The organism is Natronocella acetinitrilica, assembly GCF_024170285.1.
Classification (GTDB): domain Bacteria; phylum Pseudomonadota; class Gammaproteobacteria; order Nitrococcales; family Aquisalimonadaceae; genus Natronocella; species Natronocella acetinitrilica.
Genome location: NZ_JALJXV010000001.1, coordinates 224462 through 279259, shown reverse-complemented (window position 1 = coordinate 279259; position 54798 = coordinate 224462). Strand labels below are relative to the sequence as shown.

General features: G+C 64.3%; 58 protein-coding genes (2 of these 58 only partly in view). 31 read left to right on the top strand and 27 right to left on the bottom strand.

The features are described from left to right. The 3 genes in view from J2T57_RS01390 to cutA are tightly spaced (at most 2 nt apart) and all read right to left on the bottom strand, a layout consistent with a single transcriptional unit that may run on beyond the window. On the bottom strand, positions 1–5 hold the 5' end (the start) of the coding sequence (locus tag J2T57_RS01390; RefSeq protein ID WP_253473102.1) for a TlpA family protein disulfide reductase. The gene continues 520 nt to the left of window position 1, outside the view; the window shows 5 of its 525 coding nt (coding positions 1–5); it begins with the start codon at positions 3–5; its stop codon lies beyond the left edge, outside the window. Next, positions 2–1852, bottom strand: coding sequence for a protein-disulfide reductase DsbD (gene dsbD / locus J2T57_RS01385; RefSeq protein WP_253473099.1), 1851 nt, complete (start codon positions 1850–1852; stop codon positions 2–4). The genes J2T57_RS01390 and dsbD overlap by 4 nt, the downstream gene beginning before the upstream one ends. Before the next feature lie 2 nt (positions 1853–1854). Next, positions 1855–2202 carry a divalent-cation tolerance protein CutA gene (gene cutA / locus J2T57_RS01380; protein WP_253473096.1) on the bottom strand — a complete coding sequence of 116 codons (348 nt, stop codon included), beginning with the start codon at positions 2200–2202 and terminating at the stop codon, positions 1855–1857. Between the two features lie 190 nt (positions 2203–2392). Between cutA and groES the strand changes: the two genes are divergently transcribed. The 5 genes from groES to J2T57_RS01355 all read left to right on the top strand — a co-directional run bounded on the left by groES (position 2393) and on the right by J2T57_RS01355 (position 8622). After that, positions 2393–2683 carry a co-chaperone GroES gene (groES, locus tag J2T57_RS01375; RefSeq protein WP_253473093.1) on the top strand — a complete coding sequence of 97 codons (291 nt, stop codon included), beginning with the start codon at positions 2393–2395 and terminating at the stop codon, positions 2681–2683. A 58-nt stretch (positions 2684–2741) separates the two neighbouring features. Then, a complete protein-coding gene (groL, locus tag J2T57_RS01370; protein ID WP_253473090.1) occupies positions 2742–4397 on the top strand; it encodes a chaperonin GroEL in 1656 nt (551 codons plus the stop codon). Between the two features lie 131 nt (positions 4398–4528). Continuing rightward, positions 4529–7384 (top strand): bifunctional [glutamate--ammonia ligase]-adenylyl-L-tyrosine phosphorylase/[glutamate--ammonia-ligase] adenylyltransferase, encoded by a 2856-nt coding sequence (gene glnE, locus J2T57_RS01365; RefSeq protein WP_436262676.1) that lies wholly within the window; start codon positions 4529–4531, stop codon positions 7382–7384. A 46-nt stretch (positions 7385–7430) separates the two neighbouring features. Then, a complete protein-coding gene (locus tag J2T57_RS01360) occupies positions 7431–8372 on the top strand; it encodes a branched-chain amino acid transaminase (protein ID WP_253474193.1) in 942 nt (313 codons plus the stop codon). After that, positions 8365–8622, top strand: a complete 258-nt coding sequence (locus J2T57_RS01355; protein ID WP_253473087.1) for a zinc-finger domain-containing protein — start codon at positions 8365–8367, stop codon at positions 8620–8622. Before J2T57_RS01360 ends, J2T57_RS01355 begins: the two co-directional genes overlap by 8 nt. A gap of 60 nt (positions 8623–8682) precedes the next feature. Here the strand turns inward: J2T57_RS01355 and J2T57_RS01350 are convergent, their stop codons facing one another. Genes J2T57_RS01350 through J2T57_RS01335 form a run of 4 tightly spaced genes read right to left on the bottom strand, consistent with a single transcriptional unit; the run spans position 8683 to position 12899 of the window. Beyond that, positions 8683–10149 (bottom strand): hypothetical protein, encoded by a 1467-nt coding sequence (locus J2T57_RS01350; RefSeq protein WP_253473084.1) that lies wholly within the window; start codon positions 10147–10149, stop codon positions 8683–8685. Then, on the bottom strand, positions 10142–10819 hold the full coding sequence (locus J2T57_RS01345) for a sulfotransferase family 2 domain-containing protein (protein WP_253473081.1): 678 nt from the start codon (positions 10817–10819) through the stop codon (positions 10142–10144). Before J2T57_RS01345 ends, J2T57_RS01350 begins: the two co-directional genes overlap by 8 nt. Next, a complete protein-coding gene (locus J2T57_RS01340) occupies positions 10813–11964 on the bottom strand; it encodes a glycosyltransferase (RefSeq protein ID WP_253473078.1) in 1152 nt (383 codons plus the stop codon). The genes J2T57_RS01345 and J2T57_RS01340 overlap by 7 nt, the downstream gene beginning before the upstream one ends. Then, the gene (locus J2T57_RS01335; protein ID WP_253473075.1) at positions 11961–12899 is read right to left on the bottom strand and encodes a lysophospholipid acyltransferase family protein; all 939 of its coding nucleotides are present in this window, start codon (positions 12897–12899) and stop codon (positions 11961–11963) included. The genes J2T57_RS01340 and J2T57_RS01335 overlap by 4 nt, the downstream gene beginning before the upstream one ends. 124 nt (positions 12900–13023) lie before the next feature. On the opposite strand from J2T57_RS01335, the gene hldE reads away from it, so the two are divergent. Beyond that, positions 13024–14451, top strand: a complete 1428-nt coding sequence (hldE, locus tag J2T57_RS01330; protein WP_253473072.1) for a bifunctional D-glycero-beta-D-manno-heptose-7-phosphate kinase/D-glycero-beta-D-manno-heptose 1-phosphate adenylyltransferase HldE — start codon at positions 13024–13026, stop codon at positions 14449–14451. Positions 14452–14856: 405 nt separating this feature from the next. On the opposite strand, the gene J2T57_RS01325 is transcribed toward hldE, so the two are convergent. Then, a complete protein-coding gene (locus J2T57_RS01325; protein WP_253473069.1) occupies positions 14857–15567 on the bottom strand; it encodes a 3-deoxy-D-manno-octulosonic acid kinase in 711 nt (236 codons plus the stop codon). A gap of 78 nt (positions 15568–15645) precedes the next feature. On the opposite strand from J2T57_RS01325, the gene J2T57_RS01320 reads away from it, so the two are divergent. Next, on the top strand, positions 15646–16665 hold the full coding sequence (locus tag J2T57_RS01320) for a glycosyltransferase family 9 protein (RefSeq protein ID WP_253473065.1): 1020 nt from the start codon (positions 15646–15648) through the stop codon (positions 16663–16665). Next, entirely contained in the window at positions 16665–17939 is a 1275-nt protein-coding gene (gene waaA, locus J2T57_RS01315; RefSeq protein WP_253473062.1) for a lipid IV(A) 3-deoxy-D-manno-octulosonic acid transferase, read from the top strand. Before J2T57_RS01320 ends, waaA begins: the two co-directional genes overlap by 1 nt. Positions 17940–17946: 7 nt before the next feature. On the opposite strand, the gene J2T57_RS01310 is transcribed toward waaA, so the two are convergent. Together J2T57_RS01310 and J2T57_RS01305 are read right to left on the bottom strand one after the other, a co-directional pair. After that, positions 17947–18270, bottom strand: coding sequence for a rhodanese-like domain-containing protein (locus J2T57_RS01310; protein ID WP_253473059.1), 324 nt, complete (start codon positions 18268–18270; stop codon positions 17947–17949). 10 nt (positions 18271–18280) lie between these two features. After that, a complete protein-coding gene (locus tag J2T57_RS01305) occupies positions 18281–18943 on the bottom strand; it encodes a protein-L-isoaspartate O-methyltransferase family protein (RefSeq protein ID WP_253473056.1) in 663 nt (220 codons plus the stop codon). Positions 18944–19139: 196 nt separating this feature from the next. Here J2T57_RS01305 and J2T57_RS01300 point away from each other — a divergent pair, with 196 nt between their 5' ends. From J2T57_RS01300 to J2T57_RS01285, 4 genes are read left to right on the top strand one after another with little or no spacing between them, the layout of a single operon-like run. Further along, positions 19140–19850, top strand: coding sequence for a MotA/TolQ/ExbB proton channel family protein (locus tag J2T57_RS01300; RefSeq protein WP_253473053.1), 711 nt, complete (start codon positions 19140–19142; stop codon positions 19848–19850). Further along, positions 19840–20244: an ExbD/TolR family protein gene (locus J2T57_RS01295; RefSeq protein WP_253473049.1), complete on the top strand. Its 405-nt coding sequence runs from the start codon at positions 19840–19842 to the stop codon at positions 20242–20244. The genes J2T57_RS01300 and J2T57_RS01295 overlap by 11 nt, the downstream gene beginning before the upstream one ends. Next, on the top strand, positions 20244–20651 hold the full coding sequence (locus J2T57_RS01290) for an ExbD/TolR family protein (RefSeq protein WP_253473046.1): 408 nt from the start codon (positions 20244–20246) through the stop codon (positions 20649–20651). The genes J2T57_RS01295 and J2T57_RS01290 overlap by 1 nt, the downstream gene beginning before the upstream one ends. Next, positions 20651–21388 carry an energy transducer TonB gene (locus J2T57_RS01285; RefSeq protein ID WP_253473043.1) on the top strand — a complete coding sequence of 246 codons (738 nt, stop codon included), beginning with the start codon at positions 20651–20653 and terminating at the stop codon, positions 21386–21388. Before J2T57_RS01290 ends, J2T57_RS01285 begins: the two co-directional genes overlap by 1 nt. A 43-nt stretch (positions 21389–21431) precedes the next feature. On the opposite strand, the gene J2T57_RS01280 is transcribed toward J2T57_RS01285, so the two are convergent. The 3 genes from J2T57_RS01280 to J2T57_RS01270 form a co-directional block, all read right to left on the bottom strand. Then, positions 21432–22796: a DegQ family serine endoprotease gene (locus J2T57_RS01280; RefSeq protein ID WP_253473040.1), complete on the bottom strand. Its 1365-nt coding sequence runs from the start codon at positions 22794–22796 to the stop codon at positions 21432–21434. Between the two features lie 37 nt (positions 22797–22833). Next, entirely contained in the window at positions 22834–23778 is a 945-nt protein-coding gene (locus J2T57_RS01275; protein ID WP_253473037.1) for a DnaJ C-terminal domain-containing protein, read from the bottom strand. 110 nt (positions 23779–23888) lie between these two features. Next, positions 23889–24332 (bottom strand): Hsp20/alpha crystallin family protein, encoded by a 444-nt coding sequence (locus J2T57_RS01270; protein WP_253473034.1) that lies wholly within the window; start codon positions 24330–24332, stop codon positions 23889–23891. 191 nt (positions 24333–24523) lie between these two features. On the opposite strand from J2T57_RS01270, the gene rpmB reads away from it, so the two are divergent. From rpmB to J2T57_RS01225, 9 genes are all read left to right on the top strand, one after another. Continuing rightward, the gene (gene rpmB / locus J2T57_RS01265; protein WP_253473031.1) at positions 24524–24760 is read left to right on the top strand and encodes a 50S ribosomal protein L28; all 237 of its coding nucleotides are present in this window, start codon (positions 24524–24526) and stop codon (positions 24758–24760) included. 13 nt (positions 24761–24773) lie between these two features. Next, on the top strand, positions 24774–24929 hold the full coding sequence (gene rpmG, locus J2T57_RS01260) for a 50S ribosomal protein L33 (protein ID WP_253473029.1): 156 nt from the start codon (positions 24774–24776) through the stop codon (positions 24927–24929). 214 nt (positions 24930–25143) lie between these two features. Beyond that, positions 25144–26346, top strand: a complete 1203-nt coding sequence (locus tag J2T57_RS01255; RefSeq protein WP_253473026.1) for an EAL and HDOD domain-containing protein — start codon at positions 25144–25146, stop codon at positions 26344–26346. A gap of 50 nt (positions 26347–26396) precedes the next feature. Then, positions 26397–27326: an ABC transporter ATP-binding protein gene (locus J2T57_RS01250; RefSeq protein WP_253473023.1), complete on the top strand. Its 930-nt coding sequence runs from the start codon at positions 26397–26399 to the stop codon at positions 27324–27326. Beyond that, entirely contained in the window at positions 27323–28087 is a 765-nt protein-coding gene (locus tag J2T57_RS01245) for an ABC transporter permease (protein WP_253473020.1), read from the top strand. The genes J2T57_RS01250 and J2T57_RS01245 overlap by 4 nt, the downstream gene beginning before the upstream one ends. A 34-nt stretch (positions 28088–28121) precedes the next feature. Next, a complete protein-coding gene (locus tag J2T57_RS01240; RefSeq protein ID WP_253473017.1) occupies positions 28122–29477 on the top strand; it encodes a GldG family protein in 1356 nt (451 codons plus the stop codon). Next, entirely contained in the window at positions 29477–30331 is an 855-nt protein-coding gene (locus J2T57_RS01235; RefSeq protein ID WP_253473013.1) for a hypothetical protein, read from the top strand. The genes J2T57_RS01240 and J2T57_RS01235 overlap by 1 nt, the downstream gene beginning before the upstream one ends. Positions 30332–30337: 6 nt before the next feature. Further along, the gene (gene mutM, locus J2T57_RS01230; RefSeq protein WP_253473010.1) at positions 30338–31153 is read left to right on the top strand and encodes a bifunctional DNA-formamidopyrimidine glycosylase/DNA-(apurinic or apyrimidinic site) lyase; all 816 of its coding nucleotides are present in this window, start codon (positions 30338–30340) and stop codon (positions 31151–31153) included. Positions 31154–31286: 133 nt separating this feature from the next. Next, positions 31287–32369, top strand: coding sequence for a ParM/StbA family protein (locus J2T57_RS01225; protein ID WP_253473007.1), 1083 nt, complete (start codon positions 31287–31289; stop codon positions 32367–32369). Between the two features lie 51 nt (positions 32370–32420). Here the strand turns inward: J2T57_RS01225 and greB are convergent, their stop codons facing one another. Continuing rightward, on the bottom strand, positions 32421–32933 hold the full coding sequence (gene greB / locus J2T57_RS01220) for a transcription elongation factor GreB (RefSeq protein ID WP_253473004.1): 513 nt from the start codon (positions 32931–32933) through the stop codon (positions 32421–32423). A gap of 168 nt (positions 32934–33101) precedes the next feature. On the opposite strand from greB, the gene J2T57_RS01215 reads away from it, so the two are divergent. The 4 genes from J2T57_RS01215 (at position 33102) to J2T57_RS01200 (ending at position 38498) form a co-directional block, all read left to right on the top strand. Further along, on the top strand, positions 33102–34169 hold the full coding sequence (locus tag J2T57_RS01215) for an ABC transporter ATP-binding protein (protein WP_253473001.1): 1068 nt from the start codon (positions 33102–33104) through the stop codon (positions 34167–34169). Then, a complete protein-coding gene (locus J2T57_RS01210) occupies positions 34169–35179 on the top strand; it encodes an extracellular solute-binding protein (RefSeq protein WP_253472999.1) in 1011 nt (336 codons plus the stop codon). The genes J2T57_RS01215 and J2T57_RS01210 overlap by 1 nt, the downstream gene beginning before the upstream one ends. Further along, positions 35179–36858 (top strand): ABC transporter permease, encoded by a 1680-nt coding sequence (locus J2T57_RS01205; protein ID WP_253472996.1) that lies wholly within the window; start codon positions 35179–35181, stop codon positions 36856–36858. Before J2T57_RS01210 ends, J2T57_RS01205 begins: the two co-directional genes overlap by 1 nt. A 260-nt stretch (positions 36859–37118) precedes the next feature. Continuing rightward, positions 37119–38498 (top strand): OprO/OprP family phosphate-selective porin, encoded by a 1380-nt coding sequence (locus J2T57_RS01200; RefSeq protein ID WP_253472993.1) that lies wholly within the window; start codon positions 37119–37121, stop codon positions 38496–38498. A gap of 22 nt (positions 38499–38520) precedes the next feature. Here J2T57_RS01200 and J2T57_RS01195 read toward each other — a convergent pair whose 3' ends face one another. From J2T57_RS01195 to J2T57_RS22090, 7 genes are read right to left on the bottom strand one after another with little or no spacing between them, the layout of a single operon-like run. Next, positions 38521–39531: a CobW family GTP-binding protein gene (locus J2T57_RS01195; protein ID WP_253472990.1), complete on the bottom strand. Its 1011-nt coding sequence runs from the start codon at positions 39529–39531 to the stop codon at positions 38521–38523. Beyond that, positions 39528–40553 (bottom strand): WD40 repeat domain-containing protein, encoded by a 1026-nt coding sequence (locus J2T57_RS01190; RefSeq protein WP_253472987.1) that lies wholly within the window; start codon positions 40551–40553, stop codon positions 39528–39530. Before J2T57_RS01190 ends, J2T57_RS01195 begins: the two co-directional genes overlap by 4 nt. Then, positions 40550–41893, bottom strand: a complete 1344-nt coding sequence (locus tag J2T57_RS01185) for a CobW family GTP-binding protein (RefSeq protein ID WP_253472984.1) — start codon at positions 41891–41893, stop codon at positions 40550–40552. The genes J2T57_RS01190 and J2T57_RS01185 overlap by 4 nt, the downstream gene beginning before the upstream one ends. Continuing rightward, entirely contained in the window at positions 41886–43031 is a 1146-nt protein-coding gene (locus J2T57_RS01180) for a metal ABC transporter solute-binding protein, Zn/Mn family (RefSeq protein WP_253472981.1), read from the bottom strand. Before J2T57_RS01180 ends, J2T57_RS01185 begins: the two co-directional genes overlap by 8 nt. Before the next feature lie 2 nt (positions 43032–43033). Further along, positions 43034–43900: a metal ABC transporter permease gene (locus J2T57_RS01175; RefSeq protein ID WP_253472978.1), complete on the bottom strand. Its 867-nt coding sequence runs from the start codon at positions 43898–43900 to the stop codon at positions 43034–43036. Beyond that, on the bottom strand, positions 43893–44642 hold the full coding sequence (gene aztA / locus J2T57_RS01170; protein ID WP_253472975.1) for a zinc ABC transporter ATP-binding protein AztA: 750 nt from the start codon (positions 44640–44642) through the stop codon (positions 43893–43895). Before aztA ends, J2T57_RS01175 begins: the two co-directional genes overlap by 8 nt. A 14-nt stretch (positions 44643–44656) precedes the next feature. Next, a complete protein-coding gene (locus J2T57_RS22090; protein ID WP_301289039.1) occupies positions 44657–44782 on the bottom strand; it encodes a hypothetical protein in 126 nt (41 codons plus the stop codon). Between the two features lie 213 nt (positions 44783–44995). Between J2T57_RS22090 and J2T57_RS01165 the strand changes: the two genes are divergently transcribed. Together J2T57_RS01165 and J2T57_RS01160 are read left to right on the top strand one after the other, a co-directional pair. Then, complete coding sequence (locus J2T57_RS01165) at positions 44996–45580, top strand: YIP1 family protein (RefSeq protein ID WP_253472972.1); 585 nt, start codon at positions 44996–44998, stop codon at positions 45578–45580. Between the two features lie 200 nt (positions 45581–45780). Continuing rightward, the gene (locus tag J2T57_RS01160) at positions 45781–46554 is read left to right on the top strand and encodes a flagellar brake protein (RefSeq protein ID WP_253472969.1); all 774 of its coding nucleotides are present in this window, start codon (positions 45781–45783) and stop codon (positions 46552–46554) included. 492 nt (positions 46555–47046) lie between these two features. On the opposite strand, the gene J2T57_RS01155 is transcribed toward J2T57_RS01160, so the two are convergent. Next, positions 47047–47679 (bottom strand): transglycosylase SLT domain-containing protein, encoded by a 633-nt coding sequence (locus tag J2T57_RS01155; RefSeq protein ID WP_436262672.1) that lies wholly within the window; start codon positions 47677–47679, stop codon positions 47047–47049. Positions 47680–47705: 26 nt separating this feature from the next. Continuing rightward, positions 47706–48374, bottom strand: a complete 669-nt coding sequence (locus J2T57_RS01150) for an MlaC/ttg2D family ABC transporter substrate-binding protein (protein WP_253472966.1) — start codon at positions 48372–48374, stop codon at positions 47706–47708. Positions 48375–48517: 143 nt separating this feature from the next. Here J2T57_RS01150 and J2T57_RS01145 point away from each other — a divergent pair, with 143 nt between their 5' ends. Next, a complete protein-coding gene (locus tag J2T57_RS01145) occupies positions 48518–48718 on the top strand; it encodes a hypothetical protein (protein ID WP_253472963.1) in 201 nt (66 codons plus the stop codon). 33 nt (positions 48719–48751) lie between these two features. On the opposite strand, the gene coaD is transcribed toward J2T57_RS01145, so the two are convergent. The 4 genes from coaD to J2T57_RS01125 all read right to left on the bottom strand — a co-directional run bounded on the left by coaD (position 48752) and on the right by J2T57_RS01125 (position 52651). Further along, positions 48752–49240 (bottom strand): pantetheine-phosphate adenylyltransferase, encoded by a 489-nt coding sequence (gene coaD / locus J2T57_RS01140; RefSeq protein ID WP_253472960.1) that lies wholly within the window; start codon positions 49238–49240, stop codon positions 48752–48754. Positions 49241–49326: 86 nt separating this feature from the next. Continuing rightward, positions 49327–49875, bottom strand: coding sequence for a 16S rRNA (guanine(966)-N(2))-methyltransferase RsmD (rsmD, locus tag J2T57_RS01135; protein WP_301289080.1), 549 nt, complete (start codon positions 49873–49875; stop codon positions 49327–49329). A gap of 23 nt (positions 49876–49898) precedes the next feature. Continuing rightward, positions 49899–51239 carry a M16 family metallopeptidase gene (locus tag J2T57_RS01130; RefSeq protein WP_253472954.1) on the bottom strand — a complete coding sequence of 447 codons (1341 nt, stop codon included), beginning with the start codon at positions 51237–51239 and terminating at the stop codon, positions 49899–49901. A gap of 14 nt (positions 51240–51253) precedes the next feature. Then, a complete protein-coding gene (locus J2T57_RS01125) occupies positions 51254–52651 on the bottom strand; it encodes a M16 family metallopeptidase (RefSeq protein WP_253472951.1) in 1398 nt (465 codons plus the stop codon). Between the two features lie 123 nt (positions 52652–52774). Between J2T57_RS01125 and ftsY the strand changes: the two genes are divergently transcribed. The 3 genes in view from ftsY to ftsX are tightly spaced (at most 43 nt apart) and all read left to right on the top strand, a layout consistent with a single transcriptional unit that may run on beyond the window. Further along, positions 52775–53776 carry a signal recognition particle-docking protein FtsY gene (ftsY, locus tag J2T57_RS01120; RefSeq protein ID WP_253472949.1) on the top strand — a complete coding sequence of 334 codons (1002 nt, stop codon included), beginning with the start codon at positions 52775–52777 and terminating at the stop codon, positions 53774–53776. A gap of 43 nt (positions 53777–53819) precedes the next feature. Beyond that, on the top strand, positions 53820–54497 hold the full coding sequence (gene ftsE, locus J2T57_RS01115; protein ID WP_253472947.1) for a cell division ATP-binding protein FtsE: 678 nt from the start codon (positions 53820–53822) through the stop codon (positions 54495–54497). After that, on the top strand, positions 54494–54798 hold the 5' portion of the coding sequence (gene ftsX, locus J2T57_RS01110; protein ID WP_253472944.1) for a permease-like cell division protein FtsX. 619 nt of this gene lie beyond the right edge of the window; the window shows 305 of its 924 coding nt (coding positions 1–305); it begins with the start codon at positions 54494–54496; the stop codon falls past the right edge of the window. Before ftsE ends, ftsX begins: the two co-directional genes overlap by 4 nt.

Here is a 54798-nt window from a genome sequence, read left to right as displayed (position 1 = left end):
GTCACAGCTGATCCTCCGTGGGTTCGGCCTGGAGTGTCCGTCGGGCGACGGCGACGAATTCCTCGGGGCCAAGGAAACCCACCACGCGCTCATCTCGGTGCTCGTTGCCCTGGCCATCAACGAAGATCACGGCGGGCGGCAGAAAAACATCGAGGTAGCGCAACAATTCGCGGTCGCGCTGGCCCATGCGGGTGACGTCCACCTTCACCGGGATGGCTCCCTCGACCGCCTGCAGCACCGCCGGGTCGCGGAAGGTATCCTGATCGAGTTGCACGCAGTAGACACACCAGTCGGCATAGACGTCGATCATCACCGGGCGGTTGGCGGCGCTGGCGCGCTGCAGCAGGTCTTCCAGTTCTTCGGCGCTGTCCACCGATTCCCACGCCACGGTGGGGCGATCCGCCATGCCGGGGTTGGTCAGCGGCGCCAGTGGCTGCAGCACGCTGGTGCCGCCCGCCGCCGCGCCAACCAGCAGCAACACGGCCCAGACACCCGCGGCTCCGGCAACGGCCTGGCGGCTGCGGTGCAGCCACAGCCGGCCACCCAGGTTGCCTGCGAATGCCAGCCAGATCGCCGCTGCGCTGATGAGTGCCGCCCACAGGGCCAGCACCACGGGGGCGGGCAGGAATCGGGACGTCATCCAGAGGGCAACGCCGAGGAACACGAAGCCGAAGGCCTGCTTCATGCGTACCATCCACGGTCCGCCCCGGGGCAGCCAGCGGCCGAAGGCGGTGCCCACCAGCAGCAAGGGCACGCCCATGCCGTTGGCCATGGCGAACAGTGCCGCGCCGCCGAGCCAGGCGTCGCCGGTGTTGCTGATGAATACCAAGGCGGCGATCAGCGCCGGACCGGAGCAGGCGCCAACAATCAGCGCCGAGAGCACGCCCATGACGCCGGCGCCGGCAAAGCTGCCACCGCGCTGCCCGCCCGCCGTGGCGAGCCGTGACTGCAGCGCGCCTGGCATCTGCACGTTGTAGAGCCCGAACATGGCCAGCGCCATGAGCACGAAGATCGCCGCGAAGCCGCCCAGCACCCAGGGGCTTTGCAATTGTGCCTGGATGGCCGAGCCGGTCAGGCCGGCGGCGGCCCCGGCCAGCGCGTAGGTGATGGCGGTAGCCTGCACGAACACCAGGGACAGCAGGAAGGCACGGCCGCTGGAGCGCCGGGCGTCGCCGGCCACCAGGCCGGAGAGGATTGGAATGAGCGGATACATGCAGGCGGTGAACGACAGTGCGATGCCGGCAATAAAGAAGGCACCAAGGATGGCCCAGACGTTGCCGCCGGCCAGCATGGACTCCAGGCCGCCCCCGGCCGCACCGCCATTGCCGGGTGGGCCGCCGCCGGCAAGGCCGCTGCTGGTGCCGCCACTGCTCAGCTCGAAGCTGGCCTGCATGGGCGGGTAGCACAATCCGGAATCGGCGCAGCCCTGGAAACCCGCGGTGAGAACGTCGTTGCCGGAGATCGGCCGCTCCAGTTGCAGGTAGACCTCCAGCGGGCCGTAGTAGACCTCCATCATGCCGAAGTTGGGGTCATCCACCATGCGACCGTCGGGCACCTCGTAGCCGACGATCCCGTTGCCCTCGACATCGAAGCTGAGACGGTCCAAGTAGAGGTAGTAGCCATCGGCCGTGTCCCAGCGGGCAATGACGACGTCGTCTGCCACCACCTCGAAGGAGGCCGGGAAAGCCTGCTCCGGTGGAATCAGGCCGTCGTTGCCGCCGCCGCCGAAAAAGCGCGCCAGGACGCCGCCCCGCTGTTCCCCCGGCACGGCGCCGACGGTCTCCTGCGCCGGGGTTGTCGGCGCGACCAGCAACAGGGCCGTCAGAACGAGGGTGAGCAAGCGATAGGCCATTGTCAGTCTTCTTTTTTCGATGCGATGTCGGGGCTGGTCTGGTATGTAACCCAGGCGAGATAGTCACTCAGGCCGCCCGTCACTGGGACCGCGATGATTTCCGGAAGTTCTTCGCTGTGCAACTCGAGCACCGTGGCCTGCAATGCAGGCCAGGCCTGGCGAGTGGTCTTCATGAGCAGCAGGACTTCTTCATCACGATGGGTTTCCCCACGCCACCGGTAGACCGAGGTCAGGCCAGGCACGATGTTGACGCAGGCCGCATGTCCGCGCTCGACCAGTTCGCCGGCAATTTCTTCGGCCAGCGCGCGGTCGGGGCAGGTGCTGAGACCCAGCAGGTGTTCATCCGCCATGGGGCTGTTCCTGTGCGTGGAATCCATTTCCCTTGAATTCTACCAGCCATGGCCGCACCTCGCCCGGCATCACATCGCTTGACTCAAGTCGGCGCATGTTTATTATTAGCACTCACCGATGACGAGTGCTAACAGCTCGTCTGAAACCCAAGAAGGTCCTAAGGCTTTAACACGCTAGGAGATAGGCCCGATGAACATTCGTCCTTTGCATGATCGCGTGATCATCAAGCGTATGGAAGAAGAGCGCACCAGCCCGGGTGGCATCGTGATTCCGGACAGCGCCACCGAAAAACCGATCAAGGGTGAGGTCCTCGCCGTCGGCAAAGGCAAGGCCGCCGACAGTGGCGAAATCCGCGCGCTGGACGTGAAGGTTGGCGACAAGGTGCTGTTTGGCAAGTATTCCGGCACCGAGGTCAAGGTGAACGGTGACGACCTGCTCGTCATGCGTGAAGACGACATCATGGCGGTGATCGAAGGCTAAGGGCCTGCGACACCAACCGAGCTTTGACGAAACCGACTTATCAAGAGGTTTAGGAACAATGGCCGCAAAAGACGTACGTTTCGGCGACGACGCCCGCCATCGCATGGTCAAGGGTGTCAACATCCTGGCGAATGCCGTGAAGGTGACCCTCGGCCCCCGTGGCCGCAATGTGGTGCTGGAGAAGAGCTTCGGTGCCCCGACGGTGACCAAGGACGGCGTGTCCGTCGCGAAGGAAATCGAACTCAAGGATCGGTTTGAGAACATGGGCGCCCAGATGGTGAAGGAGGTCGCCTCCCAGACTTCCGATGTGGCCGGCGACGGCACCACCACCGCCACTGTTCTGGCCCAGGCCATCCTGCGGGAAGGCATGAAGGCGGTTGCCGCCGGCATGAACCCGATGGACCTGAAGCGCGGTGTCGACAAGGCCGTGACTGCGGCCACCAACGAACTGCGTAACCTGTCCCGCCCCTGCGAAGACCACAAGGCCATCGCCCAGGTCGGGACGATCTCCGCGAACTCCGACAGCTCCGTGGGTGAGATCATCGCCGAAGCCATGCAGAAGGTTGGCAAGGAAGGCGTCATCACCGTGGAAGAAGGCTCCGGCCTGGAAAACGAGCTGGATGTCGTGGAAGGCATGCAGTTCGATCGCGGTTACCTGTCGCCCTACTTCATCAACAACCAGCAGAGCATGTCCGCCGAGCTGGAGGACGCCTACGTTCTGCTGTGCGACAAGAAGATCTCCAACATCCGGGAACTGCTGCCGGTGCTGGAGAACGTCGCCAAGGCGAGCCGCCCGCTGCTGATCGTGGCCGAGGACATCGAAGGCGAAGCGCTGGCCACCCTGGTGGTGAACAGCATCCGTGGCATCGTCAAGGTGGCTGCCGTCAAGGCGCCGGGCTTTGGCGATCGTCGCAAGGCCATGCTGCAGGATATCGCCGTTCTCACCGGTGGCACCGTGATCTCCGAGGAAGTTGGTCTGACCCTGGAGAAGGCCACGCTGGACGATCTTGGCTCTGCCAAGAAGATCAACGTGACCAAGGAAAACACCGTGATCGTCGACGGTGCCGGCCGCGCTGATGACATCAAGGGTCGGGTCGAGCAGATTCGCGCCCAGATCGAGGATGCCAGCTCCGACTACGACAAGGAAAAGCTGCAGGAGCGGGTTGCCAAGCTCGCCGGCGGTGTTGCCGTGATCAAGGTCGGTGCCGCGTCCGAGATCGAAATGAAGGAGAAGAAGGCCCGTGTGGAAGACGCCCTGCACGCCACCCGCGCCGCGGTGGAAGAGGGTATCGTCCCCGGTGGCGGTGTTGCCCTGGTGCGCTGTCTCTCCGCCCTGCAGGACATCAAGGTCGACAACCACGATCAGGAAACCGGTGTCGGCATCGTGCGTCGCGCCATCGAGGAGCCGCTGCGCCAGATCGTCGGTAACGCCGGCATCGACGGTGCCGTGGTCCTGGACAAGGTGCTGGCAGGTAACGGCAACTACGGTTACAACGCCCAGACCGACCAGTATGGTGACATGATCGAGTTCGGCATCCTGGATCCGACCAAGGTCACCCGCTCTGCGCTGCAGAACGCCGCGTCCGTGGCTTCTCTGATGATCACCACCGAGTGCATGGTGGCCGAGCATCCGGAAGAGAAGAAGTCCGGTGGCGACGACATGGGCGGCATGGGTGGAATGGGCGGCATGGGAGGCATGGGCGGCATGATGTAAGCCCCCTGCCTGCCTCGCGCAGCCTCAAAGCCCCGCTTCGGCGGGGCTTTTTTGTTACTGTCCCCGGAGGCAGGAACGCAGAAGGGGTCCACGTCTTGAGTGTGGCAGCAAGAGAACTGATCGACCGCGCCATGTCGCGCCTGCCGGACAGCCTGCGCTCGCAGGTCGCCGAGTGGATCTCCGACTTCCAGGATGTTGGCGAACTGCCGGAGTCGGAAATGGCGCTGCAGTCCCTGCCTGCGGTCTGGGCAAGCAGCCCGTTCGTCGCCCGAGCCTGCCTGCGGGCACCGGAGATGCTCCAGTCCCTGTCCGGCGACGGCGAGCTGGAGCGGGCGCGGGAAGATGGCGAGTTCACCCTGGGTGTCGAGCAGGCCATTGCCGAGGCGGACAGCGAGGAAGCAGTCAATAGTGCGCTGCGGCGGTTCCGCCGCCGGGAAATGGTGCGGATCGCCTGGCGGGATCTGGCCGGCTGGGCGGCCCTGGAAGAGACGCTGCGTGAGCTCTCCGCCCTGGCGGATGCCTGCATCGATGGCGCATTGCGCTGGCACCGCGACAAGCTGCAGGGCCGTTTCGGGACGCCCCGGGACGCGGAGGGCCACGCCGTCGGCTTTTACGTGCTGGGTATGGGCAAGCTCGGTGGCCGGGAACTCAACTATTCCTCGGACATTGACCTGATCTTCGGCTTTGCGGCCCCGGGGGAGACCGATGGCCCGCGTTGCATCGCCAACGAGCAATTCTTCACCCGCCTCGGCCAGAAGCTCATCAACACCCTCAACGCGCGCCTGGTGGAGGGCTTTGTCTTCCGGGTAGACATGCGCCTGCGGCCTTACGGTGACTCCGGTCCGCTGGTGATGACCACGGATCAACTGGAAACCTACTACGAGAGCCAGGGGCGGGAGTGGGAACGCTACGCCATGATCAAGGCACGCGTGGTCGCCGGCGACCAGGCTGCCGGTCAGGCCCTGCTTGATGCCTTGAGACCGTTCATCTATCGCCGTTACCTCGATTTCAACGCGCTTGCCTCGTTGCGTGACATGAAGGCCATGATCGAAAACGAGGTGGAGAAGCGCGGGCTTGAGGACAACATCAAGCTTGGCGCTGGCGGCATCCGCGAGGTGGAGTTCGTGGGGCAGGCCTTTCAGCTCATCCGTGGTGGTCGGGAGCGCGGCCTGCAGGAGCGAAGCATCATCCGGGTGCTGGAATACCTGGGGCGGCAGAATGCCTTGCCGGGCTATGCCGTTCGTGAGTTGCTGGAAGGCTATGAATTTCTGCGGCGTTGCGAAAACCGGCTGCAGGCCATGGAGGACAAACAGGTCCACGAACTCCCGGAGCAGCCGGTTGATCGGCAACGTCTGGCGCTGTCCATGGGCTTTGATCGTTGGGACGACTTCAATCCCCGACTGGATGATATCCGCCGCCGGGTGCACGACCATTTCGATCAGGTCTTCGCCGCCCCCCAGGCCGAGCGCGATAGCGCGGCCCATGCCGTACCCGAGATCGGTGACCTGTGGAGCGAAGAGCTCGACGCGGAGGTCGCCAGTGGCGTGTTCGAGCGCAACGGCTTCGAACGGCCCGAAGCGTCACTCAGGGCCCTGCAGACTTTCCGCGATGGCAGTCATTGCCGGGCGCTGTCCAGTAATGGTCGGGCGCGGCTTGATCGCCTGATGCCGCTGCTGCTGGGGGCCATCGCCGCCGCTGAGCATCCGGATGACACATTGGCGCGGCTGCTGGATCTGCTGGAGGGCATCGTACGACGCACCACGTATATTGCCCTGCTCGTTGAAAACCCCATGGCGTTGTCGCAGCTGGTCAAGCTGTGCTCCGCGAGCCCGTGGATGGCCCGCCATCTGGCCCGTTACCCGGTGTTGCTGGACGAGCTGCTGGATCCGCGCACGCTCTATGCCCCCCTGCGCCGCCAGGCCCTGGCGGACGAGCTGCAGCACCGCCTTGATGCGCATCCGGAGAACGACATGGAACAGCGCATGGAGGTGTTGCGACAGTTCAAGCAGGCCAACACCCTGCGCGTTGCCGCGGCTGATCTGTCCGGCGTCACGCCGCTGATGGTGGTCTCCGATTATCTCACCGACGTCGCCGAGGTGGCCCTCTCGGAAGTGCTGGACATGGCCTGGAAGTACCTGGAAGGCCGCCACGGCAAACCCTGGTGCGTGGTGGACGGAGAGCGCCGTGAGGCCCGGTTCGGCGTTATCGCCTACGGCAAGCTCGGGGGGCTGGAACTCGGCTATGGATCCGACCTCGATCTGGTTTTCCTGCATGACAGCGTTGGCGAGCAGCAGTCCACCGATGGGAACAAGGCGGTGGATAACAACGTGTTTTTTGCCCGGCTGGCGCAGCGCATCATCCATATTCTCGGCGCGGCCATGGCCGGCGGAGTGCTTTACGAGGTGGACACCCGGTTGCGTCCCAGTGGCAGGGCCGGCCTGCTGGCCACGGGAGTCGATGCCTACGTCGACTATCAGCGAAACAAGGCCTGGACCTGGGAGCATCAGGCACTGGTTCGGGCTCGCTATGTTGCCGGCCCCGAGGAACTGGGGGAGGTCTTCGCCACGGTTCGCCGTGACATCCTGGGGATGGAGCGTGATCTGGATGCGCTACGCAAGGACGTGCGGGAAATGCGTCACCGGATGTACCAGGAAAAAGGCCAGCGCAGCGACGATCTGTTCGACCTCAAACAGGGGCGGGGCGGTATCGCAGACATAGAATTTATGGTGCAATATGGCGTGCTGGCGAATGCCCGTAAGACTCCCAGGCTGCTGCGCTACACCGACAACATCCGTTTGCTCGGCGAACTGGCAGAAGCCGGGTGGATCAACGGCACCGATGCCGAACGCCTGGCCGACGCCTACCGCCTGTATCGTGGGCGCGTGCACCGGGCAACCCTGCAGGAGCGGCCCACGCAGGTCGACGGTGCGGAGTACGCCGAGCAGCGCGACGCGGTAGCCGGCCTCTGGCAGCAGCTCATGGAATAGCCCCACGGCGGGCACCACAACAATCATCCTGGAGGAAACACCCTTGATCAGTATGGACGACCGCGACGGCCACATCTGGTTCGACGGCGAGTTCCTGCCCTGGCGCGAAGCAAAGGTACACGTGCTGACCCACACCCTGCATTACGGCATGGGTGTCTTCGAGGGGATACGCGCCTACAAGACCGATCGCGGTGCCGCCGTTTTCCGTCTTGCCGAGCACACCCGGCGACTGTTCAACTCCGCCAAGATTCTCGGTATGCGCCTCTCGCACACGCCCGAGCAGATCAGCGACGCCATACTCGATTGCCTGCGCCACAACGAGCTGCAGAGCGCCTACATCCGCCCCATGGCGTTCTATGGGTCAGAGGGCATGGGGTTGCACGCCCACAACCTGCGGGTGCATACCATGGTTGCGGCCTGGGAGTGGGGTGCGTACCTGGGCGCCGAGAACATGGAGAAGGGTATCCGGGTCAAGACATCCTCGTTTAGTCGCCATCACGTCAACATCACCATGTGCCGGGCCAAGGCCAATGGCAACTACATGAACTCCATGCTGGCCCTGAAAGAGGCGGAAGATTGCGGCTACGACGAGGCGCTGCTGCTGGATGTGGACGGTTTCGTCTGCGAAGGCTCCGGCGAAAACTTCTTCATGGTTCGCGATGGCATGCTGTACACCCCGGAACTGACCTCGGCTCTGGAAGGCATCACCCGGGATACCGTGCTGAACCTGGCCGCCGAAATCGGCCTTCCGGTCCGCGACAAGCGTATCACCCGGGATGAGGTTTATACGGCGGACGAGTGCTTTTTCACCGGCACGGCGGCAGAGGTCACGCCGATTCGCGAACTCGATGGCCGCGTGATTGGCAGCGGTCGCCGTGGCCCCATCACAGAGCGCCTGCAGTCCATGTATTTCGACCAGGTGGAAGGCCGCCGGGAGAGCCATCCCGAGTGGCTGAGCTTCGTCAACGAGGAAACGACCAGTGCCTGATCCGCAGACCCACGATCGAACGGACCTGATCGAGCCCAACGCCGAGAACCGCTATGAGGTCACGCGGGAGAGCCTGCCCCTGGCTTGCCCGATGCCCGGCATGTACCTGTGGAGTTCCCATCCCAAGGTCTACCTGGCGATCCACAAGACGGGAGAAGCGACCTGCCCGTATTGTGGTGCCGAGTTCGTGCTCACGGATTTCGACGCTGACGACGACGAAATCCGGCGGCTCAACCGGCGCGATATCTAAAGAGCGCCTGGTAGGGTGTGTTGGCGCGCAGTGCATTACGGCCTCCGGCCTAACGGCACCCTAAGCTCGATCATGGCCACGCATCAGCCATTGCCGCGCCTCCTCCGGCGGCAGTCCGAACCTTTCGCAGACCTCCTCCCGCAGGCGACCCGCATCTCGCTCCCAGACCCGGTCGAAGGCTGGCAGCCAACGTGGATACCCGCGCAGGCCGTCGATGTCCACCAGCACAATCTGACCGTGTCGGACACCCCAGGCCTCCAGCCCCAGACGCTGATGTGTCAGCCTCGCGTCGCGGAGGCGCTTCAGCACGCGTCCCATGTCCTGCAACAGGTCCCGACGCTGGTCATTATCGAGACCTGGCAGAGCCGTGGGCAAGCGCACGGTCTCCTCGGCCCGCTGTAACAGGTAGCCTTCCCGTCGCAACGGACCCAGACGCTCCTCGATCAGGGCCACTGGCGCGTCGACGGGAATTCGCAGGCGGCGCAACAATACTGCCTTGGTCCAGGCGCGCACGGGCCGGGAGCCGCGGATCAATCCAGCCAGCGCGCCGAGATACGAATCCCTGGCGATATGCCGCACCCGCAGCGGATGGTCACCCAGCGTGACCAGACTGCCCACAGAGCTCCGCGTGGCGGTACCCATCCAGGTTTTCGGTTCCAGTAGCAAGGAGTGCAGAGGCTTCGGCAGCCGTCGCCGGTCGACGATGCTGCGGTGCCTGCCGGCACGGGCGGGGCGGAAATGCTTCCAGCCGCGCAGGCTGCGGCCCGCTACGCGTTTAGCGACGTCCCGCCTTGCCGTATGCACGGCACGCAGAAACGCCTGGCGCCGTTCATCTGTCGCCGGCCACCCACGCAGCTGGCAGTACTGCTCGAAGCCGGCGACGATCTGCTCCTCGGTAAAGCGGGTCTTGTAGGCGTAAAGACGCATCAGATTGTCGAATGCGCGGCGACGGGCAAGCGGCGCCCGATAGCGACGCACACGATCACCATCTATCGACCACAGAACGCCGTTGTGGGGCAGGAAGTTGGTCCAGTTGAGGTCGTTCTGGACGATGCCGCTGAGGTGATGCTGGTGCAGTGTCTCGACAATGCGGGCGTTCAGCGCGTCACTGAAGGGGCTGCTCGGTGGCCATGCCTCGTCCACCGGGACATGCTCAAGGATGGTCAGCCAGGCCCTGGCCAGACGGCAGTAGCCCGCATGCATGACCGCTGGTGCCTGCACCTTGCTCGTGGCCAGGGCGCGGCTGCCCCGCAGTCCGCGATACCACTCCCAGAGCCCCGCCAGGCGGCCCAGGTAGAACTTGGCCACCACCTCGGTGCCGTCCAGCTGCCCGCGCAGGATGAGGCGCTTGCCGGGATAGGCATGAATCACTTCCCGGGTCTGCAGAACACTGCCCTTGCCCACCGCGATCCGCCGCTGCTCGAGCTCCACAGGCCTGGCACCGAAACGCCCCGCCAGCAATCCACCGAGCAGCCAGGCTTCGTCTGCCCAGTGCAGCACAGCGAGTGCGGCGAACAGTTCAGCCATGGTCATCCGCTGGTTCGAACTGGTAGGCGAGCAGGTCCAGATCCCTGCGATAGTGTGTGGCCACCAGATCGACCAGTTCGGCATCGTAGTAGCTACGGTAGTCCTTGCGGTCTTCCGCCTTGCGCAGGTGCGGCAGTGCTGGCGGTGGCACGCCGATGCGGCGGCAGATGGTCTGGTAGTCCGACTGCAGGTTTTCGTAGCGGCCGATAAAGTCGACGATGACGCGCCCCTGCAGATCCACGATGTACTCGTGCTGCAACTCGGCGGAGATGTCCAGCATGTAGTCGTATTCCCGGTCCGGATCGAACTTGAGCTTCAGAAAATCCCGAAACGTGCGCACGCCCTTCATCACATCCGGTTTTTCCCGACGAATGTGATGAAACGAGCTGACCTGCAAGTCCCAGGGATTGCGCACGATGGCGAACTTGAAGAATCCGGTGTAGACCTTCTCCGGCAGCATTTCCTTTGCGGCGATGGCCTTGGCGTGACGGGGAAACTTGAGGCCGAGTTTGTGTCGGGGGCGGGTGACCTGACTCACCTGGCTTGCCAGCCAGAGCGGCGCGCCGTACCAACTGCCCCATCGATAGCGACGCAGGGCGGCCCGCAGGCTGGTACCGCCTGTCTTTGCGATGTGGACGAAGAGAAAATTCCTACTGTAGGAAATCAGCATGGCGCCTGGTCGCATTGGTTGTGGTCGGTCCAGTCTACTGCAAAGCCCATGGCTTCAAGGTAACGCCGGCTGCTGAAGGCGACCGTATATTCCCGGACCGCGTAGCGGAGCTGATCCGGCGGCGGCGGATCATCCAGCATCCGGCGCATGGCGGCTGTCATTGCGGCCACGTCGCCCACCGGAACCAGTGGCGCCACCCGGCCATCGTCGAGAATCTCCGCCGGGCCGCTGGGGCAGTCCGTGGCGACCACGGGAACGCCCAGTGACAGCGCTTCCACCAGCACGTTGGGAGCACCCTCGTAGCGCGAGGACAGCACGAATACCCGGCTGCGGGCCATCCAGGCGTAGGGGTTATCGGTGAAGCCCGGCAGGTCGACGTCATCAGTGACTCCCAGGCTGCTGGCCAGCTGTTGCAGTGTCTCCCGGTCCGGGCCCTCACCCAGGATGATCAGGCGGCAGGGGCGCTGTGCCCGGAGGGCGGCAAAGGCATGCAGCAGTGTGGTGAAGTCTTTTTGCGGGCGCAGGCGACCGGCGCCGAGCAGCACCGGCATGCTCTGTTCTTCGTCCAGCCAGGGATGACCGCTGGGCATTTCCGCAGACTCGGCCAGCGACCCCGTGACGCTGGGGTTGCGGATGACATGAAAGCGCTCTGCCGGTAGTCCGCCGATCCTGGCGAGATCGACCGCCACGGCGTCGGCCACCGTGATGATGCCATCGGCCAAGGGGTACAGCCGGCGCACCGGCAGAAAGCGTGACCAGCGGCGCAGGGCGCTCTTGCCCGCCAGCGAACCACTGAGATGCATGCCCATGCGCAGATACACCCGGGTGTCCACGCCGGTCAGGCGGCGCGCGATGAGGGCAACCCGGCCAGCCCGATCCTTGGCGGCCAGCAGCGCTGCCGGGCGCTCCCGCCGCAGGTATGCCATGACTGCAGGGAGCGCAAACAACGAGGTGCGGACATCGAGCCGGACAATCCGCACGCCTGACGGGATGGCGTCGACGTGACGGCCGCGGGCTTTGAGCAAGAGCAGGTCGACGGCGATCCCCTGATCCACAAACCCCTGCAGGAGATTGCAGATCATGCGCTCGACGCCACCGTCTCCGGTGAAGGCAACCAGAACCGCGAGCCGCTGCGGGCCGCTCATGGTCCCGTCCGCTCGTAGAGATTGACGGTGCGGTCGGGCTGGCGCTTGAAGCGCCGATGGATCCACAGATACTGCGCTGGATGACGGCGGACGGCGGCCTCCACCACGGCGTTCATCCGGGTGGCATCGGCCAGGTCATCACCGCTGGGGAAACCCTCCAGCGCGGGCTCAAAGCAGATCTCGTAGCCGCCGCCATCGGGTCGGCAGTTGAAGAAAAGCGGAACCACGTGGGCGTTGCCCATGCGGGCGAGGCGCGATAGCGCCGTGATCGTGGCGGCTGGTACACCGAAGAATGGTGCGAACACCGAATGCCGGCGACCGTAATCCTGATCGCCGGCGTACCACACCGGCACGCCCTTTTTCAGCGAGCGGACGATGCCGCGGATATCGTCCCGGGAATAGGCTTCGGCGACGTTGCGGCGACGTGCCCGCAGCATGGCTGCGTCGAGCACTGGTTTCTTGCGCAACGGCTTGTAGATGGCGGCGACCTGCATCTCCCGGCCGAGAAACCGTGCCGCCAGCTCCACCGAGGTGAAGTGTCCCGAAAGCAGGATCACCGGGCGGCCGTCGGCGAGTGCCGCCTGCAGGTGCTCCCGCCCCGTGATGGAGACGGGAATCCCATCGACTCCGGCACCGCCGAACCAGCCCAAGGCAATCTCGGCGATGCCGCGCCCGGTATAACCGAAGTTCTCCCGCACCAGGACATCCCGTTCCGCCGCGCTCAGCTCGGGAAAGCACAATTCCAGATTACGGCGTGCGATCTCGCGTCGGCTGGGCAGCAGATGGTAGGCCAGGTGCCCCAGGCTGGTTCCCAGGGATACCGCCCAGCGCCAGGGCAGGCGCGCTATCAGCCAGGTAAGGGCAAGGGTCGCGCACTGGCCCCAGTTGCGGGGATGTGCCGGGCTGGTTGGGTACGCGGTCTGTCGAGCGGTCAAGATGCGTTCCAGGGTTTGCGGGATGGGTGGCATTGTAGGCAAGCGACCTGTAATTCGCATCCCCGGAGCGCGTGGCGACTGGGGACTGGTAGAATTCAGGCAATCTATCGCCCCGGGGTTGCGCATGCAGTTGACCTTGCCTGATTTCTCCACCGCTCGCGTGCTGGTCGCCGGTGATCTGATGCTCGATCGCTACTGGTATGGCAGCACCGGGCGTATTTCACCGGAAGCGCCGGTGCCGGTGGTGCACGTTGGCGGCACCGAGGAGCGTCCCGGCGGGGCCGCCAACGTGGCGCTGAACATCGCGGCCTTGCAGGGCCGGGTGAATCTGCTGGGCCTTACCGGCGACGACGAGGCGGCATCGATGCTGCGCCGTCAGTTGCTGGAGCAGGGTGTCGATTGCGCATTTCGCGAGGTTGCCGGTCATCCCACCATCTGCAAGTTGCGGGTGCTCAGTCGTCGCCAACAGCTTATCCGCATGGATTTCGAACGCCCCTTTTCTGACGATGAGCGTGAAGGGTTTGGTCGCCTGTTCCGCGAGCATCTGCAGGCTGCCAACACGGTGGTGCTCTCGGATTACGCCAAGGGCACGCTGGCCGATGCGCCGGGGATGATCCGGGCTGCCCGGGAAGCGGGGTGCCGGGTGCTGGTGGATCCCAAGGGCAGCGACTTCAGCCGCTATCGCGGTGCCGATGTGCTCACCCCGAATCAGGCCGAGTTCGAGGCGGTGGTGGGGCATTGCGAAAACGACGCGGCGCTGGAGGCCCGCGGTCGCAATCTGCTGCGGGAGTTACACCTCGGCGCAGTCCTGGTCACCCGTGGCGAACGTGGCATGTTGCTGATCACCGGCACTGGCAAACCCCTGCATTTGCCGGCTCATGCCAGGGAGGTCTTCGACGTCACCGGTGCTGGTGACACGGTGATTTCGGTGCTCGCGGCGGCTCTGTCCGCAGGCAGTGAGTTGCCGGTGGCGACGGCGCTGGCCAACCTGGCTGCCGGACTGGTGGTGGCCAAGGTGGGTACGGCCACGGTGACGGTGGCGGAGTTGCGGCGGGCGCTCCATGGCGTCACGGCAGATGGCTACGGCACGGTAGGTCGCGCCGAGCTTGAGTTACTGGCGAGTGACGCGCGCGCCCAGGGTGAACGGCTGGTTTTTACCAATGGCTGTTTCGATATCCTGCACGCCGGGCATGTGGCCTATCTGCAAAAGGCCCGCGCCCTTGGAGACCGCCTGATTGTTGCCGTCAACGATGACGATTCGGTGCGCCGCCTAAAGGGCCCCGAGCGCCCGTTGAACCCGGTGGAGCAGCGCATGATGGTGCTCGCCGCCATGGGCTGCGTGGACTGGGTGGTGCCGTTCTCGGAGGACACGCCGGCTGCGCTGATCGAACTGTTGCGCCCGGATGTGCTGGTCAAGGGTGGTGACTACCGGCCGGAGGATATCGTCGGTGCCGACATGGTCACTGCGGCCGGGGGCGAAGTCGTGGTACTGGACTTCGTGGATGGCGTGTCCACCACCGGCATCATCGAGCGCATCCGCAAGGGCACCTGATCGAAGGCACACCCTCGGAACGGCCCCAAACGTCGCGTGCGTGCGCCCCTCCGGGACCGTCAGCGACAGGGATGTCGCTGTCGAGCCCCCATGGATGGGTTTACGGCGTGTCCCGGAGGGGCGCACGCATGCGGCGTTCCCTGACCCGTGGTGATGCCATGCAAATGCCCCGGTGGCTGTGTCATGAAGGCCGGTCGTATGGCCTCTGGTCATGGCTGGGTCTGCTTGCGGTCAGGGCCCTGCGACGGGTGCGTCGGTCAGGGACACGCCGTAGATACGTCCCTGTAGGCTCGACAGCGACGTCCCTGTCGCTGACGGTCCCTGACCGACGCACCCGCCACAGGGCACGGCAGGTGCGGGGTGCGTGGTTATTGTCAGGCGCGGCCAATGGATCTGGTGGCTGGATCACAGGGGCGTCTCGTAACTGGCCAGGAGGCGCTGCCAGTGGCGGTCGGCGGCGGCCTTGAGTGCCGGGTCTTTCTGCAATGAGCGCCGCAGCCGGGCGATATTGCCCAGCGCCCAGTCATGGTCGGTGCGGTGCGTGCCACGATCCCAGTCGATCAGCCAGATGCGGCGCTCCGCGTCCACGAGTATGTTGCGCACGTTCAGGTCCGCATGGCGGAAGCCGGCGATGTGGAAACGGCGGATGGTTTTGCCGATGCTGCCCCATAAGGCCACATTGTCCGCACCGGCATGAATCACCGTGTCCAACGGTTCGGCGCCGGGGATGGCAAGGGTGAGGAGATCGCCCCGGTAGCCTGGCCCCTGTCGACTCACCCGGGCTGCGACTGGCACCGGAACCGGCAGCCCGGCGGCTCGCATCTGCGCCAGCAGATGCCACTCGCGCCATGGCCGGGTTCGCTCCAGCCCTGTCCAGACATAGACATCCGCGCTGATTCGAGCCACCATGCCGCCCCGCCAGTAGTGGCGTAGTACCATGTTGCGGTCCCCGAAGCGCAGAAACCAGGCGCTGCGTCGACCGCTGCTCTCCCCGGTGAGCATATTGCGGGTGGCGAGGGCGTCCGGATCGAACAGCCACTCGGGCAGTTGCTCGAGGATGGTCGGGTCGTGCAGTTGCCAGTGGCAACCGTTTTGGTGAATTTCGCTATGGCGCATCAAGCCGTATTGCCCTTCAGAAAACCACCGAACAGGCTCTGCCTGCTTCGTTTATCAGCGATCGGTGACTGTTGCCACATGGTCCCGGTGATCAGAAGCCTGCAGCAGGCCTGGCCCGAGACGCACATCACCTGGATTATCGGGCGCACCGAATCCGTACTGCTGGGCGATCTGGACGGGGTGGAGTTTATCACTTTCGATAAGCGTGCTGGCGCCGCCGGGCGCCGTGCCGTGGCCGAGGCGCTGTCCCAGCGCCGCTTCGATGCCCTGTTGCTGATGCAGGTTGCACTGCGTGCCGGGTGGCTGTCCCGGGTGGTCCGGGCCGATCAGCGCATTGGTTTCGACAGCCAGCGCAGCCGAGACTTCCATGGCCTGTTCGTCAACCGTCGGATTGCCCCCCATCCACGGGCCCACGTGATGGACGGGTTTTTCGATTTCATCAACGCGCTCGGCGTGACCGAGCGGGTGCTGCGCTGGGATATCCCGGTTCCCGAGGCGGCCCGCCAGCGGGCCGATGACCTCGTTCCGCCGGATCAGCCGACAATGGTGATCAGCCCGTGCAGCTCGCAGCGGGTGGCCAACTTCCGAAACTGGTCAATCGCGTCCTATGTGGAACTGGTGCGCCACGCCCACAACCGGCATGGGCTGCAGGTGATCATCACCGGCGGGCCGACGGCGGAAGAGCGCCGCTACGGTGAGAGTATTGCCCGGGAGGCTGGCGTGCCAGTGGAGAACCTGGTCGGTAGAACCACGCTCAAGGAACTGCTGGCAATACTGGGGCGCGCCGAGGTCGTGGTCTCGCCGGACTCCGGGCCGGCTCATATGGCAGTGGCGGCGGGCACACCCGTGATCGGCTTGTATGCGACGTCCAATCCGGATCGGACGGGACCCTATCTCGGTCGCCGCTGGGTGGTGAATCGCTATCCCGACGCGGTAAAGGCGCATTGGGGCAAGAGCGTGGACCAAGTTGCCTGGGGGCGGCGTGTTCGTCGTGCCGATGCCATGGACCTGATCACCGTTGCCGACGTGACCGGTCGCCTCGATGCGCTCATGGCCACTCCAGGGGCCGAGCGGCTGCAGGAGCGGATCTCGCCGTGATGCGGTTCGCCTATACCGTCTTGCTGTATCTGCTGGTTCCGTGGATGCCCTTGTACCTGCTGTGGCGCGGTCGGCGCCAGCCGCTGTATCGCAAGCGGTGGTCGGAACGCTTCTTCGGGCATGTTCCGGCCCGTGTGCCAAGGGGCAGCATCTGGGTCCATGCCGCATCTGTCGGTGAAGTGCAGGCTGCCGGACCGTTCCTGCGGGAGCTTCGTCATCGCTATCCCGGCATTCCCCTGGTAGTGACGACCCAGACGCCGACCGGGGCGCTGCAACTGGATCGACAGTTCGGTGACAGCGTCCACCATTGCTATGTGCCGTTCGACCTGCCCCACGCTGTTGCCGCGTTCCTCAATCGCCTGCAGCCACGCCTTGCCATCATCGTGGAAATGGAACTATGGCCGAACCTGTTCCACGGTATCCACCGTCGTCGCATTCCCCTGCTGCTGGTCAATGCACGACTCTCGGCATCGACGGCGGCGGGCTATTCCCGGGTCCGGCGGTTGATGGAACCGGTGCTGCAATGTCCGACACGCATCGCTGCGCAGAGTCGGGATGATGCCCGACGCCTGCTGGAACTCGGTGCCCCGGATGAGCGCCTGGTGGTGGCCGGCAGCCTGAAGTTCGATCAGTCGGTGCCGGCGAGCACACGAGAGCAGGGCGAGGTGTTGCGCCAGCAACTGGGGGCCAACCGCCCGACCTGGATCGCCGCCAGTACCCGTGAGGGTGAAGAGGAGCAGGTTCTGGCGGCCCATGCGCTGGTTCTGAAGACGTTGCCGGAAACCCTGCTGATACTGGTGCCCCGTCATCCCGACCGCTTCGATGGAGTGGCCGATCTGGTCCAGGAGGCCGGTTTCAACCTGGCGCGACGTTCCGAGGGTGGCGTCTGCCCGGCCCATGTGCAGGTGTACCTGGGAGACACCATGGGCGAGTTGCCGTTGCTCTACGCCGCCTCCGACATCGCCTTCGTCGGTGGCAGTCTCGTGCCCATGGGGGCGCATAACCTGCTGGAGCCCGCCGCGCTTGGCCTGCCGGTGCTGGTTGGCCTCCACACCTACAACTTTGCCGACATCACCCGGCAACTGGTGGAGGCCGGTGCCTGCGATCAGGTGGCGGACGCCAACCTGCTGGCCGATGCGGTGATCGAATTGCTGGAGAACCCGGATCGGCGGGCCGACATGGGGCGCGCTGGACGTGGGATGGTGGAAGCGAACCGCGGGGCAACCGGCTTCGTCATCGACGAGGTCAAGGCCTTGCTGGAGTCGTCGCGCTAGGACGGCGCTAGTAGCGGGGCACCGACGGGTCGACTTCCAGCGACCAGGCGTCGACCCCGCCCTGCAGGTTCTCCACCGTCTCCCAACCCTGCTGTAACAGATAGTGGGCCACCTGCTCGCTGCGCATGCCGTGATGGCAGATGCAGACTATGGGCCGGTCCTGGGGGATGTCGTCGGTGCGCCCCGTGATCTGCCCCATGGGAATATGCACCGAGCCCGGGATATGTCCCAGGTTGAATTCCCAGTCCTCGCGGACGTCCAGCAGGAACAGGGATTCATCACGGTCGAGTCGGCTACGTAGCTGTGTGGCGTCGGTTCGGGCGAGAGCCATCAGTGTTTCCCTAGAATTCGAAGTGGCGAGTGCGGTGGGCGTTGATCAGTGCCGGGATGTGGGTATCTACCAGGCTATCCACGGCCCATTGATCCTCGGCCACGCGGATGATCAACAACGCTTCCATGATCGGGCCGTCGCCTACAATCACGAAGAGGCGTCCACCGATGGTCAGGGCCCGGTGAAAGCCCTGGTGCAACTCGGGTAGCGAGCCGGTCACGGCGATGGCGTCGTAGCGCTTGCCGTCATCCCAGCCGCGGGCGGCATCGCCATCCACGAAAGTGACGTTTCGAAGGCCCTCTTTCTCGAGTCGGGTGCCGGCCAGCTCATGGAACTCAGGGTGAATATCCACCGTGGTGACATGGCGGGCCAGGGTGGCAAGACAGGCGGTGAGATAGCCGCTGCCAGTGCCGATCTCCAGTACCTGCTCGGTCTCCTGCGGTGCCACCGCCTGCAGGATGCGGCCCTCCTGGCGCGGCGAGAGCATGACCTGACCGTGGGCCAGGGGCAGGTTGAGATCGGAGTAGGCGAGATTACGGTGTTTCGGGTCGACGAAATGTTCGCGGAGCACGCGGTCCATGACGTCCAGTGCCCGCGGATCCAGCACGTCCCAGGGGCGTACCTGCTGTTCCACCATGTTGAAGCGGGCTTGCTCCAGGTTCATTTCTCGCATCAGGGTCTCCGCTGTCCGTTTCCGCACGCTGCTCACGCTTCGGGCGATTGGGCAACTATGATAAGCGTTCCAGGCCCGGAGTTTAAGATTTGCGCCGGATTCTGTGGAAGAGGCTGACAATCCGGGTCTCTTTGCAAATAGTTCTCAATCGCAATAGTATCTCGCAATTCTGAAATCTCCTGGCAGAGGTTGGTCTATGGACGGCAGCGAATTCCTTCAACGGTTGTCAGTGCTCACCGAGTTGGGCGGGCCGGTGGTGATGATTCTGCTTGCCATGTCCGTGGTCGCGCTTGCCATCGTGCTGATCAAGAGCTGGCAGTTCCAGGCGCTGCGATTACACCGGACGGGCTTTGTCGATGGCGTCATCGAGCGCCTCGCCGCAGGCCGCGCCGACGAAGCCGCCGCGCTGCTCGCCGACGAGCGCAACCCCATCGCCCGTGTCATGGCGACGGCGATAGCCGAGCGCCAGCGACGCCCGGAGCACGATGCGCTGGTCCGGGAAGAGGTCGGGCGGGTTGGTGCCCGGTATCTGGAAAGCCTGCGTTCGCAACTGCGCAGTCTCGAGGTGATTGGGGCGCTCAGCCCGTTGCTCGGGCTGTTGGGCACGGTGCTGGGGATGATCGAGGCCTTCCGGCAACTCGAGGCGGCTGGCAGCCGGGTCGACCCGGCCCTGCTCTCCGGCGGTATCTGGGAGGCCCTGCTCACCACAGCTGTCGGTCTTGCCGTGGCGATCCCCGCAGTGTTCGCGCTGAACTGGCTTGAGCGCCGGGTCGAGCGTTTCAGACACGCCATGGAAGATTCCGTGACCCGCGTGTTCACGCAGTCGGCGGATCCTGAGCCCCAACGGCTCAGCAGCGCGGCCCCAGCTGCCGAGCTTGCCGCGAGGCGTGCCGGCGATGCGCATTGAGTGGGCACCCAGACGAAAGCGCAGCATCGTCAGCCTGACCCCATTGATCGATGTGGTGTTCATCCTGCTGGTGTTTTTCATGCTGGCCTCGAGTTTTCTCGACTGGCGTTCCGCCAGTCTCGCGATTCCTCCGCTCGGTGATGCAGCCGCGGAAGCGGAGTCCGAACTCATCGTCATTCGCCTGACTGATAGTGGCGAGATTGTGTTTGACGGTGAGGTGACGGATCGCGCGGGGCTTGATGTGCTGATAAGCCAGGCACTGGCGGCGGACAGCGAGCGGCCCATGGTGCTGCGACCTGAACCGGGCGTGCCCTTGCGCGACATCATGTGGGTGGTGGATTCGGCCACGGCTGCAGGTGGTACCAACCTCTCGCTGCAGCGGGGAGGCGAGTAATGCATTTCCCGGATCCGCCCCGCCGTGAGCAGGGTGAAAACGTCATTCCCCTGATCAATATCGTCTTTCTGCTGCTGATCTTCTTCATGCTGGCCGGTGCCCTCACCGCCACCGACCCGTTTGATGTCGAGCCTCCGGAAACCCGGGACGGTCGCGAGGCCGAGCGGACCGAGGACGGCATGATACTGCTGGCCGCCGACGGCCGCCTGGCTTTCGAAGGTGAAGAACTGGCCGCAGAAGATCTGACCATGCGACTGCAGGAGCGACTGGCTGGAGCGGAACCGCCGCCCATCAAGCTCAAGGCCGATGCCGACGTATCCGCGGAGGCCGTGCTCGATCTGATGGATCTGCTGCGGGACGTGGGCCTGGAGCGCCTCGTGCTGTTGACCAATCCGGCGGAGTCCTGATGTCCGAGCTGGGACTGCGACATTGGCTTGTGGTGCTGGCCATTGCCATCATGGTGCATCTGGTGGTGCTGGGTGCCTGGCGCGAGCCCTCGGCGGATCCGGAGCTGATCGTGCCGGCGGGCGTCGAGATCCAGCTGACGGCAACCCGGGGCTCGCCGGAGGGTGAAGTCCAGCCAGAGCCGGAGCCAGAGCCGGAGCCGGAGCCGGAGCCGGAGCCAGAGCCAGAGCCGGAGCCGGAGCCAGAACCGGAGCCAGAACCGGAGCCAGAACCGGAGCCGGAGCCGGAGCCAGAGCCGGAGCCAGAGCCAGAGCCAGAGCCAGAGCCAGAGCCAGAGCCAGAGCCAGAGCCAGAGCCAGAGCCGGCCCCACCGTCCGAGGACGTGCTCGGACTGGAGGATGCCCCGGAACTGGCCGACGAGGAGCCCAGCGCCGAGGAAGCCATCGCTGGTGATCCTGAAGCCGAGGAGAACTATCTGAGCTGGCTCGGCGGCTATCTACAGCGCTATCGGGAATACCCCCGACAGGCGGAGCGCCGCCGCCAGGAGGGGACAGTCATCGTCCGCTTCACCGTGGACACCGATGGCGCCATCTCGGCCATCGAGATCGAACAGTCCTCGGGCCATGGCCTGCTGGATGACGCCGTGATCGCGCTGCTGGAGAGGCTGTCGCCGCTACCGGATGCCCCCGATCGGCGTCTCGAGGACATCCGGCTGCCGGTGGAGTACCGGCTGCGCTGATCAGGCGCAGGCCGGATGCGTTATCTGCCCCGCCTGGCGCTGCTCAGCGCAACGCCAGGAACAGTGCCCCACTGCCGCGTTGCAGATGCAGCAACAATTCACCGTTGGCGGGAACTGCGGCCTGAAGGTCGGTCAGATCCCGCACCGGGCGCCTATTCACCGAAAGCACCACGTCACCCACCCGCAGGCCGGAGCCCTCGGCACGGCTTCCCGGCTCGACGGTTTGTACTTGCACCCGGTTCTCCCGGCCCTGTCGTGTTTCCACGTCCGCCATAGTAAAGGTGACGCCTGCAAGCCGGGGTGTCAGGGCCGCACCGCTCAGGGTTTCCAGTTCCGGGCTGGTGAGCACCGCGGACAGGGTCTGCCGCTCGCCGTTGCGGATCACCTCCAGCCTGACCTCGTCGCCCACCCGCAGCAGGCCCACCGCATTGCGCAGCTCGCTGGCCTGGCGGACGGGACGGCCGTTGATGGCGGCAACAATGTCGCCGCTCTCAAGGCCGGCCGCCTCGGCCGCCGACCCCGGGAACACCTGGGTGACCACGACGCCGCTGCGCGCGGCTAGCCCGAACGCTTCCGCCAACTCCGTGGTCAGGTCCTGCACGCTGACGCCCAGCCGGCCGCGGCTCACTTCGCCGTGGGCGATCAACTGCTCCATGATCGCCTGGGCCATGTTCATGGGAATGGCGAAACCGATGCCGATGTTGCCGCCAGCGGGGCTCAGGATTGCGGTGTTGATACCGACCAGTTCGCCGCGGAGGTTGACCAGGGCGCCACCGGAATTGCCGGGATTGATCGACGCATCGGTCTGGATGTAGTCCTGGTAGCCATCCATGGGCAGGCCGGAGCGCCCCAGGGCGCTGACGATCCCCGACGTGACCGTCTGGCCGAGACCGAACGGGTTACCGATAGCGATCACGAAATCGCCCACGCGAAGCTGGTCGGAGTCCGCCAGTGGCAAAGCCCGGAGGTCGTCGGCGGTGATGCGGATGATGGCCAGATCCGTGTCCCGGTCGCTACCGATGCGCTCGGCGCTCAACTCCCGGCCGTCGGCAAGCGTCACGGTGATCTGCTCGGCGTTCTGGATCACGTGGTGGTTGGTGAGGATGAATCCGGCTTCCGCATCGACGATCACGCCGGAACCCAGGCTCTGGGTGCGGCGTTCCCGTGGTTGTTGCGGCATATCGAAAAAACGCCGGAAGAATGGGTCGTCCATCAAGGGACTGCTGCGCACGGTTTCACGCCCCCGGGTAGCGATATTCACCACCGCGGGGGTGGTGCGCTCCAGCATAGGAGCCAGGGATGGCAGCGGCCCGTCGTCCACTTCCAGTGGTAGGCTTGCCTGCGCAGGTGCGGCGAGGGCGGTGCAGAGTGCTACGGTAAAGACCCAGAGCAAGGGCCCGTGCTTCATCGCGGTATCTCCACGTCAGTTGCCAGTCTTCTACTGCCTACACCCGCAGGCTCTCCCTGGGGTTCAGCGGCATCTCGTCCCGCATCCGCCGGTACAGGGCTTTCGCCTTTTCGGTGTCCGCCGGAGGCGTCATCAGTTGCAGGGTCACGTACTGATCGCCGGGCGGTTTGCCCGGTAGCCCGCGACCCTTGAGTCGGAACCGTTTCCCGTTCTGCGCGCCAGCGGGCACGGTCATGTCGATCCAGCCGCCCAGGGTGGGCACCTGCAGCTTGCAGCCCAGCGCCGCCTCCCAGGGCGTCACGGGCAGATCCAGGTGGATATCCCGCCCTTCCAGCCGGTACTGCTTGTGCGGCGCGATGTTGATCTCCAGGTAAAGATCCCCGCGGGCACCGCCACCGACTCCGGGTTGGCCCTGTCCGCTCAGCCTGATCTGCTGGCCCTGGGTGACGCCTGCGGGGATGCGAACCCGCAGCTGTCTTGGCTCAAGCCGCTGTTGACCGTTGCCATCAGTCACCCGGGTCTGCAGGCGCAGGTTACGGGTCGCGCCGTGAAAGGCATCCTCCAGGGTGATGGTGGTTGTCACCGTCTGGTCCTGACCCTTGCGCGGCGCGCTGGCGCGACGAAAACCACCGAAGTCGGCGAACGGGTCGCGACCATGGCCGAACAGGCTCTCGAAAAACTCGCTGAAGGCTGCATCGGCGCCAGCGCCCCTGCCGCCACCCTGCCACTCCCAGCCCGGTGGGGGGCGGAAGTCCTGGCCCTGCTTCCAGTTGGCACCGAGCTGGTCATATGCCTGGCGTTTCTCCGGGTCCTGCAATACTTCATAGGCCTCGCTGACCTCCTTGAAACGGGCCTCGGCGTCACTCTCCTTGCTGACGTCCGGATGAAACTTCCTGGCCAGGCGGCGGTAGGCCTTCTTGATCACCTCCTGCGGGGCGTCCCTGGGCACGCCAAGCACCTTGTAGTAGTCCTTGAACTCCATAACCGGTCATCCCCGCGTTCGTTTTACACGACCGGCGGCGCCGAAGGCATCAGTGACTCCTTCAGCGCCGCCGCTCAATAAAGCGGGCGGTGTGGACACCGCCCGGCAGTTCAGCTCTGCACAGTAATGCGGCGCGGCTGCACTTTTTCCTGCTTGGGTATGACAATTTCCAGAACCCCATTACGGCTACTGGCCGACACGCGCTCCGCATCCGCTGTATCCGGCAGGGAGAATCGACGGTAGAAACTGCCGCGTATCCTCTCCACGCGACGGTATCCCTCGCGGGTTTCGTCGCTGTCGTGGTGCCGCTCGCCACGGATGGAGAGCACGCCGTTTTCCATGCTGATCTCGATCTTCTCCGGGTCGACGCCGGGAATATCGGCATGGATGAGGTAGCGATCGTTCTCTTCGCGGATATCCACCGCCGGCACCCAGTCACTGGTTGCCATGCTGCTCGCGTCCGTGCCGGGGGACTGGCGATGGTCGAACAAGGTGTTCATTTCGCTACTGAGCTGGTTCAACAGGCTCCAAGGTTCGTGGCGCCGAATGTTCATGTTAACCTCCTGATTTGACTCTCGATGCGAGTGTCTGTACGGCCTAGATAGTGGCGTTTTTCGGCTTTTCAATAGGGCCGGTTGACGTCGGGCGCTTGAACGCGGCCCCGGCAACTGGTATAAAACCCGCCTTTCTGTGCGCCCGCCTGCTGCGCGGCGTCAACGTGTTTGATTCAAAGAGGCGGTCAGCGATGTCCAAGGTATGCCAGGTGACGGGCAAGCGCCCCACCGTCGGGAACAATGTCTCCCACGCCAACAACAAGACGCGGCGTCGATTCCTGCCGAACCTGCACTTCCATCGCTTCTGGGTGGAAAGCGAGAATCGCTGGGTTCGTCTGCGGGTCTCCGGCAAGGGCCTGCGCATCATCGACAAGGTGGGCATCGATCAGGTTCTGGCTGATCTGCGTGCCCGCGGCGAAAAGGTCTGAGGAGGCCACGATCATGAGAGACAAGATCAAGCTGGTGTCGTCCGCTGGAACGGGCCACTACTACACCACCAACAAGAACAAGCGGAATACGCCCAACAAGCTCGAATTCAAGAAGTACGACCCCGTTGTGCGCAAGCATGTGATGTATAAGGAAGCGAAGATCAAGTAATTCCAAGCCCGGCTCACCCCCGGGCTTCCTGTTTTGCCCTCTCCTGACCGGCCCCGTCTCTTTCCGCACACCCGAGAGTGAAATGGATCACAGTGTGATCCATGGCGCCTCGCGTCGCCTGAAAAACACGCTAGTATGGCTGCAACTTACTTATAAAGAGCGCAGACGGGCTGCACTTGACTGCCCAGGTAGCCAGGGGCGCAGGAATCATTCAATGGATGAGGTGTTCATAGCGAGGCAGCCGATCTTCGCCCGGGACCTGAGCGTGTTCGGTTACGAGCTGCTGTTTCGGGAGGCTGGCGCCAGCGAGGAAGCGCAGTTCATCAACGGCGATCAGGCAACGTCTCAGGTCATCCTCAACGCCTTCACCGTGGTGGGGCTTGATCAACTGGTCGGCCGCCGCCGGGCCTTCATCAACCTGACCCGCGAATTTCTCGTGGGTGCCATCAAGTTGCCGTTCCCGGCGGAGCGGGTGGTGCTCGAGTTGCTGGAGGACCTGCCAGCGGAGCGCGCTCTGCTCGACGCGGTACAGCAGTTCCGCGACCAGGGCTACATGGTTTCGCTGGACGATTATACCGGCGGCACCAGCCAGCAGCCTTTCCTCTCCCAGGTGGATATCGTGAAGGTGGACGTGGCGCAGCTGGACGTGCTGCGTCTGCGTTCGCTGGTGGAAAGCCTGAAGCGTTACGGCGTCGAACTTCTGGCGCAAAAGGTCGAGACCCAGGAGATGTTCGAGCTATGCCGGGACGCAGGCTTCGACTACTTCCAGGGTTTTTTCCTGAGCCGGCCACGGACCATTCGCGGCAGTTCCATTCCCACCAACCGATTGCCCACGCTGAACCTCATGGCCAAGCTGTATCAACCCGAGGTGGATCTGCGGGATCTGGAGCAGATCATCAGCAGTGACGTGTCGCTGAGCTACAAGCTGCTTCGCTACATGAATTCGGCGTTCTTCCCAATCCAGCGACGCATTGACTCGATCCATCAGGCGGTGGTCTATCTCGGTGTGCGGGAACTCCAGTCGTGGGCTTCTCTGCTTGCCATGGCATCGGTCACGGACAAGCCATCGGAACTGATGACCACGCTCATGGTGCGGGCGCGTATGTGCCAGAAACTGGCCGAGCGCCTGGGTTATGCCTCCGGCAACACCTATTTCACCGTTGGTCTGTTTTCGGGGCTGGATGCCTTGATGGACGCCCAGCTCGAAGAGGTCCTGATGGCGCTGCCGCTCAGTGACGAGGTCATCGCCGCCCTGTTGCGGCATGAGGGCCGGCCTGGCCGGGTGCTGGAGTGCGTTCTGCACTACGAACTGGGAGACTGGGACTGGATCGAGTCCGCCGGTTACAATCCCGCCGTGGTGATCCAGTCCTATCTGGACTCCATCGACTGGGCGCGGGAAATCGCCGCCCGCTGGTAGGCTGCACAGGGCAGCATCATTCGCACCGCTTTACCGCTGACGAGTAGATCATGCCGGAGGACAGACTGCTGGAGGCCCGTCATCTTGCCCGCCACTACGGCGGTCGTGAGGCGGTGTCCGACGTCAACCTGCACGTCAATCGAGGCGAGGTGCTGGGCCTGCTCGGGCTGAACGGTGCAGGCAAGACCACGACATTGCGGATGCTCTGCGGCACTCTTGCACCCAGCGCCGGCGAGATCAGGCTGTGCGGCATCGATTTGCTGGAATCCCCCATCATGGCCAAGCGCCAGCTTGGCTACCTGCCGGAGATCCCGCCGCTGTATCCGGACACCAGGGTGCGGGAATATCTGCACTACGCGGCGACCTTGCGTCGGGTGCCGCGTCGCGACCGGCGTGTCGCGGTGGATGCCGCCCTGGAGGCCACCGGTCTTGCCGACGTTGCCCACCGCCTGATTCGCAACCTGTCCAAGGGGTATCAGCAGCGCGTGGGCATTGCCCAGGCCGTCGTCCATTCGCCGGCGCTGGTGGTGCTCGATGAACCCACCGCCGGGCTTGATCCGCAACAGGTCCAGGACATTCGCAAACTGATTCAGAGGCTGCAGCGTGACCGGGCGGTGATCTTTTCCAGCCATATACTCGGTGAAGTGCAGGCCTTGTGTGACCGGGTGGTCATTCTGCATCAGGGTCGACAGGTCTACGCCGGTGCGCCGCAGGGCGGCGAAAGCCGCGTCACGCGGAGTTTCAGCCTGCGTTTCCGCTCGTCACCGCCACTGGAAGTGATGGCCGTGGTTCCCGGCGTGGAAGTCACCGAGCGGCTCAGCAACGGCTATCGCATCGAGATCGGGCTCGATAGTGCCCTGGATGCGCTTGTGGCTCTCAGCGTGGAAGAGGGCTGGGGTCTCGTTGAACTCACCGAAGTACGGCCCACCCTGGAACAGGTGTTCCTGGAAGTTACCACCGGCCGTGTGGAGGCCGCATGATTGGCGCTATCGCATGGCGGGAGTTCCGGCAGATCATGGCCGCGCCCATGGCCTGGGTGGTGCTGGGCCTGGCCCAGGCGGCGGCAGCCTGGTGGTTCCTGCTGCTGGTGGAGCAGTATCGCACCCGCTACGAGTCGCTGGTGGTAAGGGTGAATAGCCCCATGGGCGTCAATGACCTGGTGCTGTTGCCGTTTTTCGGCAGCGCCTTGCTGATTGGCATGCTGCTGTTGGGCATGGCGCTCATGGCCATGCGCCTGGTGGCGGAGGAACGGCGCAGTGGCAGCCTGCAACTGCTCTATGCGTCGCCGGTGTCCATGGTGCAGATCGCGCTCGGCAAGTATTTCGCCGCCCTCGGCTTTCTCCTCGTGCTCGTGCTGCCCTGGGTGCTGATGCCCCTGGTCTTGCAGCAGGCCACGGTGCTGGATTTCGGTCGGCTCGCCTCGGCCGGTCTCGGGCTGACCATGCTGGCCGCGGTTTTCGCAGCCGTGGCCCTGTTTGCGTCCAGCGTGAGCCTGCAACCGGGGTTGGCGGCGGCGTTGTCCGTCGCCATCGCCGTTGCGCTCATGGGCATCAACAGCGGCGTTGACGCCATTGCCGGGCAGCAGGATCCGTTGGCCGATCATCTCTCGTTGCTCACCCACTACGAGCCGTTGGTGCAAGGTGTAGTGAGCACCGTCAATCTCGGATTTTTCACACTGGTCGTCATCGCCTTTATCGGACTGGCGGTCCGACGCCTGGACGTCCTCCGACTGCAGGCCTGACCCGTGATGAACCCCGCTGCTACAAGAGACCTGCATGCGCCTTGATCGACGATCCCGCCGCTGGCTAACCCTGCAGGGCTTCCTGTTCACGGCGCTGTTCCTGCTGATCCTGATCATCCTCGGGTGGCTGAGTACCCGCTACACCTGGGAGGTCGACATCTCCTCCGCCGGGCGGCAACCGCTACCTGCCGCCACGGTCGCGTTGCTGGAACGCATCGAGGAACCCGTCGAGATTGTCGCCTTCGTGCGACCTGACGACGTACTCGACGGGCACATTCGCCAGCTGGTGGAACGCTACCGGCGGGTGCAGCCGCGCATGGAACTCCGCGTGATCAACCCGGATGCCAGGCCCGACCTGGCCCGTGACTACGGCGTCGAAGGCCAGGGCGAGGTGGTGATCGAGTACCGGGGCCGTCGGGAAAGCGTCGGTGTCCCCAGTGAGCCGCGTCTCAGTGCGGCGCTGCAACGACTGTTGCGCAGCGGCGAGCAGCCACTGGTGTACCTGAGTGGTCACGGCGAACGGGATCTGCAGGGTCAGGCCAATCATGATCTGGGTGCCTTTGGTGACTACCTGCAGGAGCGCGGCCACCTGCTGCAGGCCGTCCAGCCCGCAACGGGCTCTTTGCCAGCCGGTGCGGAAGCGCTGGTGATTGCCGGCCCCAGGTCGGAATGGGTTGGCGATGTGCCGGAGCGCATTCGCAACTACCTGGATGCCGGCGGCAACCTGCTCTGGCTGGTGGACGACCGCGATCGGGAACGACTGGGGTTCCTTGCCGAGCACCTGGGGCTGCAGTTGCTGCCTGGCACGGTGGTTGAACCCCGGGCGGAAGAGCTGTTGGGGGTGGATGATCCCCGCTTGCTGGTGGTAGACGACTACGCGGGTCATCCCGGCCTGTCCGGTGTTCAGGGTGTGAGCCTGCTGTCCGGTGCCCGCGCCCTGGATCTCGCAGACAACGGACACGGCGACTGGACCGTCGAGGTGCTGCTGCGCAGTGAGCCCCGTCACTGGAACGAAACCGGCGATCTCGCTGAGGCGACGCTGGACCCGTCAGCGGGTGAACAGGAGGGGCCCCTGATGCTCGGCCTCAGTCTGCGACGCCCGCATCCCGAAGGCGCCGGCGAGCAACGTGTCGTCGTCATGGGGGATGCCAACTTCCTGTCCAATGCCTATATCGGCAATGGCGCGAATCTCAACCTGGGGCTGGCGCTGGTGGACTGGCTGGCTTCCGCGGACACCGCTGGCCTTCTGGCCGGTCAGGCGGCCCCGGATCAGCGTTTGCAGCTGACACGACAGGGCATTGCGTTTATGGGATTCGGTCTGTTGCTGGGGCTTCCGGGTAGCTGTCTGCTGGTGGCAGGCCTGCTCTGGTGGCGGCGGAGACGAGCCTGATGCGACGACGCTGGCTGATGCTTGCGGCCCTGGTGCTCGGCCTGTCAGGGCTGGCGGTGATTGCCTGGCTGGAGCCGGGTGCGCCGGGCGTGACTCCCCGATTGACCACGCTACAACCCGAGCACGTTCAGACGCTGCGTCTGCAAAGGCCCAACCGGGAAGACATGGCCTTGGTACGGCGTGACGGGGCCTGGCAGATTGCGGAGCCGGCTCGGGCCGCGGCCAGCGAATTCCATGTGCGTCAGGTGACACAACTGGCAGTGGCCCGCAGTCACCGACGGTATGACCGCGCTGAACTCGATGCCTCGGTGGTGGGCCTCGATCCGCCCCGGCTGCGCCTGGAACTCAATGGTCAGGTGCTGGAGTTTGGCGCTACGGACTCCGTGGACGGGCTGCGCTATGTAGCGGTGGGCGATCAGGTTCATCTCGTTCGTGATGAGGTCACACCGCTGCTTGAGGGTGGCTGGTGGAACTTCATTGATCGCCATCTGGTGCCGGGCACCTGGTCCATCGAGGAGGTGGAGTCCGAACACTTCCACCTGGCCCGGGAGGGTGGCGTCTGGCGCGACGGCCGTAGTGCCCTCAGCCGCGAGCAGGTCGGCAGCCTGATCGCTGATTTTCGTCTCGCTTCCGCGCTCGTGGTTCGCGAGGGCCGCCGCCGCCCGGACGCCGAACCTGAGCTGGTGCTGCGCTTCGACAACGGTGAAGTGCGCCGATTCATCGCGGCGGACAGCAACGGCGAGCGTCGGCTGAAGGAGCTGAACTCCGGCTTGCTCTATGTCTTCGATGGTGAGGTGCGCGATTATCTGCTGACCGGGCGCGCCGAGCCGCCCGCAGGCGACGGTGACGAGTAGCAGGCCATGCCCGAACTTCCCGAGGTCGAGACGACCCGCCGTGGTATCGAGCCGCACGTCACCGGGCGCATGGTCACCGCTGTGGCCGTCCGCGATCACCGCCTGCGCTGGCCAATCGAGCAGGGTTTGTCCGAGCGTCTGCGGGGCCAGCGGGTGCGTGCTGTCGAGCGGCGCGCCAAGTATCTGCTGCTTCGGCTCGAGCTTGGTACGCTCATGATTCATCTGGGCATGTCTGGCAGCCTGCGGATACTGCCCGCGGCGCAGCCGCCGGCATTGCACGAGCATGTGGACGTGCTGTTCGACAATGGCGCGATTCTTCGCTACGCGGATCCGCGGCGCTTCGGCAGCTTCCACTGGCTGCCCGGGGAAGTGCCCAGTCACGTGCTGCTCGCCAGTCTCGGCCCCGAGCCCCTGGAGGCCGGGCTGACGGCAGAATTCCTCTATCGTCGCTCCCGTGGTCGGCGCATCGCGGTCAAGACGTTCATCATGGATTCCCGCACCGTGGTGGGCGTGGGGAACATCTACGCCAGTGAAGCGCTGTTCCGGGCCGGTATCCTGCCGTCCCGCGCGGCCGGGCGCGTCAGCCTGCGACGCTACGCCCTGCTGGTGGACGCCATTCGCCACGTACTTGCCCAGGCCATTGCGGCGGGCGGTACCACGTTGCGGGATTTTGTCGGCAGTAGTGGACAGCCCGGCTATTTTAGCCAGGAACTGCAGGTCTACGGCCGGGAAGGCGAGCCCTGTCGCGTCTGTGGTGCACCTGTCCGGCAACAGCGCATGGCCCAGCGGGCCACCTATTTCTGCAGCCATTGTCAGCGTTAATCAATATCTCCTTCAGGAAATGCGACGTAGGCCTCTCTGCCCTCGTGGGCAGGCTGTGCTAGCATCCCCGAGGGGGGCAGGGCCGACGGATGATCCGCCGGCATCGGAAACGCACTCAGCAGGGGGTAGCGCAGTGGAACGTGTGATTGGTCTCGACATGGGATACGGCTTCATCAAGGCCAACGACGGCCGTGAAGTGCGTCGGTTCCCCAGTGTGGTTGGCGAGGGAACGGCCAGCAGCCCAACGTCCTTCGGTTTGCAGAAGCCGGATCCGACCAACGACCTGCGGGTTACAATCAATGGCAAGGTCTACTTTCTCGGCGATCTGGCCATCAAACACTCGCGCATGGCGCATCGTGGCCTCTCGGCGACCCGTGCCGAGGGTGATGATCTCAAGGTGTTGTTCCTTGGCGCGCTGAGTCTGTTCTGCCGCGACGCCATGAACGACTTCTACGTGGTCACCGGCCTGCCGCCGGGGCGCATGCACCTGGCGGATGATCTCGTCTCCCGCCTGCGCGGCGACCACACCATTACCCGCCACATGGGCAGCCGCAAGCAGGATCTGAGCATTCGCCTGGACAACATCGAGGTGGTGCCGCAGCCCCTCGGCACCTTCTGGTCGGAGGTGCTGGACGACCGCGGGCAACTCAATGAGAACTCACAGTTGCTTGGTGGCCGCATCGGCATCATTGATGTGGGCTTTCGCACCAGCGATTTCGCCACCATTGTCGATGGCGAGTATGCGCCGGCGTTCAGTCGGACGGTACCGATTGGCATTTCGACAGGCTACGACAACCTCGCGCAGGCCCTGGCCGAGCGTTTCGGCGTCGAACGGGAGACCTATACGCTAGATAACGCAGTTATCGAGGGTCATATCAACATCTCTGGCCGCAAGGAAGATATCGGCGACCTACGTGACGAGGTGTTGACGGACGTTGCGACCCGGTTGCTGGTAGAGGTGCAGTCCCTGTGGCAGTTGAAGGATTACGACACGATCCTGCTGACCGGCGGCGGTGGTCATCTGCTTGACGGCTATCTGCGACCGCAGGTCTCACAGTGTGTGTTGGTGAACGAGCCGGTCACCGCCAACGCTCGCGGCTACTATGCCTGGGGGGCTCACCAGAACCAGGACCAGCGCCCGGTACAGCCCGTGCATGACAGCGCGGTCGCCGAGGATGACGCGCCGGCGGAGAAGAAATCGAAAAAACAGGGATGATAAAGACACGCGCCTGACGTAGATGGCCCAACAATTTGCGTCAGGCGCGCTTCATCCGTCGGGATCGTGATACCAGATCGCGGTCACCGCGAAAATTTGCTTCCCCCGGGGTGTTTGTACCACCACGTCGTCGCCCACTGCCTTGCGCAGAACTGCCTTCGCCATGGGCGAGTCCAGGCTGATCCAGCCACGCCCGGTATCAATTTCATCCGAACCCACAATTCGATAACGCCTTGCCTCCCCGGACTCTGTCTCCAACTCGAACCAGGCACCGAAGTAAATTCGGCGTGTGTCCGCCGGCGTATCGTGAACAACCGTGACCTCGTCCAGCCGTTTGCTGAGGTAGCGGATGCGGCGGTCGATCTCCCGGAGCTGCTTCTTGCCGTAGATATACTCGGCGTTCTCCGATCGATCACCCAGCGCGGCGGCATCAGCCACCGCCTGGGTCACCTCGGGTCGCTTCACACGCCACAGCCAGTCGAGTTCCCTGCGTAACGCCTCCGCGCCTGCGGCGGTGATATGCGTGGAGCGCCCCGTCGCCCGGCTTTGCGTGGGTCCAGCCATGTCTGTCATCGCCCTGTCATCAAACTGTTAAACGGAGCCGGTAAGCTTGCGCTCCTCAATGGGTGCCGCCTGAAAATCTGGCCCGTCACACGTCACGGGACACTAGCACGTCATCGCGGGGGGATCAGCGTCTGCCCCGGCACCGCCCGATCCGTCAGAGGAGGTTGCATGACAGAGTTTCTATCCTGCCGAGGCCTGCGCAAGGAGTTTGACGGGGAGCGGGTGCTGAATGATGTCGACCTGACCGTCGCGCGTGGCGAATGCGTGGTGTTGCTGGGGCCTTCCGGCTGCGGCAAGACCACGCTGCTCAATATCGTCAGTGGCCTGCTTGAGGCAGATGGCGGCGAACTGCGTTGCAATGGCCGTGTGCTGGATGACGCTGCCGCCGGCATCCATGTGCCCATGCAGCGCCGTGGTTTCGCCATGGTGTTCCAGGATTTCAGCCTGTGGCCCCACATGTCCGTCGCGGACAACGTGGGGTTTGGTCTGCGCATGCTGGGCATGAGCCGCCGTGACCGGCAGCAGCGCGTGCGAGAGGTGCTTCGCCAGGTGCAGATGGAGGCGTTCATCGACCGCCTGCCGGGGCATCTTTCCGGCGGGCAGCAGCAGCGGGTAGCCATTGCACGGGCCCTTGCGGTGCGGCCGCGGGTCTTGCTGCTGGACGAGCCCCTGTCGGCGCTGGATGCCCGCCTGCGCGAAGATCTGAAGCACGAACTGGCGACCCTGCTTCGGGAGACCGACCTGACGGCGGTGTATGTAACCCATGATCAGCAGGAGGCCTTTACCCTTGGTGACCGCATCGCCCTGATGCATGGTGGTCGTCTTGTCCAGGTCGACACACCGGAAATGCTCTACCGTGAGCCGGCCAACAGTTTCGTTGCCGGCTTCATCGGCAACTCCAACCTGGTTCAATACCAGCGCCGCAACGGCCACGTCCTGCTGGACGGGGACCTGGCGGTCACCGTGCCCGCGGGTGAAGCGCCGATGGCCGGCCGGTTCATGCTGCGCCGCGAATCCATCTGCGTGTGCCAGGACGACAGCTGCATGAACGGTGACGGCTGGGTCAGTCTCCCCGCCACCTGTGAGCAGACCCACTTCCTCGGAGACCATGAAGAGGCGTTCGTGCGGCTTGGCAATGGCCTGCGACTCCGGGGGCTGGCCCGGGGCGGCGTGCGTGAAGGTCAGCAGGTGCATGTCCGCTTCCCGCAGCAGGCGGTTCGATTCCTGGCGGACTGATGAAGTCATTCTCTCCTCTGGCAGCCATGCTGGTGCTTGCTGCCGGTCTGGTCGTGGCCTGCTCGGATGGCGATGGTGGCGACTCGAATACGCTGACGGTCTATTCCGCCGGGCCCAGACCGCTGGCCGAAGCGGTGGTGGAGGCGTACGCCGCGGAGAGTGGTGTCCGTGTGCAGTTATTCGCCGCGACCACGGGACAGGTGATGGCGCGGCTCGAGGCAGAGCGCTACCGGCCGCGGGCCGACGTGGTCATTTTTGCAAGCCGCGTTGCCGCCGAGGCGCTGAAGTCGGAAGGGCGATTACGGCACTATCCGGATCCCGACTGGTGGGCGGACACCCATACCGACTGGCATGACCCGGATCACACTTATTTCGCGACATCGGCGGCGCTGGTGGGCATGGCCTTCCGGGAGGAGGTGGCCAGCGAAGACATGGACTGGCAGGACGTCCTGCTTGGCGACGCCGATCTGCGACTCACCATGCCATCACCGAGCAGAGCCGGGTCTGCCGGTGATTTCGTCGTCTCATGGGTGCTGGATCGTGGCGAAGAGGGTTTCGCCGACCTGCGCGAGGCGCGTCGCGGTGGCATGGACTTCGCCGCCGCCAACTCCCAGGCGATCAGTACCCTGCTGGTGGGCGCTTTCGATGGCATGGTTGCGGCGGTCGATTATCTGATCTTCCGGCAGATTGCCGATGGGGCACCACTGGTCATGCACTACCCGCCGGGCGGTTCGGCGCTGGTGGAACGCCCCATCGCCATCATGGCAGGCACGCCGATGCCGGATCAGGCCGAGGCCTTTGTCGATTTCTATCTTTCCGAGGCGATGCAGCAGCAGGTGGCCGCGACGCATCTTTTGCCGGCGCGTCGCGACGTGCCGCTGAGCGAAGTGCGCGGTGATGCCGAACTCCCGCCCCTGCTCGCCAGGGATATCGGCGATGCCCTGGCGCGGCAGAACCGGATCCTGCGCCGCTTCCAGATCGAGATCGAGCGCGCCGAGGTTGTACGCTGATGGCGGCGATCCCGGTGAGCCTGCGTCGCTACCTGCGACAGCGTATCCCCTTGCTGCTCTGTGTGGCCCTGATGCTCGGGGCTGCCGGTTACCCGCTGGCCATCCTGTTCGCCCAGAGCCTGTTCCCCAACATACTCGGCGGTCGCTTCGACGGCTTCCTCGACGCCTATCGTCGCATCGTCGAGACCCAGGATCTGCTGGCCATGATCGGCACCTCCCTGGCGTGGGCGGGCTCCGTGACCCTGGTGAGCTGGATATTCGGTATTCCCTGTGGCTATCTGCTGGCCCGCACCGACATGCCGGGTAAGCTCTGGGCGCGCTTGTCCCTGCTGGTCCCCATCATGACGCCACCCTATATCCTGGCGCTGTCCTACATACTGATCATGCAACAGGGTGGCTTCGGTGACGCCGCCCTGGGTGGCCTGCCCGAGGGTTTGCGAGCCTGGTTTTTCTCGTTCTGGGGCGTAACCGTCGTCATGGCGCTTGCCTCATTCGGTTATGTCTCCCTGGCGGTGGAAGCGACACTCTCCGGTCTGCCGCGACGGCTGGAGGACGCGGCAAGCCTGCTCGGTGCTGGCTGGTGGACGCGCATGCGTACAATCATCCTGCCGCTGTTGCTGCCCGCCATACTCAACTCCGGCTTGCTGGTGTTCCTGGAGGCGCTGTCGAATTTCGGCGTGCCGGCGGTGTTGGGAACGCGCTCCAACCTGCCGCTGCTGCCGGCGGAAATCTTCTACCTGGTCACGAGCTGGCCCGTGGACCTGGCTCTGGCCACCTCCCTCTCCAGCCTGCTCTGCCTGTTTGCGCTGATCACGCTCTACGGTAGCCGCTGGTTGGCGAATGTGATCGGCGGCGGCGATGTACGGCCGGGCGCTCCGGAGATCATACGATTGAGCGCCCGCGGCAAGGTGCTGGCCTGGACCTGGCTCGGGCTGCTGTTCGCCTGCAGTTCGGGTGTGCCCTACGTCGCCATGGTGCTGACCAGTCTCGCGGATGGCTGGGGGCAGGGCATGCCCGGTCTGACGCTGGATCATTATCGTGCGCTGCTGGAACCGGGCTCCCGTGGCTTGCAGGCGCTGCTCACCAGCCTTGGCCTGAGCGTGGCCGCCGCCACCATCTGCGTGATCCTGGGTGGCTATATCGCCTACGTGAACGTTCGCTCCCAGGGGCCCATGCAGCGCTTCCTGGACGGGCTTGCCACGCTGCCCCGGGTGATTCCCAAGATCGTGATGGCCGTGGCGTTGATCCTGGCATGGAACGCCGTCTGGATACGTGTCGACCTCTACAACACGGTCTGGATGCTGTTGCTGGCCTACGTGGTGATCTACATCACTGACGCTCTCAATTACAGCAATTCCACGTTGCGCTCCATGAGCCCCAACTTGGAGGGGGCCGGGGCAATCCTGGGTGCCAGCCGAGCCCGGGTGTTCGTGGAGATCGTCCTGCCCCGGCTCCGCCCGGCACTGACCGCGGCCTGGCTCACCACTTTCATCGTCTGCATGCGCGAGCTGGTGGCCTCCATCCTGCTGCTGCCACCGGGAGTCGATGTAACCGCTACCTTCATCTTCAATCAGTTCGAGCAGGGCGACATCGCTGTCGCCATGGCCATGGCAACCATCACCATACTGCTGTCCACGCTGGTGCTGGTGGTTTTTCAGCTGAGGCGCCGGTCGGTCTGACTGATTTCACGAAAATTTCATAAAACAGACACGCCACCGTTACCTGCCTGCAATATTCCGCCCATAGCCTGAGTGTCGGTTTTCGGCAACGCACAGGGTGGCGCTTTGCCAAAAACCAACACGGGTACTCAATCCTCTCATGGGTCCCGCGCGTCCCGGCTCGGAATCGACCTGCGCCGCAGCTGCAGGGCATCGCCCAGAAACGGACTTTCCCAGCGTTTGCCACCGGGCGTGCCACCCATGCAAACGGAGCAAACAGCATGTTGAATAAGCACTTGATCAGGCCGGCGGCCACGCTGGCCGTTGCCGGTCTGCTGGCGGCACCAGCGTTTGCCGGTGATACCGCCGATGAACTGGAAGATCGCTTTGGCGGACTGGACTACGAGCCGGTGATGGATGTCCCTGATCGGGATGTCCGGACACGGGTCAATAAGTTCCGGGTGGAGACCGAAGATGGCCGTCACCGGTTCGGCATTCGCGGCCGGCTCATGACCGACTTCGCCTATGTCGACGACAACTACAAGACCACCGACGACGAGCGGGCCGACCGGGGCGATCTGGCCAAGTACGGCACCATTATCCGCCGTGCGCGGCTGGGGGCGCTTGGCATCATGTACGACAATTGGGAGTGGCAACTGGAAGTCGACTTCCGCGACGACGAAATCCGCTTCGCCAATGCCTACATGGCCTACCTGTTCGACAGCGGTCGCCTGGCCGTAGGCCATTTCAAGGAGCCGTTCAGCCTGGAGAGTTCCACCAGCTCCCGGCGGATTTCTTTCATCGAGCGCGCCGCGCCGGTGGACGCCTACCGGCCGAGCCGCCAGATCGGCATCATGTACGAGACCCTGGTACCGAACTGGTATGGTGCCTTTGGCGTGTTCGGCGGTGACGGCGTGGCCCGGGATCGTGACGTGACGGAAGGCTTTTCAGTGGCAGCCCGTGCCTCCTTCGCGCCGTTCATGGACCAGCAAAACCGCGTTTGGAGCCACCTGGGCGCATCCGCCAACTACCGGGCGAATGCCTACGAGTACGAGCGCAGCCGTGGGCGCGACCGGGAATACGAAAGCGTGCGCATGCGTACCCGACTCGGCACCCGGGCGGTGGATGGGCGTCTCATCGGCGAGAATGACATGGAAAACGTCGAGGACTACACCACGTTCGCGTTGGAGGCCGCTGCCGGCTTCGGGCCGTTTTCCCTGCAGGGCGAGTATATTCGTCAGCGCCTGAGCCGGGACGAGGATTCCAGGGATTTCGTGGATCCCGATACTACCACCATGACCCATGACGGCTACTACGTCCAGGCGAGCTACTTTCTCACCGGCGAATCCCGGAATTACCGGGCGTTCAGCGGCGATTTCGGCGCCACGCGTATCCTGCGCCCGGTGAGCGAAGGTGGCCGGGGTGGCTGGGAGCTCCTGGCGCGCTACGCCACTGCCGATTCCTACGAGCACCACGAGCCGGACGACCGCCAGTCAATCGACCACTATACCCTGGGCCTTAACTGGTACCCGGAGCAGGACATCGTGCTCAAGTTCAATGCCATGTACGTGAATGCCGAGCGTGGCGAGGATCAGATCAACGGCGATTCCAAGAAATGGGATAGCTGGGTCTACGCCATGCGTTTCCAGTTCGAGTTCTGAACCGCGCGTGCGCCGGTGGTGTTCAGCCGCCGGCGCATGAGGCCCAGAGGCCGCGCAGCCAGTCCTCTTGGAGCCGCTCGCCGATACACACCAATCGGCTGTCCTGCAGGTCGACGGGCCATGCGGGCAGACGTCCCACCGGGTGACGCTGGTGCCTGACGGCGTGCACCACCGCAGGCCGGGTGGGGTCGTCGGTCACGGCAAGGATCCCCTTGCAGCGTAGCAGTCTGTCTCCCCAGGTTTCGCAGAGCAGATCCATGAACCGCTCCAGCGCGGCCCGGGAAACCGGTGCCTCCGGCTCCAGCAGTAGCGTCTCGATGCCGGCACGCCGGTGCCTGTCCGGAAGGCCCTTGGACTCGCCCAGGGGCGCGAACGTCTGCCCCGGCAGCCAGCGCCCCAGGGCAGCGACACCGCCAGTGCCCGGGCCGCAGTGCAGGATGGCGTCCGGCTCCACCCGACCATATTCCACCGGCAGCGCCGCTATCGACGGGTTCACGGCCTGGACCCGGCAGCGAACCTCCGCCAGCGCCGCCGGTGCGACCAGATCGGCCTTGGTGATCAGAATGCGGTCCGCCATGGCAACCTGGGTGGCGGCGGCGGGGTGCGCGTCCAGGGTGGCGGCCGCATGCACCGCGTCGACCAGGGTGACGATGCCGTCCATGACACAGCGCTCGCTCAGCAACGGGTCCTGCATGAGGGTATGGACGATGGGGGCGGGGTCGGCGAGGCCTGTGGTCTCGATGACGATGCGCCGGAACGCCGGCCCCTGGCCGGACCCGGCGTTGATGAGCAGACGTCTGAACCGGCTCACCAGGTCGCCGCGCAGGCTGCAGCAGACGCAGCCATTGCCCAGAGTGATCAGTTCTTCGCCACCGCTCTCCACCAGCCAATGATCCAGCGCCACTTCGCCGTACTCGTTGATAATGACGGCTGTCCCGGCCATGGCGGAGTGGGACAGTAGGCGCCCCAGCAGGGTGGTCTTGCCGCTGCCCAGGAACCCGGTGATCACCGTGACCGGTATCGGCGCGGTCATGGTTCGGCGGGGTCCAGCGGACAGAGGCGAATACGGCCCGAGGCGTAGGCCACCGCCAGGGTTGCGTCGTCCGGCGACCAGGCAATGGTGCTGACGGCGCTGTCGTCCAGCAGCCCGGCGCGGATGGTTTCGCCGGCCACGTCCACGAGCAGCAGCAGCCCGTCACCGCCACCGCTGGCAAGCCGCTTGCCGCGATGGTCGAAGGCGAGCGCCTCGATGGGGGACTGGTGGGCGGATAGCACCAGCGGCTCCTTGCCCTCCGGCCCCTTGCCGCCGCAGTTCCAGACGATCACTTCGGCGCCGCCGCCCGTGGCCAGCAGGTCGCCGCTGGCGTCCCAGCTGAGCTGCCCTACCTTGCTGCTGAAGCCGCTCATCATCAGGTCCGCGCCGGTGTTTCGGTCCCAGATATGGACCGCCTTGTCCTGGCAGCCGCCCACCAGCCAGCGGCCGTTGGGGCTGGCGGCGGCACAGAGCATGGAGCCCTTCCAGTGGAAGGTGTGGCGGCTTTCAAGGGTTGCGGGATCATGCAGATGAATATTGCCGTAGCCTGCGCTCAGCAGACCGTCGGAGCAGGGGTCCGGACGCAGGTCGCTACGGGTGGAATCGGCCTCGAAGCGGGCGCCGCAGGCGCCATCGGCGGAGTCCAGGCGCAGCACGTGCCTGCCGGCGACGGCCACCACGGCAGCGCCGTCGGCAAGCCAGTGGACATGCGCCACCCAGTCTCCGGCGCGATACTCCCAGAGGAGGCTGCCATCGGCGCCGTCCCAGAGCCGAACCCGGCCATCGTGACCGCCGCTGGCCAGTCGGGTGCCGTCGTGGGACCAGCCGAGGCACGCAGTGCCGGGAAAGTGCTTCACCTGCCGCCAGTACAGCTCACCGGTGTCCGTATCGTAGACAGCCACGCTGCCATCTGCTGCCCCCACGGCCAGTCGCTTGCCGGCGGGGTCCCAGGCCAGGGCCGTTGCAAACTCATCGCAAACGGCAAGCACCGGCGCCTGCAGGCGCTGGACGTCGTCGTTCATGCCCGGCAGGCGAGGAAGCCCTGACGCAGGGCGTCCCGGTCCAGGTTGCGGCCGATGAACACCAGTTCGCTGCGGCGCGCTTCGCCGGCCTGCCAGGGGCGGTCGGCGCGCCCGTCCAGCAGCATGTGCACGCCCTGGAAGACGAAGCGGCGATCCTCCCCGGCGAGACTGATGATGCCCTTGGTGCGGAAGATGTCCTGCCCCTTTTCCGCCAGCAACGGGCCAAGCCAGGCGTTCAGCTTGGCACTGCTGAGCGGCTCGTCGGTGGACAGCCCCACCGAGCCCAGGCTGTCGTCATGGCTGTGCCCGGCGGCGAAGGCGCGCTCCACGCTGGGGCGCAGAGGCTCGCCGCCGGCGAGCAGGCGCAGGCCGAACTCGTCGGCGCCATGTTCGGTGAACAGGGCGTAGAGGCCGCGCTCGGGAACGGCAAGGCGGTAATGGTCGACGCCTGATGATGGCAACGGCAGGCTGACGCAGGTGTTCAGCGGCAGGGTGTCCCCCGGCGACAGTTCCCGGAAGTTGCCGCGAAATGCCCGTTCGGCGGCGTCGAGACAGGTCTCGATGGCAGGCTGTTCGCCGCTGATAGCCGTGGCGAACACCCGCACGGCGGGATCCGGCCCGGGTGCCACCTCCACAACAGCCTCGCCCGCCCGCAGCACCCAGCCGCCGGCCCATTCGAAGGGATATTCCGGCTCCAGGAAGTCGGGTCGCTGGGCCAGCACCCGATCCAGGTCGAAGCCGCCGACATCGAGCATCTGATCGATGGGTACATCGGCCTGGTTCGCCCGGTGGATGAGGGCCACCGCATTGATGCCCCGTATCCGCCGCTCCAGTGCGGTCAGTTCCTCCTTGGATACCAGGTCGATCTTGTTGATCACGATGACGTCGGCGAAGGCGATCTGCTGCCGCGCCTCATCGGAGTCGTCGAGGTGCAGCAGCAGGTGGCCAGCGTCCACCAGGGTGACGATTCCATCCAGCTTGAGCCCGGCGCGGATCTCGTCATCCACGAAAAAGGTCTGGGACACCGGCCCGGGGTCGGCCAGGCCGGTGGTCTCCACCAGGATGTGGTCGAAACGGTCGCGGCGGCGCATCAGCGTGCCGAGTATGCGGATCAGGTCGCCGCGTACGGTGCAGCAGATGCAGCCGTTGTTCATTTCGAACACTTCTTCATCGGCGTTGATGACCAGGGCGTCGTCGATGCCGATCTCGCCGTACTCGTTCTCGATGACGGCGATGCGTTGACCATGCTGCTCGGTGAGTATGCGGTTGAGCAGCGTGGTCTTGCCGGCGCCGAGAAACCCCGTCAGTACCGTTACCGGTACCGGCGTGGTGTCAGTCACTGTAGGCCTCCTCAAACGCGCGGCGCATCTTCTCGACGTTAAAGCGAATCATGGAGATGTAGTCCGGCGCCGGGCCATCCGGCTGGGACAGCGCATCGGAGTAGAGCGAGCCGCCGATGTAGCCGTCGCCATCTGCGGCGATGCGGTCCACCATGCGCGTGTCGGTGATGTTCTCCAGGAACAGCACGCGAACGTTGTCTTCCCGCAACTGGCGAATCAACCTGCCGATCTGGCTGGCGGAGGGTTCCGCGTCGGTGCTCAGCCCAAGCGCCGAGAAGAATTCCACCCCGTAATCACGGCCAAAGTAGGCAAATGAGTCGTGTCCCACGATGGCGCGGCGATGTTCTTCCGGGATCGGCGCCAGCATGTCGCGGACCCACTGGTCGAGCTCGTCGAGTTCTGCCAGGTAGGCATCAGCACGACTGGAGTAATGCGCCGCGTTCTCCGGATCCTTCTCGATCAGGGCATCGCGAATAACCTGCACATACTGCTTCGCACTCACCGGAGAACTCCAGGCGTGGGGATCTTCCGGCCCATGGTGATGGCCATGATCGTCATGGCCATCACCATGGTCGTCGTCGTGGCCATGCCCATGGTCGTCGTCGTGGCCATGCCCGTGGTCGTCGTCGTGGCCATGCCCATGGTCGTCGTCGTGGCCATGCCCGTGGTCGTCGTCGTGGCCATGCCCGTGGTCGTCGTCATGGCCATGCCCGTGGTCATCGTCATGGCCATGCCCGTGGTCATCGTCATGGCCGTGCCCATGGTCGTCGTCATGGCCATGCCCATGGTCGTCCTCGCCGGTCTCGATGGCGTTGACAGTGCGGGTTGCCACCACGACCTCACCGGTGTAGCCCGAGGCCGCGATCAAGCGATCGATCCAGCCTTCGAAGTTCAGACCATTGACGATCACCAGGTCCGCCCTTGAGATTTCCCGAACGTCCGCCGGTGTCGGCTCGTAGCCGTGGGAATCACCATCGGGCCCGACCAGGGAGATGACTTCTGCGCGATCCCCTGCTACCTGCTCCGTGAAATCGCTCAGGATGGTGAAGGTGGTGACGATGCGCATGGGTTCTGCGGCAAGCAGCATTGGCGCGCAAGCAAGCGCGACGATCAACAACAGGTGTCGAGCCTTTCGCATGATCAGGCCTCCAGATGGGGTCGACGATAGAATTGGTTCAGCAGGCCGCCGTTGGCGCCAAAAACCACGGACAGGCCGTAGAAGGCCCCGGCAGTCAGAATGATGGCCGGGCCGGTAGCAACATCCTGGTGATAGGACAGGAGCAGACCGGCCCAGCCGGACAGCATGGCCATACCGATGGCAATGAACATGATCCCGCCCACATCGGTGGACCAGTAACGAGCAGCGGCGGCAGGCACCATCATCAGCCCGACGGACATCAGGGTGCCGAGGGCATGGAATCCACTCACCAGATTGAGAACAACCAACGCCAGGAAAAGCAAATGCCAGCGCAGGCCGCCGGCGCCAATGGCACGCATGAATCCGGGGTCGAAGCACTCCATGACCAGGGCGCGGAAGCCGATTGCCAGGGCAAGTACGGTGATCGTGCCCACGCCGGCGACCATCAGCAGGGAGGCGTTATCCACTGCCAGAATGCTGCCAAACAGCACATGGATGACATCCATGTTGCTGCCTTCCAGCGAGATCAGCATGACGCCAAGGGCGAGGGCGATGAGAAAGAACGCCGCGAAATTCGCATCTTCTCGCTGATCCGTGAATCGGGTGACCAGACCGGCAAGCAGGGCGACCACCAGGCCGGCGATCAGGCCACCGATACTCATGACGGTGAGCGAAAACCCGGCGATGAGAAAGCCGATTGCCGCGCCGGGCAGGATGGCATGGGACAGGGCGTCGCCCACCAGGCTCATGCGCCGCAATACAAGGAGCACGCCCAGGGGGCCGGCGCCGAGGGAGATGGCCATGCATGCAACCAATGCCCGGCGCATGAACGAGAACTCGGCAAACGGACCCCAGAGCAGTTCAACCACGGCGCAGCCCCTGGGCACAGACGTTCGCAGTCTCGTCCCAGGCTTCTGCCATGGCCCGGGCCTTGAGCAGGTTCGCAGCGGTCAGGGTGGTCTGCGTCGGCCCCCATGCCACCTCCTGTCGAGCCATCAATAAAGTCTGGGGGAAGTGCTGCCGCACCTGCTCGATATCGTGAACCACGGCAATGATGGTGCGGGATTCGTCATGCCAGCGCTGCACCACGCCGAGCAGATCTGCCGTGGTGCGGGCATCAATGGCGTTGAAGGGCTCATCGAGCAGAATGACCGGTGCGTCCTGTAGCAGCATGCGGGCGAACAGCACACGCTGGAACTGTCCCGCCGACAGGCTGCCGATAACCCGATGCTGGAAGCCGGACAGGCCAACGGCGGCCAGGGCATGAGAGGCCTTGTCCATGTCATCCCGGCTGAGCCCGCGAAACAGCCCGCGGCGGTGCCAGTGACCACTGCTGACCACATCCATGACGCGTATCGGGAAATGGCGGTCAATGTCCGCCTGCTGCGGTAGGTAGGCGATGTCGCGGGCCCGCAGACTGTCCCGCAGAATGCTCCCCTGCGCCGGGCGCAACACCCCGGCGATGGACTTCAGCAGGGTGCTTTTGCCGGCGCCGTTGGGGCCCACAACTGCAGTCAGCGAGCCATGGGCAAAATTACCGTTCAGGTGATGCACGGCCGGATGCCGGTCGTAGGCCACTGTCAGGTCCTGCAGTTGTATCGCTGCGGTCATGGCAAGTGCTCCTGTCAGCCCATGGCCCAGTAGACGCCCAGCCAGAGCAGGGCGATCACCACCAGCGCCACAGCCAGGCGAGACCCGGCTCCGGTGCGGAGCAGGCTGAAGGAGTCACGTATGGGGCTTTGTCCAGGCATTACACCCATTCACCACTGTGCCAAGAGACTGTGAAGACAACCGGTATTCAAGGCGACAGATGTTATAACGTAACAACGAAGCGGGCAAGGACCAGGGGTGCTTCCAATGCCCCTGTTCCCTTCAGTGATCCACACACCAGCGGTTTCGACACCATGTGGTGCCGTAGAACGGTACACTCTTGCCCACGCCACACATTGGATTCGGGACAGACCATGCTTTTGCCCTTCGCCGCCCTGCTTCGCCCCACGGCGTACTTCAGGCGTGTACGAACCGAGGCACCTTCCTGGACGGTGACGGCGGCAATCGTCCTGCTGCCCTGGTTCGCGGTCTGCACGGCTGGGCAAGTCCTTGGCCTCACGGTGTTTGCGCCGGACCTGCCCAGCGAGGGTGTGCCGACCTTGCCCGCTTACGGTGTCTACAGTTGGGCTGTCATCAGCAGTTACGCCGTGGGTGTGGGTTGTGTCGCTGGTCTGCTCGGTGAGGCGTTTGACGGCCGCATTGATGTGGATGCCGCCGTCGCGGCAGTCGCTGCGGCGGCGCTACCCGCTGGCGTCGCCAAGTTGCTCTGGCCCATCCCGGGGCTGCAATGGCTCGGTCTTCCGCTGCTGGTCTGGAGTCTGTGGATGCTTTACCGAGGACTCGGGGATGTGCTCGGCATTCCGTCGGGGCGATTGTCTCATTGCTTTGTCAGTCTGCTGGCAGCACTGCTGGTGGCTGTCGCCGTGGGCTGGCAGTTGCGGGACTTGATTCCGGGCGCTGCGCCCGCCGTGCGGATGGGGCGCCTCTGGCTGATCTGAAATCTGGTAAAAATTCGGCACTTCCTTGAAGATGGCCACCAAGAGCCACTAGGGAAGCGCTGAAGTATTCACGCCGGTGTGAATACTTCAGCGCTTCCCTAGAAAGGTGGCCAGATCAGGTTGATGGGCATGACCCGTGCTGGACGTTGCCCGCTGCCAACTGCAACGGGTTTCGGACTGCCCCGGTTTCGAGAGTGCACATGGCGGAAAGTGACGGGCAAAGCGGCGGCGCATCCCGGGTTGACCGGGATCAGGAGCGTTTTCTGCTCCGCAAGCCCACCGAGATCGCTGCCGTATTACTGCAACTGGCGCGGCGTCCGGAGATCATTACCGGCTATTTCGATAGCGGACGCCGCCACCTGATGACCGCAGTTCTTGGCGTGGATGCGGAGAGCCAGTCGCTGATACTCGACATGGGGCCCGATGCGGCAATCAATCAGGCTGCCTTGCGGGCGAATCGAATCGTCTGTGTGGCCAAGCATCAGAGTGTCAGCGTGAAATTTGCCTGTGGACCGCTGGAAGTCATCGATCGCGAGGATGGACCGGCGTTCCGCACCCCCCTACCGGATTCCCTCTACCGTTTGCAGCGGCGGGAGTATTTCCGGGTGCCGACGCCGGTCACCAATCCGGTAATCTGTCGTGTTCCTGATCCCGCTGATCTAGGCGCCTTGCATGAGTTCCGGGCCGTCGATCTCAGTATCGGCGGTGTCGGCCTGGTGGATCTCGACATGACATTGAAACTCGCGGCGCGGGATCGTATGGACGACGCCATACTGCTGTTGCCTGGCGCGGAAGAGATGCGGCTTGAACTCGAGGTGCGGAACATTTCCCGTCACATGCAGCGGGACGGCCGGATAGGCCGACGCCTTGGAATGGCCTTTGTGCGTCTCGCTAATCGGCACGCCAACATCATCCAGCGCTATCTGCATCAATTGCAGTTGATTCAGCGTGACACCCGACCCGATTCCGACTGACGAGCTGTCGGCATAATTGACGTTGTGCCGCTCTGCGTGCCCGGGAATGGCCCGGACGGCGGGCGTACGGAGGCTCTGGTCGCGGGATTTTTCTGGGAGTGTTCCTTTGCTGATACCGTTCAAAGTTGGTTTCTGATACACATTTTTTGCTGGTTTTTTTTGACATTAAAATACTGATTTAAAAATAAAAATAGTCAGAAAAAGCCGGTTCTGTCGCCGCTTGGAAACAGCCAGGGTGTTTCATTTTTGGAACGGTTGTCCTAGACTGCAGTTGTGTTGGAGCTAGGTGGTACTGGCACAGGTTGTGCAGAGGGCCCATAGCTCCTCGCGATTCGGGCGAAAGTTCGTCTCGCAAGAGCCACGAGAGGCGCCGTCGGTGCGGTCATCCCCCCCGACCAAGCTGTTCGGCACTCTCCAGCAAACGCGTCTGCCCACCCTGGCGCGTAAATCTTGCCCCCGGCAATGCCGGGGGTTTTTTTTGGCTGCATTCTGTCAGGCGTCGCAGAACGGTCCGATCTGCCAGAAGCGGCGGCACTGAAAGCGTGCTTCGCATCCCTGAAGCTGCCGGCTGTAGTTGTCGGCGTGGTTCTGCACCCGCTGCGCGGCCCGGAGCACAAAGGGCTTGTTGCGGTGATTGCCCCGCCGGTATCCGGCGTGGCCTTCATGATACGCGTAATAGAGATGCTCGGCGTTCTGTTTCGAGATGCCGAGTCGCTGGTGGGTGCGGTGGTTGTACCAGCCGACGAAATCCGTAGCGTGTTTCATGTGCGTCCGGCGGGCGAATACGCTGCCTTCCTCTGCCATGTACTCTCCCCAGACCGGGTCCTGCGCCTGGGCATAGCCGTAGGCACTGGACGGTCGGCGCCAGGGAATGAACCCGAACAGCCGTGTTCTCGGCGGGCGGGCATTGTGGCGAAAGGTGGATTCCTGGTTGATGAAAGCCATCTGTACCGGGATTGATGTTCCCCAGCGCTCTTCCGAGGCCAGCGCGTAGTCGTACCAGCGAGGCTGGTGGTCGAAGATGGCGCAAATGTCGTCGGTTCTATCCGGCGGCCGTGTAGCGCAGCCAGACACCATCGCAACGATCGCCGCGATGGTCATCAAAAGGCCGATTCGTCTCATCATGCCGCAGTGTTTCCCTGACCGCGGTTTCAGCTCTGGCTCTCCCAGGCGCGCGCGTTGCGCTCCTTGAGTCGTTCGATCAGGCCATCAAGGCCGTGGCGACGCATTTCGCTGCCGAATTCATCGCGGTAATTGGTCACGAAGCTGATGCTCTCGATGACCACGTCCCAGACGCGCCAACCGTTGTCGGTGGCGATCATCCGATACTGGACGGGTACATTGCCACTCTCGAGCAGAAACTGCGTGCGAACCGTCACGCGTCCTCGCTGATCCGGCTCCGTCACAGACCGCACGGCCATGATGGTGCCGGATTGCTGAACCACTCTGACCACTTCATCGACATTGTCCGACAGTAGTTTGGAGTAGGTCCGGATGATGTACTCGCGAAACGTGTCAAGGAATTCCTGGCGCTGTGCCTCCGAGGCCGTGCGCCATTCCGAAGTGAGGATCAGCTGCCCCATCAGGGGGTAGTGCACGTGGGGAGAAAGAATGTCGTCGATCAGTTCGAAGGCCACACGGGGCCGGTCGCGAATCGCGTCCTGATTCTCCACCAGGGCGTCCACCGCGTCGCTGAACACGCCTTCGATAATCTGTTCCGGCGGGCGCAGGTCCGACGGGTCGGTTGCCTGTGCCGCCATGCCCCACAACAGTCCGGCGGCAAGCGTCATCCAGGCGAACATTGAGGTCTTGAGCATCATGAGTCCCTTGTTGTCAGTTGGCGAAACAGCCGCCGCAGCATCGCATACATCGTTGCTGCGACAGTAATTCGGTGGCCGGTTTGTTGCAATTCCCCGCATGTGGGTGAGAATGGGATTCCATTAACCACAGTTTGCAGACACCGATGATTGACGTTCGTCTCAATCTGCTCACTTCTGCCACGTTTCGGCCAGCCACCGACATGGATGCTGTCCATCCAGTCGTGCCCTATGCACAGCATGGCTTCGATGTGCGCCGCCGCTCCGCCGGCCTGACCCGCTCGATCCGTCCGGTACCCAGGGGAAAACCCGAGGGCGACGATCACCTGGTCGATGAATGGGCCTGAAGCACGCCCGCGTATGACTCAACCAGCGCTTCCTTAACGCCGCACACGCTCTTCCAGTGCCTTCGCCACAGCGGGGTGCACAAATTTCTTGACGTTGCCCCCCAGTGCAGCCACTTCCCGGACCAGGCTGGATGAAATGAAGGCGTACTGCTCGGCCGGAGTGAGAAACAATGTCTCCACTTCAGGAACCAGCTGCCTGTTCATGCTGGCGAGCTGAAACTCGTATTCGAAGTCGGAGACTGCCCGCAGGCCGCGGACGATGACCTGTGCCTCCTGCTCGCGCACGAAATCTGCAAGCAGCGTATCAAAGGACATCACGCGCACGTTCGGCAGGTGGGCTAGCGCGATGCTGGCCATGTCGAGTCGCTCCTGAACGGAGAACGCGGGCCGCTTTGAGGGGCTGGGGAAGGCGGCGATACTGACGACCAGGTCATGGAAAAGCCGCGACCCGCGCTCCACCAGGTCGATGTGCCCATTGGTGATCGGGTCGAAGGTGCCCGGATAGATCGCCCTGATATTCATGCCGTTTGGTGTCGCCAGCTCTTTCTGTGTTTGATCTCCACGAAAGAGTACATCAAACCACTATGCCCGACTCGGATCAAAGGTGTTCATGCCCCGGCGTTGGTCGCCAGCATGAAACGAACCTGACCGGCCTGGCGGTCCCGGGCCAGGGCCCAGCCCGATGGCAACTCCGGTGGCTGCGCCTGCCGGGGCGTCTCCAGGTAGGCAAGCCCCCCGGGCCGGAGCAGATCCCGTTCGGCGATGACCGAGAGGGCCGTTTCCAGTAACGGGCTGTCGAAAGGGGGGTCAAGAAAAATGATGTCGAAGTGGCGCTGCTGCAATTGCAGATAGGCGATGGCATCGGAGTTGACCACCTGGACATGATCCTGTGCATCCAGGCGCCTGACCGCGTCCTGCAGTGCCCGGGCACCCGCACCTGCCTGCTCCACCAGGATCACCTCGCCGGCACCCCGCGACGCAGCCTCCAGACCAATGGCGCCGCTACCGGCAAATAGGTCCAGGCAACTGCTGCCGGCCAGATGCGGTTGCAGCCAATTGAACAGCGTTTCCCGGATGCGGTCACCGGTGGGTCGCAAACCGGGCAGGGCAGCCACCGGCAGGCGGCGGCCCCGCCAGCGGCCGCCGATGATGCGCAGTTGTCCGGGTGGCCGCCGACCGCTCAGTTGTCGTCGTCCTCTGCATCGGGTCCGACCATGACCGTGATCATGTTCTCCGGGTCGAGCCGGTCACGCAGGGCCGCGTGGACGGATTCGGTGGTTACCTGGTCGATCCGTCTCGGGAAGATCTCCAGATAATCCAGTGGCAGACCGTGGAAGGCGATACTCGAGACATACCCGGCGATCTTGCTGTTGCTATCCAGGTTAAGCGGGAAGCTGCCCGTGATGTTCCGGGCGGCGTCGCTGACTTCATCGTCCGAGGGGCCCTCGTCGCGAATTCCACGCAGGTGGTCGCGAATGACTTCCAGGGCTTCGTCGGTGCGATCGGTGCGGACCTGGGTGCTGACCAGGAATGGCCCGGCAGCCACCATGGGCTGAAAGCGGCTGGAAACACCGTAGGACAGGCCACGCTCCTCTCGCATTGCCACGCCAAGACGCGACACCAGGCCGCTACCGCCGAGTATATGGTTGCCCACGAACAGGTCGAAGTGGTCATCGTCGCCCCGTGCGTAGCCGATCTGTCCCTTCACGATCACTGTCTGGCTGGACGGTGCTTCAATGCGAATAGTCCGGGCTTCCGGGGTGCTCGGGGCGTCGGGCAGGGGCTCCAGTGGTTCTCCGACCGGCAGCGACTCGGCCAGGTGCAGGGCAATCTGTTCGGCCTCGGCGCGGCTGAGATCGCCCACCATGGTCAGTACCGCGTTGCTGCTGGTGTAATGGCGCCGATGAAAGTCCACCAGCGCGCCCCGATTAATGGCCTGCAGGGATTCAGCCGTGCCTCCTGGCGGATTCGCGTAGGGGTGATCGTCGTACAGTGCCGACCAGAGCGCCCGGCTGGCAATGGACCCTGGATCACGCTCGGCATTGTTGAGGGCGACCATCATCCGCCGCCGCTGCCGTTCGATAGCGTCCTCGGGAAAGTCGGGTCGGCTGATCACCTTGGCGAGCACATCCACGGATCGGCTGAGGGTGTCCGGTGCGTTCAGGCTGCGCAGGCTCACATCGGCACTGTCACGGCCGCTACCGCTGGAGAATCGTGCGCCTCGATCCTCGAAGGATCGGGCGATATCGCCAGCGTCGCGGCCACCGGCGCCCTCGGCCAGCAGGCTGCTGGTCATGCTGGCCAGGCCGGGCAGATCGCCGTCCCGGGCACTACCGGCGTCGAAAGTCAGTGAGATGTCCACCATGGGGAGTGCATCGCTGCGCACGAAATAGACATCAAGCCCCTGATCCGTGGTCCAGTTCTGAATGGCCGGCCCGCCGGCCGTGGCCGCCGCCGGCAGGATTGCAACGGTGATCAGCACGAGGCTGGTGAACAGGCTTTGCAGTCGGTTCCTGAGCATGGTCGGCGCCTCGATCAATGAGAGTGGGGTTGCGGTTCGGCGGCGGGGTCCGGTGTCTCCGCAGGGCGGGAGGGCGCTGCACCATTGTCCGGGAGCAGGTGAACCACGGTGATGCGGTCATCCCGGAAGTAGCGCTCCGCGACTGCCTGGATGTCCTCCACGGCGACACTGTCCAGCGCATCATCGAAGGTCTCCATGGCTCGCCAGCCGATGCCCGTGGTCTCCAGCGTTCCGATCTCCATACCCTGGGCGAACAGCGAGTCCAGCCGGTACAGGTAGTCCGCCCGGGCCTGGATTCTTGCCCGGTCGAGCTCGGCGCTGGTCACGCCCTCGTCGATCACGCGTTGCACTTCAGCGCGCAGGGTCTCCTCAAGCTGATCCAGGTCGCTGTCCGGTGTCGGCCGGCCGTCCACGTAGAACATGGTGTCGAGCCGGGTGATGGCGTTGTAGGAGGAGCCGGCACTGGCGGCGATGTCAGTGCCGCGGATGACATTCTCCGCAAACCTGGCGCTGCGACCGCCATCGAGAATCCGCGACAGCAGGCTCAGGGCATAGCTTTCCGATTCATCCTCGGCGGTGGACAGTGACGGCACCGGCCATCCCATGACCATGTAGGGGGTGGCCCGGGGTTGACGGACCACCGCGCGGCGTTCGCCCAGCGGCTCCACCTCCTGCAACTCGCGCACCTCCGGCGCCTCGCGGGGCTCCAGCGGACCAAAGTGCCGCTCGGCCAGATCCCGGACCTGGTCCGGATCAACATTCCCCACCACCACCAGGGTGGCGTTGTTGACGCCATACCAGCGTTCGTACCAGTCGCGGATGTCATCCAGGGTCATGACGTCGAGATCGCTGGGCCAGCCAATGATGGGGTTGCGATAGGGGTGGGTATGCCAGGCCAGGGCATGGAAACGTTCCAGCGCCACGCGCACAGGGTTCGAATCCACCACCTGTCGGCGCTCCTCGCGGACCACCTCCAACTCGTTGGCGAACTCTTCCTCGTCGAAGATGATATTGGCCAGTCGGTCGGCTTCCAGTTCCAGGGCGATTTCCAGCCGGTCCGCCTGCAATTGCTCGTGATAGGCGGTGTAGTCACGTCCGGTAAAGGCGTTGAGGCGGCCACCCTCGCGGGAAATCGTGCGGGAGAATTCTCCGGTTTCCCGGTTCTCCGTCCCCTTGAACATCATGTGCTCAAGTGCGTGGGAGATGCCGGTCATGCTCTGACGTTCATGACTGGAGCCCACCGGAAACCAGAGTTGGCTGATGACCACATCAGCCCGCTGATCGGGCCGCACCAGAATGCGCATGCCGTTGTCCAGCTCATACTCGTGGACGGTGGGCATGGCCTGCGCCGGGGCGACAGTCAGCGCAAGGCCGATTGCGGCGGCGCACAGCGATGCTGGGAGAATTCTCATGGGTCCTCGCTCTCGATTCAGGCGGTTGATGGTTGTCGTCTGCGGCCCGCCCGACGTTCTACAGCGTGGCTCGGGAGGGTGATACGATACGCGAACTTCACAGCCACAGTGACAACGTGGGCGATGCTAGGTTTCAGAAAACGCGGCGGTAAAGACGAAAACGCGGAGCAGGACAAGCGTCCCGGGCTCGTGGCGCGGCTGCGGGATCGGCTGGGCCGCACCCGCAGCGGGTTGACCGAGGGCCTGGCGACGGCCTTTCTTGGTCGCAAGACCATCGACGATGAACTGCTGGAAGAGCTGGAAACCCGGCTGCTGATGGCGGACGTTGGCGTCGAGGCCACCTCACGCATTATCGATAGCACCGTTGCCCGCATGCGCCGGCGCGAACTCAACGATCTCCAGGCGCTGATGCAGGGCCTGCGGGAAGACATGCTCGCCATCCTCGCCCCTTGCCAGGCGGCGCTGGTGCCTGAGCGTGATCCGGCACCATTCGTGGTGCTGACGGTGGGTGTGAACGGGGTGGGCAAGACCACCACCATTGGCAAGCTGGCAAGCCGCTGGAAAGGCGAGGGACGCGCTGTGCTACTCGCCGCCGGCGACACTTTCCGCGCCGCTGCAGTCGAGCAGCTCCAGCATTGGGGGCAGCGGGTCGGCTTGCCGGTGATCGCGCAGCATACCGGCGCAGATTCCGCCTCGGTGATCTTCGACGCGCTTCAGGCTGCCCGGGCCCGGGGTGCCGACGTGCTGATCGCCGATACCGCCGGTCGCCTGCACACCCAGCACAACCTGATGGATGAGCTGCGCAAGGTGAAGCGGGTTCTGGGCAAGATCGACGACAGCGCGCCCCATGAGACCCTGTTGGTCCTCGACGCCGGCACCGGGCAGAACGCGCTTTCCCAGGCCAGCCATTTCCATGAAGCCGTGGGCGTCACCGGGCTGGTGCTCACCAAACTGGACGGTACTGCCAAGGGCGGCGTGATCTTCGCAATTGCCCAGCAACTCGGCTTGCCGATCCGCTACATCGGTGTCGGTGAGAGCGCCGAGGATCTGCGCCCGTTCAACGCCGAAGAGTTTGTTGATGCCCTGCTGGGTGATGCCCTGGGGCAGCAGGCCGTCGGCGAGTGATGGATTTGCGGCGCTCGGAACGTGACGGGATTTCGCGCTATTCATGATTCGTTTCAAGGCCGTCAGCAAGCGCTACCCAGGTGGCCACGACGCGCTACGCGGGCTCGATTTTCATGTGGAGCGCGGTGAGCTGGTCTTTCTGACCGGCCACTCCGGCGCGGGTAAGAGCACCCTGCTCAAGCTGATTCCGGTGCTGGAGCGGCCCAGCGGCGGCAGCATCAATGTCCATGGTGTGGACCTGTCCCGTCTTGGCAAGCGGCGGATTCCGTTCCTGCGCCGTCGTATCGGCATGATCTTCCAGGACCACCGCCTGCTGCTGGATCGTACGATCTACGATAATGTCGCCCTGCCACTGATCATCAATGGGGTTGCCCAGCGGGATATTCCCCGTCGCGTGCGTGCCGCACTCGACAAGGTGGGCCTGCTCAACCGCGAGAAAGCCTATCCCGTGACCCTGTCCGGCGGCGAGCAGCAGCGGGTGGGCATTGCCCGCGCGGTGGTCACACGCCCGCCAATTCTGCTCGCTGATGAGCCGACGGGTAATCTCGACCCGGAGTTGTCCGCCGACATCATGACGCTGTTCGAGCAGTTCAACCGGGTGGGCGTCACCATCCTCATCGCCAGTCATGATCTGGGCCTGATTCAGCGCATGCGCCATCGCTGCCTGGTGCTTGAGCGCGGTGCGCTGATCGATGACCTGCGGCCTGGGGGGGCGGCGTGAAGCAGCGTCTGGTGCAGTGGGTGGAGGATCACCTGCGGGCTGCCATCGGCTCCATGGGGCGGTTGTACCGTCACCGGCTCGGCAGTGCGATGACGGTCCTGGTCATCGGCATCTCCGTTGCCCTGCCCACCGGCTTTCTGCTTGCCTTGCAGAACATGGAGTCACTCACCGGGAGTTGGGAGGGCGCCGCCAGGATCTCCATGTTCCTGCACGGCGATGTCGGCGATGCCGAGGCGAACGAGCTGGCCGATAGCCTGAGAGACTGGGAAGGGGTGGTGGGCGTGGAGTTTGTGCCTCCCGA

Bases quoted from the DNA above. Each gene is read 5' to 3' on its own strand.
- hldE (WP_253473072.1), top strand. From the start codon at position 13,024: ATGCAGTTGACCTTGCCTGATTTCTCCACCGCTCGCGTGCTGGTCGCC.
- J2T57_RS01275 (WP_253473037.1), bottom strand. From the start codon at position 23,778: ATGGAGTTCAAGGACTACTACAAGGTGCTTGGCGTGCCCAGGGACGCC.
- J2T57_RS01150 (WP_253472966.1), bottom strand. From the start codon at position 48,374: ATGATGCTCAAGACCTCAATGTTCGCCTGGATGACGCTTGCCGCCGGA.
- J2T57_RS01200 (WP_253472993.1), top strand. From the start codon at position 37,119: ATGTTGAATAAGCACTTGATCAGGCCGGCGGCCACGCTGGCCGTTGCC.
- J2T57_RS01180 (WP_253472981.1), bottom strand. From the start codon at position 43,031: ATGCGAAAGGCTCGACACCTGTTGTTGATCGTCGCGCTTGCTTGCGCG.
- glnE (WP_436262676.1), top strand. From the start codon at position 4,529: ATGTCGCGCCTGCCGGACAGCCTGCGCTCGCAGGTCGCCGAGTGGATC.
- J2T57_RS01340 (WP_253473078.1), bottom strand. From the start codon at position 11,964: ATGAGCGGCCCGCAGCGGCTCGCGGTTCTGGTTGCCTTCACCGGAGAC.
- J2T57_RS01155 (WP_436262672.1), bottom strand. From the start codon at position 47,679: ATGATGAGACGAATCGGCCTTTTGATGACCATCGCGGCGATCGTTGCG.
- J2T57_RS01245 (WP_253473020.1), top strand. From the start codon at position 27,323: ATGATTGGCGCTATCGCATGGCGGGAGTTCCGGCAGATCATGGCCGCG.
- rpmG (WP_253473029.1), top strand. From the start codon at position 24,774: ATGAGAGACAAGATCAAGCTGGTGTCGTCCGCTGGAACGGGCCACTAC.
- J2T57_RS01210 (WP_253472999.1), top strand. From the start codon at position 34,169: ATGAAGTCATTCTCTCCTCTGGCAGCCATGCTGGTGCTTGCTGCCGGT.
- J2T57_RS01205 (WP_253472996.1), top strand. From the start codon at position 35,179: ATGGCGGCGATCCCGGTGAGCCTGCGTCGCTACCTGCGACAGCGTATC.
- J2T57_RS01325 (WP_253473069.1), bottom strand. From the start codon at position 15,567: ATGCGCCATAGCGAAATTCACCAAAACGGTTGCCACTGGCAACTGCAC.
- J2T57_RS01165 (WP_253472972.1), top strand. From the start codon at position 44,996: ATGCTTTTGCCCTTCGCCGCCCTGCTTCGCCCCACGGCGTACTTCAGG.
- groES (WP_253473093.1), top strand. From the start codon at position 2,393: ATGAACATTCGTCCTTTGCATGATCGCGTGATCATCAAGCGTATGGAA.
- dsbD (WP_253473099.1), bottom strand. From the start codon at position 1,852: ATGGCCTATCGCTTGCTCACCCTCGTTCTGACGGCCCTGTTGCTGGTC.
- J2T57_RS01280 (WP_253473040.1), bottom strand. From the start codon at position 22,796: ATGAAGCACGGGCCCTTGCTCTGGGTCTTTACCGTAGCACTCTGCACC.
- J2T57_RS01250 (WP_253473023.1), top strand. From the start codon at position 26,397: ATGCCGGAGGACAGACTGCTGGAGGCCCGTCATCTTGCCCGCCACTAC.
- rpmB (WP_253473031.1), top strand. From the start codon at position 24,524: ATGTCCAAGGTATGCCAGGTGACGGGCAAGCGCCCCACCGTCGGGAAC.
- J2T57_RS01295 (WP_253473049.1), top strand. From the start codon at position 19,840: ATGCGCATTGAGTGGGCACCCAGACGAAAGCGCAGCATCGTCAGCCTG.
- J2T57_RS01215 (WP_253473001.1), top strand. From the start codon at position 33,102: ATGACAGAGTTTCTATCCTGCCGAGGCCTGCGCAAGGAGTTTGACGGG.
- mutM (WP_253473010.1), top strand. From the start codon at position 30,338: ATGCCCGAACTTCCCGAGGTCGAGACGACCCGCCGTGGTATCGAGCCG.
- J2T57_RS01350 (WP_253473084.1), bottom strand. From the start codon at position 10,149: ATGGCTGAACTGTTCGCCGCACTCGCTGTGCTGCACTGGGCAGACGAA.
- J2T57_RS01320 (WP_253473065.1), top strand. From the start codon at position 15,646: ATGGTCCCGGTGATCAGAAGCCTGCAGCAGGCCTGGCCCGAGACGCAC.
- J2T57_RS01255 (WP_253473026.1), top strand. From the start codon at position 25,144: ATGGATGAGGTGTTCATAGCGAGGCAGCCGATCTTCGCCCGGGACCTG.
- ftsY (WP_253472949.1), top strand. From the start codon at position 52,775: ATGCTAGGTTTCAGAAAACGCGGCGGTAAAGACGAAAACGCGGAGCAG.
- greB (WP_253473004.1), bottom strand. From the start codon at position 32,933: ATGGCTGGACCCACGCAAAGCCGGGCGACGGGGCGCTCCACGCATATC.
- J2T57_RS01125 (WP_253472951.1), bottom strand. From the start codon at position 52,651: ATGAGAATTCTCCCAGCATCGCTGTGCGCCGCCGCAATCGGCCTTGCG.
- J2T57_RS01160 (WP_253472969.1), top strand. From the start codon at position 45,781: ATGGCGGAAAGTGACGGGCAAAGCGGCGGCGCATCCCGGGTTGACCGG.
- coaD (WP_253472960.1), bottom strand. From the start codon at position 49,240: ATGAATATCAGGGCGATCTATCCGGGCACCTTCGACCCGATCACCAAT.
- waaA (WP_253473062.1), top strand. From the start codon at position 16,665: ATGCGGTTCGCCTATACCGTCTTGCTGTATCTGCTGGTTCCGTGGATG.
- J2T57_RS01300 (WP_253473053.1), top strand. From the start codon at position 19,140: ATGGACGGCAGCGAATTCCTTCAACGGTTGTCAGTGCTCACCGAGTTG.
- J2T57_RS01235 (WP_253473013.1), top strand. From the start codon at position 29,477: ATGCGACGACGCTGGCTGATGCTTGCGGCCCTGGTGCTCGGCCTGTCA.
- ftsE (WP_253472947.1), top strand. From the start codon at position 53,820: ATGATTCGTTTCAAGGCCGTCAGCAAGCGCTACCCAGGTGGCCACGAC.
- groL (WP_253473090.1), top strand. From the start codon at position 2,742: ATGGCCGCAAAAGACGTACGTTTCGGCGACGACGCCCGCCATCGCATG.
- J2T57_RS01285 (WP_253473043.1), top strand. From the start codon at position 20,651: ATGTCCGAGCTGGGACTGCGACATTGGCTTGTGGTGCTGGCCATTGCC.
- J2T57_RS01270 (WP_253473034.1), bottom strand. From the start codon at position 24,332: ATGAACATTCGGCGCCACGAACCTTGGAGCCTGTTGAACCAGCTCAGT.
- J2T57_RS01145 (WP_253472963.1), top strand. From the start codon at position 48,518: ATGATTGACGTTCGTCTCAATCTGCTCACTTCTGCCACGTTTCGGCCA.
- aztA (WP_253472975.1), bottom strand. From the start codon at position 44,642: ATGACCGCAGCGATACAACTGCAGGACCTGACAGTGGCCTACGACCGG.
- cutA (WP_253473096.1), bottom strand. From the start codon at position 2,202: ATGGCGGATGAACACCTGCTGGGTCTCAGCACCTGCCCCGACCGCGCG.
- J2T57_RS01305 (WP_253473056.1), bottom strand. From the start codon at position 18,943: ATGCGAGAAATGAACCTGGAGCAAGCCCGCTTCAACATGGTGGAACAG.
- J2T57_RS01130 (WP_253472954.1), bottom strand. From the start codon at position 51,239: ATGCTCAGGAACCGACTGCAAAGCCTGTTCACCAGCCTCGTGCTGATC.
- J2T57_RS01195 (WP_253472990.1), bottom strand. From the start codon at position 39,531: ATGACCGCGCCGATACCGGTCACGGTGATCACCGGGTTCCTGGGCAGC.
- J2T57_RS01310 (WP_253473059.1), bottom strand. From the start codon at position 18,270: ATGGCTCTCGCCCGAACCGACGCCACACAGCTACGTAGCCGACTCGAC.
- J2T57_RS01240 (WP_253473017.1), top strand. From the start codon at position 28,122: ATGCGCCTTGATCGACGATCCCGCCGCTGGCTAACCCTGCAGGGCTTC.
- J2T57_RS22090 (WP_301289039.1), bottom strand. From the start codon at position 44,782: ATGCCTGGACAAAGCCCCATACGTGACTCCTTCAGCCTGCTCCGCACC.
- J2T57_RS01290 (WP_253473046.1), top strand. From the start codon at position 20,244: ATGCATTTCCCGGATCCGCCCCGCCGTGAGCAGGGTGAAAACGTCATT.
- J2T57_RS01345 (WP_253473081.1), bottom strand. From the start codon at position 10,819: ATGCTGATTTCCTACAGTAGGAATTTTCTCTTCGTCCACATCGCAAAG.
- J2T57_RS01190 (WP_253472987.1), bottom strand. From the start codon at position 40,553: ATGAACGACGACGTCCAGCGCCTGCAGGCGCCGGTGCTTGCCGTTTGC.